Below are 56,527 nucleotides of genomic sequence, written 5' to 3' on the forward strand. Positions count from 1 at the left end.
TTGGGGGCACACTTGGTCGGCTTACACAAACCTGACAGACGACTGGTTCGGCCGGACGCTTTTTCGCTGGCCGAGGCGTCCGGAATGATGGAAGACAGCGAAGATGCCGCGCCAGGCGTGCGGTGACCTGAGTATCCGGCGGATATGCGATGCGCCTTCTGATCGTCGAGGACAATGCCGAGCTGTCGCGCCTCGTCGCTGGCGGGCTGGCGGCGGCCGGCTACCAGAGCGACATCGTCGGCAGCGCGGCCGAGGCGCGCGAGGCGGTGAGCAGCGTCAGCTATGCCGCGATGATCCTCGATCTCGGGCTGCCCGACGGCGACGGCCTGTCGGTGCTGCGCGAGTTGCGCGTCAAGATGGAACCGCTCCCCGTGCTGGTGCTGACCGCCCGCGGCGGCCTGCAGGACCGCGTCAGCGGCCTGCGCAGCGGCGCGGACGACTATCTCGCCAAGCCGTTCGCGATGGAGGAACTGGTGGCACGGCTGGAGGCGATCCTGCGCCGGCCGGGCCAGCTGCTCGGCCGCTCGCTCAGTCTCGCCAACCTCGTCTACGACACCGAGAGCCGCCAGATCTTCGTCGACGACCAGCCGCGGATTATCTCCGCGCGCGAGACCTCGGTGCTGGAGATTTTGCTGCGCCGGCAGGGGCGGGTGGTGCCGAAGAAGAACGTCGAGGACCACATCTTCGGGCTGGACGGCGAGGTCGCCTCCAACGCGGTCGAGGTCTATGTCTCGCGGCTGCGCAAGCAGCTCGCCGAACACGGCGCCAAGGTCGTGATCCATACCATCCGCGGCGTCGGCTATCTCATGGACGTGGAGAAATAGCGTGGCCCAGCCCGGATCCAACGTCGGATCCTATGCCGGGTCCTATGGCAGGTCTCCGACGTTCAAATCGCTGATCTGGCGCATCGTGTTCCTGCACATCCTGGCGGTCGCGGTGGTCGCGATCTTCCTGCCGCTGGTGCTGTTCTGGCTGCTCAATTCCGAGATCGACCAGCTGCATCGCGATGCCATGCGCGCCCAGGCCGAGGTGCTGGCGGAGCGCATCGTTGTTCAGCCGGGCGGCCTGCTGACGTTCAATCTGCCGGACAGTCTCAAGGGCCTCTATTCTGAAGCGTATGGCCGCTATCAGTACGATATTCGCGATGCCGAGGGCCGGCTGCTGTTCTCCTCGCATCGGCGCTCTGCCGCCACCGCGGCACCGCGCTCGTCGGAGAGCATTTCCGGCGCCGCCGTCACCCGCGACCTCGACGGCAAGACGGTGCGCATCCAGGTCGCCGAGGACCTCGCACACCGAGACGTCATCATCGACGACATCGTGTCGAATTTCTTCCGGCGCGTGGGATGGATCACCATCCCGATTCTGCTGGTCCTGCTCGCCACCGACATCATCATCTTCCGCCGCGCGATCGCGCCGCTGTGGAAGGCCTCCGAGGAAGCCAGCAATATCGGGCCGGCGCGCACCGACATCCGCCTGCCGACGGAGCAGATCCCGCGCGAGATCTTGCCGCTCGTCACCGCCGTCAACCAGGCGCTCGACCGCCTCGAAGGCGGCTTTCGGGTGCAGCGGCAGTTCACGGCGGATGCCGCGCATCAATTGCGCACGCCGCTCGCGATCCTGCGCACGCGGATCGAGACGCTCGACGATCGTGCGGCACGGCAGGCGCTGCATGCCGACATCGAAACCATGAGCCGCCTCGTCGCGCAATTGCTCGAGATCGCCGAGCTCGACACCCTGGTGCTCGATCCCGGCGAGACTGCGGATTTGCGCGCTGTCTGCGCCGAAGTGGTCGCCTCGATCGCCCCGTTCGCGATCGCGCAGCACAAGGACATCGCGCTCCGGGGTACCGACGCGCTTGTCAGGATCCACGGCAATTCGGAGATGCTGCAGCGCGCTGTCTTCAACCTCGCGGAAAACGCCATCAAGTTCACGGCAAAGGACACCACCGTCGATGTCGAGGTGCGCGAGGACGGTTCGGTGCGCGTGCGCGATAGCGGCCCGGGGATCGCGGAGGCCGAGCGCGAGCTTATCTTCCAGCGCTTCTGGCGCGCCGACCGCCGCCGCAGCGACGGCGCGGGACTGGGGCTTTCCATCGTGCGCGCGGTGGCGGACGACCACGCCGCCACGGTCGCGGTGGAGAACCTTCCGGGGGGCGGGGCCGAGTTCACGCTGCGGTTTCGGCTGGCGGAGGAGGCTGCTTCTTTCCCCTCTCCCCTCATGTCCGCCGAAGCCTTGGCGAAGGCGGATGTGGGAGAGGATGGCTCGCCGCGATAAGCGGCGAGACGGGTGAGGGGTTCTCTCCACGAGTCCCACTCTCAATCGCGCGCGTGGAGAGAACCCCTCATCCGGCACCGTAGCCGACGCTGCGCGTCGGCGTATGCTTAAGACGGCGGCCGTAGGCCGCCTATGCCGCCTTCTCCCACATCCGCCTTCGCCAAGGCTCGGCGGACATGAGGGGAGAAGGAAGAAAGCGCGCCCCTATTTCAGCTTGCCCGTGGACAGGTCCATGATCATGCGTGTGGCGAGATACAGCCGCGGCACGATGCTGCCCACCTGCACATATTCGGCGTCGTTGGAGTGCGCACCGAAGCCCGACAGGCCCATGCCCTCCACCACGGCTCCGCTGGTCTTCAGCGCGGCAAATGCCGCGTCGGTGCCGCCGCCGGTCGCCTTCTCGTCGACCTTGAGGGATAGGCCGATCTCCCCATAGATCGTCTTGCCGTAGGCGGCCACGCGGCGCGAGGCCTCATTCGCCTCTAACGGCGGGCGACGCACCTCGAACTTGAGGGCGACCTTGGAGTCCGGCAGCAGGCGATTCTTGATCTTGTCCTGCAGCGCCTTCTCCAACTCGTCGAAGTCGGACACCTTGAGCGCACGCGCATCGGCCTGGGCGGTGGCGTCGGCAGGGATCACGTTGCGGTTGGTGCCGGATTTGGAGACCGTCCAGTTCAGCTTCAGGCCCTGCTCCGGCTTCGACAGGTCCTTCATCTGCAGAACCTGGTGCGAGAGCTCGTACAGCGCATTCACGCCGCCCTCGGGCCTTGCGCCGGCATGTGACGACTTGCCTTGCACGCTGAGATAGGCCGAGCCGATGCCGCTGGTGGCGAGGCGCAGCGTGCCGTCCATTCCGCCGCCTTCGAACGAGAATACCGCGTCCTGATCCGAGGCGAATTTGGTGATGGTGCTGCGCCAGCCCGGCGAGGAGATCTCCTCGTCGCCGTTCGTGAGCACTGTGAGCGTGCCGTAATCCCTGAAGCTCAGCTTTTGCAGTAGCGCCACGGTATGGAGGATGAGCGCGACGCCCTGCTTGTCGTCGGCGATGCCGAGGCCGTAAGCCTTGTCGCCGTCGATGCGGAACGGCTGATCCTTCAGCATGCCCTTCAGGTACACCGTGTCCATATGGGCGATCAGCATGATCTTCTTGGTGCCTGTGCCCTTGAAGACGGCGTGCACGGCCGGCCCGACCTTCTCGGGCGTGTCGTCGAGGCGATAGATGTCGGTGGGTTGCAGGATCTCCACCGTGCCGCCGAGCTGCTTGAGCTGACCGGCAACGCGCTCGGCGATCTGGTTCAGGCCTTCGATGTCCTTGCTGCCGGATTCGATGTTGACGAGATCGCGCAGCGTGTCGAGCAGCGGCTGCTGCTCCTTTTGCGCCAGCACATGAACATCGGCAATCGGCTCGGCCCGCACCATCGTTGCGGCACAGGCCAGCCAGAGCGAGGCGATCAACGGGCCAAGGACCGAGGGAGCAGGGTGCAATCGGGGCATGAGCGGCCGTCCATAGACTGAGGATGGCCCGGTATGCCTCCGTTTCCGGTGCTTGTCACGCGCGCCGTCGCGCGTCATGCGCCGCTTGAGCGGAGCACGACGGCGAGGGGCGTCCGCCGCTACTTCGACGGCGGTCCGAGATCCAGCGGCGGCAGCTCGATCTGCGGCACTTCGATCTTGATCGTGCTGGGATCGATGTTGGTCTGCACGCCCTTGTAGTGCATGACCATCGACGGGAACGCGATCACCAGGCCGACCATGATCATCTGGATGACGACGAATGGCACCGCGCCCCAATAGATCTGGCCCGTGGTGACCGGTTCCATCCGCTTGCCGGTGACGCGATCGGTGTATCGCTCCTTCGGCGCGACCGAGCGGAGATAGAACAGCGCAAAGCCGAACGGCGGATGCATGAACGAGGTCTGCATGTTGACGCCGAGAATGACGCCGAACCAGATCAGGTCGATGCCGAGGTGCTCGGCGGCAGGTCCGAGCAGCGGAATCACGATGAAGGCCAGCTCGAAGAAGTCGAGGAAGAAGGCCAGCACGAACACGAAGACGTTGACGAAGATCAGGAAGCCGACCTGGCCGCCGGGCAGCGAGGTGAGCAGGTGCTCGACCCAGACGTGGCCGTTGACGCCGTAGAAGGTCAGCGAGAACACGCGGGCGCCGACCAGGATGAACACGACGAACGCCGACAGCTTGGCGGTCGATTCCGTGGCCTGCCGGATCAGGTCCCAGCTCAGCCGCCGCTTCGCGGCACCGAGGATGAGGGCGCCGGCGGCACCCATCGCGCCGCCTTCGGTCGGCGTCGCGATGCCGATGAAGATCGTGCCGAGCACCAGGAAGATCAGGAACAGCGGCGGCACCATGACGAAGGTGGTCTGCTGCGCCATCTTCGAGAGGAAACGGAAGCCGGTGAGCTTGTCGATGACCCAGTTTACCACGGCCACGGCGAAGGCGAAGATGATGCCGCAGAACATGCTGAGCACGACGTAATCGGCACCATGCACGTTCGAATTGCGCATCATGAACCAACCGAACACGCAGCTCGCGAGGAACAGCATACCGAGCGAGACCAGGCCGCGGCTGCCACTCTCCTCGCGGAAGCCGATGGCTTCCTTCGGCAGGCCCGGGGTGGCCTTCGGGAAGAACATGCTGACGAGGAAGGCGTAACCGGCGTAGAGGCCGGCGAGCACGAGACCGGGGATGAAGGCACCTTCGTACATGTCGCCGACGGACTTGCCGAGCTGGTCGGCCATCACGATCAGAACGAGCGAGGGCGGAATGATCTGCGCGAGCGTGCCGGACGCGGCGATGACGCCGGCGGCCACGCGGCGGTCATAGCCATAACGCAGCATGATCGGCAGCGAGATCAGACCCATCGAGATCACGGAGGCGGCGACCACGCCCGTCGTTGCGGCGAGCAGCGCGCCGACGAAGATCACGGCATAGGCAAGGCCGCCGCGGATGGTCCCGAACAATTGGCCGATGGTGTCGAGCAGGTCCTCGGCCATGCCAGACCGTTCCAGCACAAGCCCCATGAAGGTGAAGAAGGGAATGGCGAGCAGCGTGTCGTTATTCATCACGCCGTAGACGCGCTCCGGAAGAGCCTGCAGGAAGTCCGGGCGGAACTCGCCGAGCTCGATGCCGACGATGGCGTAGAACAGGCCGACGGCACCGAGCGAGAAGGCCGCGGGGTAGCCAAGCAACAGCATGACGACCAGCGACGCGAACATGATGGGCGCCATATTGGCGATGATAAACGCGGTCATGATTTCCCCTAAACCGTCGCCAACGGCTACTTCTTCTCGATCGCTTCGACGAGATGCTCGACTTCCGCCTCCAGCGCCGACACCTGGGATTCATGCGGGTCCGGAATCATTCCGCGCATGACGGCAATTCGCTTGATCAGCTCGGAGATGGCTTGAACGAGCAGGAATGCGAATCCGATCATGATCAGGGATTTGGCGGGCCATTGCGGCAGACCGCCGGCGTTGCCGGATTGCTCGTTGATATGGAATGAGCGCTGGAAGAACGGCACGCCGGTGATGATCATGACGATGCACAGCGGGATGAGGAAGAACAGGTGACCGACCACGTCGATGAGGTTGCGGACCGTCTTCGGCAGCGTGTTGTTCACGATGTCGATGCGGATATGCTCGTTGTCGAGCAGCGTCCAGGGCGAGCACAGCAGGAACACGATACTGAACAGCACCCATTGCAGCTCGAGCCACGAATTGGAGGACGTGTCGAACGTCTTGCGGACGATTGCATTGACCGCCGAGATGATGACGGCGGCCACGATCAGCCACGCCAGGCGTTTGCCCGTCCAGCGTGTGAACGCGTCAATCCTTTGGCTCAGCTTCAGGAGCGCTTGCAACGATAGGTCCTCCCCGATGGTGTGCCCCGGCCGTCTTGACTGCGCCGAAGCGGGCGCGTGGCTTGTCTCGCCGCGCAGGCATGAGGCAGCCGCACCAAACCAGCGGCCGTGCCGCCAGTCAATCGGAAGTTTGTTGATAGTTAAGGGGAATAAGGCCGGAGTTGTACGGAGTTAGCCGCCGGTGACGCTCATGTGCCTGGAGACGCTGGGGCGATCGTGGCGGCGGTCGATGATGAAATCGTGGCCCTTGGGCTTCAGTCCGATGGCGCGGTCGATCGCATCCGCAAGCAGCATGTCGTCATCGGATGCACGCAGAGGTTTCCGCAGATCGGAGGCATCCTCGTGGCCGAGACAGGTGTGCAGCGTTCCCGTGCAGGTAATACGAACCCGGTTGCAGGATTCGCAGAAATTATGCGTCATCGGCGTGATGAAGCCGAGCTTGCCGCCGGTCTCGGTGACGCTGACATAGCGGGCCGGACCTCCGGTGCTCTCCGCTAAATCCGTCAGCGTGAATTGCTGGGCGAGGCGCGCGCGCACCAGCGACAGCGGCAGATACTGGTCGATGCGGCCCGAGCCGATCTCGCCCATCGGCATGACCTCGATCAGCGTCAGGCCCATGCCCTTGCCGTGGGCCCAGCGCATCAGGTCGGGAAGCTCGTCCTCGTTGAGTTTCTTCAGCGCCACCGCGTTGATCTTCACGGCAAGTCCCGCGCCGCGCGCGGCCTCGATGCCTTCCAGCACCTTGTCGATCTCGCCCCAGCGGGTGATCTCACGAAACTTCTTGGGATCGAGCGTATCGAGCGAGACGTTGATGCGGCGCACGCCACAATCGGCGAGCTCGCTTGCGTGTTTCGCCAGCTGGGTGCCGTTGGTGGTCAGCGTCAGCTCGTTCAGGGCGCCGCTCGACAGATGCCGCGACAGCGAGCGGACCAGCGTCATCACGTTGCGCCGGACCAGCGGCTCGCCACCGGTGAGCCGCAGCTTCTTGACGCCCTTGGCGATGAAGGCCGAGCAGAGCCGGTCGAGTTCCTCCAGCGTCAACAGGTTCGCCTTGGGCAGGAACGTCATGTCTTCCGACATGCAGTAGAAGCAGCGCAGGTCGCAGCGATCGGTGACGGAAACGCGCAAATAGCTGATGGTCCGCCCGAACGGATCGGTCATCGGGGTGGACAGCGCGGCGGATCCGTTCATGCGAGAGGCCTTGTCACTAACGGCGACGGGTGCACCTTGGCTTCAGCGGTGCTCGGCACCCAATCTAAGCATCGGACGCGACGAGGACAATCGGGTGGTATACGTAGATCAACGCCTGCCGGAGCAGCCACCACCAAATCTTGCCGCTCCCAATAGGCTGGCTCCGGCTAGCGCAACCGCGATGACATGACGCTTGAGCCATCCACTTCGTCTGCGACAAACCGCCACATAAGCCCCGGGCCGGACCTTAGGAGCGTCGTCCGGGGCAGGCAACCGGCGGGCTGCGCATAGTTAGTGGATGGTTAGTGCGGGGTCTCGCGGAATACCGTAGCGATATCAGTATCTTGATGAGGTCATGTCATCATCAGGCTGCTGGCGGCGGCCGGCAGGTCACGCATGTGATGGATCAGCCGGTCCGGCTTCAGCTCGGCGATCGGCACGTCGGTATAGCCAAAACTGACGCCGATCACCGGCACTCCGGCCCGGCGGGCCACCCCGACATCGGTTCCGGCATCGCCGACCATGATGCTGGCTTTGACCGCTCCTCCGGCCCGCGCCACCGTTTCACGAAAGATGGTCGGGTCGGGCTTCTGGACGCCAAAGGTGTCCGCGCCGCAGATCGCCGCGAAGCGGCGGCTGAGGTCGAGCTCGTCCAGCAGCCGCTTCGACAGCCATTCCAGCTTGTTGGTGCAGACGGCGAGGCGATGGCCTTGCGCGGAAAAATGGTCCAGCGCGGCCTCGAGCCCCTCGAAGGGGCGGGATTCGACGGCGATGTGATCGGCGTAATAGGCGATGAAATCCGCGGTCATCCGGTCCATGTCGGCGGGGGTGACGGTGCGGCCTTCGGCCTCCAGCCCCCGCTCGATCAGCTTGCGGGCGCCGGCGCCGATCATGTTGCGGGCCGAGGCCATCGGCACGGGCGGCAGCCCTTCGCGGTCGAGCACGTGGTTCAGCGCGGTGATCAGGTCGGGCGCCGTATCCACAAGCGTGCCGTCGAGATCGAAGACGATGGTGTGAGGGGAGGTCATGGTCCAAGCGCTACCGGCCCGGTCAGGTCAGTGCAAGGGGCGGCGCCATAAGTTCAGCTTATAGCCTGGTTCCCAGACCCTGTTCTCCGGCGGAAAACGAGGCTACATAGGCCGCCGAAAGCGGCCACGATCGGCGGCATGTTCGAGACTTCAGAGGCGGGCGCAAACGTGAATATGGACCAGTTGAAGCGACAGGCCGCGGCGCGCGCGCTCGAGGAGGTGCGGGACGGCATGCAGCTCGGGCTCGGCACCGGCTCGACCGCCAAGCATTTCGTCGAGCTGCTCGGCGAGCGCGTCGCCGCCGGGCTCAAGGTGATCGGCGTGCCGACCTCGGAGGCGACTCGCCTCGATGCTGTGCGGTGCGGCGTGCCGCTGACCACGCTCGACGAGATCGACCATCTCGACATCACCATCGACGGCGCCGACGAAATCGATCCGGCGCTCAACCTGATCAAGGGCGGCGGCGGCGCGCTGCTGCGCGAGAAGATCGTGGCGGCGGCCTCGGATCGCATGATCGTGATTGCAGATGACACCAAATGGGTGCCGACGCTCGGCCGCTTTCCGCTGCCGGTCGAGGTCATCCCGTTCGGGCTCGGCGCGACGCGCCGGGCGATCGAGAAGGCATTTGCCGAATGCGGCGTTTCCGGGCAAATGGCAGTCCGCAAAGCCAAGGAAGGCCACGTTTTCGTCACCGACGGCGGCCACTGGATCGTCGATGCCCAGCTCGGACAGATCGGGGATCCTGCCGGCCTCGCCAGCGCGTTGAGCGCGATTCCCGGCGTGGTCGAGCATGGGTTGTTCATCGGCTTGGCCAGCTCGGCTGTTCTGGCGGGCGGCGAGGGAATTCGCGTGATTGAACGGCGTAAGCCGAAAGGAGACTAGGAATGAAGAGCGTTTTGAGATTTTTGCCGGCTGCGACCCTCGCTGTGGGACTGGCCCTCTCGGTCGTCCCGGCCGCCGCGCAGCAGGCTGCGCCCAAGGCTGGCGCCGCACCCGCCCAGCCCAAGGCCTCGCCTGCGGCGATCGCGGCGGCGAGGGAGATCCTGCAGATCAAGAACGCCACCGCGATGTACGCGGGCGCAGTGCCCGGTCTGGTCGAGAAGACCAAGATCGCGCTGACCCAGCAGAACCTCAACTACCAGAAGGACCTCAACGAGGTCGCCCCGATCGTCGCCCAGCAGCTGCAAGGCCGCCAGAACGAGATCGGCGAAGGCATGGCGCAGATCTACGCCAGCGAGTTCACCGAGCAGGAGCTGAAGGATCTCGTCACCTTCTACAAGTCGCCGCTGGGCAAGAAGCTGATCGACGCCGAGCCGCGCGCCATCGGCCTGTCCATGGCCTTCATGAATTCCTGGGCCCAGAACTTCGCCGAGACCGTGATGGGAGCCTTCCGCGCCGAGATGCGCAAGCGTGGCAAGGAGATCTGACAGACACTATCTGATCAGGAATTCCTGACAGGGGTCGGAGTGGACAATGGCTGAATTCGACGTCGACCTCTTCGTCATCGGTGGCGGCTCGGGCGGCGTGCGTGCCGCCCGCATCGCGGCGGGCTACGGCGCCCGCGTGACGATCGCGGAAGAGTACCGCATGGGCGGGACCTGCGTGATCCGCGGCTGCGTGCCGAAGAAGCTGTTCGTGATCGGCTCGCATTTTCGCCACGAGCTCGAGGACGCCGCAGGTTTCGGCTGGACCGTTCCGCCTGCCAGCTTCGACTGGCCGACGCTGATCGCCAACAAGGACAAGGAGATCGCGCGGCTGGAGGCGGCCTATACCGCCAATGTCGAGAAGTCAGGCGCGCAGATCGTCAAGAGCCGCGCGGTGATCGAGGACAAGCACACCATCCGTCTGCTCGAAAACGACCGCAAGATCACCGCAAGATACATCCTGATCGCCACCGGCGGCGCGCCCAACCACGGCGCATCGATTCCCGGCATCGAGCACGTGATCTCCTCCAACGAGGCGTTCCACCTTGCGAGGCTGCCGAAGCGGATCGTGATCCAGGGCGGCGGCTACATTGCGCTGGAATTCGCCGGCATCTTCGCCGGCTTCGGCTCCGACGTCACTGTGATCTATCGCGGCGACAACATCCTCCGCGGTTTTGACGAGGACGTTCGCGTCCACGTTCGTGCCGAGATGGAGAAGCAGGGCATCACCATTCTCACCGGCTGCACGGTGAGCAAGGTCGACCGCCACGGCGATGAATTCACCACGCATCTGTCGAACGGATCGAGCATCGCCTCGGAGCAGGTGATGTTCGCGATCGGCCGCCATCCGGCGGTGGCCAATCTCGGGCTCGAGAACGCCGGCGTTGCCATTAATCCTGCGAATGGCGGCATCGCGGTCGATCATTTCTCCAGGAGCTCGGTCGACAGCATCTACGCGATCGGCGACGTCACCCATCGCTTCAACCTGACGCCGGTGGCGATCCGCGAAGGCCACGCCTTCGCCGACACCGTGTTCGGCAAGCGCGAGGTGAAGGTCGACCACGCCAACATCCCGACCGCCGTGTTCTCGCAGCCAGAGGTCGGCACCGTTGGTCTCACCGAGACTGAAGCGCGCGCGCAGTTCAGTCACGTCGACATCTACAAGACCTCGTTCCGCCCGATCAAGGCGACGATGTCCGGCCGCGACACCCGCGTGCTGATGAAGCTCGTCGTCGACGGCTCGACCGATCGCGTGCTCGGCTGCCACATCGTCGGCGATGCCGCAGCCGAGATCACGCAAGCCGTCGCGATCGCGGTGAAGATGAAGGCGACCAAGGCCGATTTCGACGCGACCATCGCGCTGCATCCGACCGCAGCCGAAGAGCTCGTCACCATGCGCACCCCGACCGCGCGCCACGTGCGCCAGGCCGCGGAGTAGGGCGTCTCCTAAGCGTAGAGATATCCGACAGGCTTGCCTTCGGTGCGGAGCGGACGAATGTCCTTCTGCGTGATGATCTGGCCGGCGAGACCGTCGATCTCGTCGCGCTGCGTCGGCGTCCAGCCGCGAAGGTCGTCGATACCCCTGAGAAGGCCGAGCCGGAGCACCTGCGTGTTCTCACCGACCGCAATGAGGCTGATCGAGCTCTTGCCTGCGGTCACGACGTCGCCGGCCGCGAGCTCGAAGGTCTCGCCTGCCTTGTTCCTGAATTCGGCCGTGCCGCGAATGACGCGATAGATCACGACCTCGCCCTTGGCGAACGAGGCGGCGTCCGCGGATGCCGATGTGCTCTTCGGCAGAAGCGACCGGCCGCGCGGATCGGTTGCGATGATGTGGCCGGTGACGAGCTGGCCGCTCGGTGCCTCGATGCCGATATCGCGCACGTAAACGGACAGCGCCGATTTGATCGAGCCGTCGCCAAGCGGCTTGAACAGTGCATCCAGCGCCAGGGGATCCTGAAGCCAGAAGCCGGCATTGGCCGGGCGATCGTGCAACGGATGGCTCCAGGCCACGCGCGGCGTTTCGGCTTCGTTGATCTGATCGGGACCGACGATGGTGGGATTCGGAAAGGTGGTGGGATCGGTGATGAAGGCTTCGAGGAATTTGCCCGAATAGCCCATCGAGACCGGATCCGGCACCACCGTCTGCGGCGTCTTCAAATTCTCTTCAGTTGGCAAACCCGACCAGGTGTAGAACAGCTGGCGATGCACGATCGCGCTTTGCAGCATCACCGCGCCGGGGCCGACATTGTAGAAGCGCCCGTCATAGTCGAACGTGAAAGCGCCCGAGGTGACCAGCACGAGCTGAAAGCCGCCGGGCGGCAGATGCAGATGGAAGTCGGTGGGACCGGTGTCGGGACGGTAGATCGGCAGATTGGTCGCGACTTCGTGGAGCAGGAAGGTTTCGTTGTTGGCGTGAAAGCCTTCATTGGCGCGATTGTAGAGCGCTTGCGGGCGATACGTCGCCTCGAACTTCGCTTTCCGATCGCGATCGATCGCGATGAAGTCCTGCGTGTTGAGGCGGAGCGGCGCGCCATTCGGATGGGTGAGGCCGGTCGTCTTGAGATCGCCCGCAGCATGCACGTTCATGACGTTCTCCGCTCTGCGCCGTTGCTTCGCTTGCAGCGTCATTGCGAATTTTGGGCCAGTTGGTTTGCGAAGCAGCAAGCGGGCCTGACGCCGCGATGCCGGCGTGCCCGTTCAGGAAAAATCCGGTGGTTGCACGGGAGGTTAGATCAACGGCTTGTTCTGCTGGTCGGACGCGTGCCGGGGATGCGCGCGTCCGGCGCAGTGAGGGGACCTGTCTAATTTGTCGGCAGGGCGGGAGTGCGCGTGCAGCGGCGGCGGTGCCGGATCGGTCCGATGGGCGCCTTCGGGATTTAGCGGAAACGTCGCGACAAGGCAGGGCGGCGATTGACAGATTGTTCACGTTTTGTTCTTATGCTGCAACCGAGATGGAGGCAGCCATGGACAACCGTATCAGCGAAATTCGCAGAACCATCAGAGCACTCCGCGTCAGCATGCGCGAGGCCGAAGCGATCATGCATGAGCAGATCAACCGCGACGAGGATTGCAGCTTCGTGGCGCAGGAAGTCATCAAGATGCGCTCGGTCATGAGCCTGCTCGCGAAGGAGCGGATCGCGCTCGGCGATCACGAGCCGATCGTCGTGAACAATTTCTTCATCCCGCGGCGCCGGCCGACGCGAAAGCCGGTCACGGCGCTTTCGCCGACCGCGGATTCCGTGTTCCGTCCGCGCGTGGTGGCGCGGGTTTGACGCAGAGGGCGGCTCAATCAAAGGCGTGAGGCGCGGCCCGATCCGGCTTGCCGGCCGGGCTGTCAGCCCACTTTGCCATCTCCATGGTCCGGGCGTCGACGCCCTCGCACCAGAAGCAGCTTGGCCGCGCGCGGCCGTTCTCGGACAGGATCGGGACCAGGCTGTGGCCGCAACCGGCGCACCAGGCGATGTCAGTCATGCATTCCCCCACGGCGTAGCAAATTCAGAAATGACGTTCTCGTCCGGGAAGCTTGCGCGGGCGCTATGACGGCGCTGGAGCGCTGCGCCCGATCGGCGCGCTGGTTCCTGAGATCGTCGATGTAGCGATCCATCGTGACACGGCTGCGATGTCGTCGCCGTTTTCGCGATAGGCGCGAAGCTGGAATTCGGCCGAGCTGCCGCGGTCCACAATGACCCGGCAATGCTCGATCTCGGCGGCGCAGCCCAGTGCGTCGGCGTCCTCGGTGATGTCGTCGATGATTCGGGAGAGCATCTCCGAGATCGTGACCGGTCCGTCTCTGGAGGCGAAGATGCAATCGGTGCCGTAGCGCTGGGCGCGCCATTTATTCTCCACCGCAATTGCGCGTTCGACCGCGGTGACCCCCTTGGACAGATCCGGTCGCAGATAGAGGCGGCGCGTCAGGCAGCGATAGAGCGAGGCGATGGCGACGGCATCGTCGACGAAGGTGCAGGTGTCGGGCGCCCGAAGCTCGAGGGTTGGGTGCCGCATCGAGGGGCGCATCGCCCACCAGATGTGGCTCTCGTCGGGAATGACGCCGGAGCGCTGCAGCGCGCCGACATAGTCGTCGTAATCCTGCCTGCTCTCGAACAGTTCGGGCAGGCCGGTGCGCGGCAGCTCGGAATAGGCGGCGAGACGGTAGCCCTTCAGTCCGGTCTTGTGCGAATTCCAGAACGGGGAGGACGCGGACAGCGCGATGAACAGCGGCAGATGCGGCAGCATCGCCCGCATCACCGCCATGCGCTTCTCGGGATCGGGCAGCTGGACGTGCACATGCATGCCGCACATCATGTTGCGATGGCCGATGCTGCGCAGATCCTCGATCATCTCCTCATAGCGCGGTTTCGGGCTTGGCTGCGACATGCGCCAGACCGCGGTCGGGTGCGTGCCGCAGGCCATGATCACGAAACCATATTGCGCGGCGACGTTGGCGACTTCGCGCCGCAGGAAGCGAAGCTCTTCGCGGGCGTCGTTGACGTCGACGTGAACGTTGGTGGCGACCTCGAGCTGGGATTGCAGCATCTCCCGCATGGCCTGGCCGCCGGTCGACCAATTCGCCGATTCGAACAGCTCGTTCGGAGTTTGAATGGCGACGTCGAAGCTGCGGCGGTCCGCCAGGAAGTACTCCTCCTCGATGCCGAAGGAATATTCAGCCGCCTTGGCCCCGCCGCCGGCAGAGCGAATGACCAGGTGCTGCCTATCACCCGAGGAATCGAGGCGCAGCAGTTTCAAAACGTCCGAAGTAGATGTCATTGGCCACCCGGCAAAGGCATTACCTGCGGGCGATAATCCGTCTGACGGGGGCGGGTTCCGCGTCGCACTCACCGGAAATTGCAACGTCGAACGGAACAATCTTCACGTTTTCGGACGCGCGCGCGATCAGCGCGTGATTTGGCGGCACTTCGGACCAATCCGATTCCTTGTCGAAGGGTTCGGACACGACGATGACCTGGCCGCCGTCCTCCCGGTAATACAGCGTGTTTGCGGCGTCGTTGACCGCAACGCGAAACGCATAGAGATCCCGGCCGTTCGCGATCGCACTGGTGAAGCGCAGCCGTTCGCGCAGCTGCCCCTCGTTGACGAGGCCGACGAGGGCGTGCAGCACGCGCCGCGTCGCTTGAAGCGGATCGCTGTCGAGCCCGGCACCCATCATCGCCAGGAACACAGCCTCCGAATCGGTCGTGCCCAGCCGCGATGGATAATAGGCATCGGGGATCAGCGCCTCGACCTTGCGCCGCAGCCGATTCCAGCTCCCGACGAATCCGTTGTGCATGAACATCCAGTGGCCGCAGGCAAAGGGATGGCAATTCTGTCGCGTCACCGCCGTGCCGGTGGCGGCGCGCACATGGGCAAAGAACAAGTGCGAGCGCAGATGCCGGCAGAGGTAGCGCAGGTTTTCGTCCGACCAGGCCGGGCGGGTCTCGCGATAAAGGCCGGGCTCCGGATGCTCGCCGTACCAGCCGAGACCAAAGCCGTCGCCGTTCGAGCCCGCCGTGGATTGCAGCGAGCGGATGCTCTGCGCGACCAGCGAATGTTCGGGCTCGGTGACGTAAGGCTCAAACGAGGTGGTCTCGCCCCGGTATGCGATCCAGCGGCACATGGGAGTTCCTTGCGGCTTCCTGTCAGACAATGCGTGCTGAGTTGCACCAACACACCCGCCGAGGCGACGTTCCCGGCGCCGAGGGCTTGCCCCGGACGCAGTGCAGCGCCTCTTGGCGGCGCACTGCTGAGCCGGGGCCCATAAGGTTGGGTGCGCCATCTGGGTCCCGGCTCTGCGCAGCAGCGCTACGCGTTGCATCGCGTCCGGGACACGGAGCGCGACGTGCTTAACGAAGATGCACGACCGCGGAACCGATGCGGCGGCTGGTCGCAGTCATCTCGCCTTGATTCCGACGGACCCACCTTTATCTCTGACACGAACAAGAATCCGGGCCCCTCTGGCGAGGACGCCGACGTTCGTCGGCAAACCTCGTGATGTCGGATGACCTGTCCCGCGCGAATGCGATGGATCGGCCGATCGTCGGGCCTCTGTACTCTCTCTCCGACCATTCGTCCCCATCGCAGCTCCGTGCGGCCATTTCGCAACATTGAGGAGCAACGATGACTGACGCCAAGCATTCAAATCCGATCGAAATCGAAATCACGGAACCGTCCAGCCTGAACGAGCAGGCCGCGGTTGCGCTGGTGATCGTGGGCGCGCTGGTTGCGGTTGCCGACCGGCGCGTTTCGCCGGTCGAGCGCGACGAGGTGATCCGTTTCATCAAGGATCGCAAGCTGGCGCCGCACATCTCGGACGAACGGCTCTATGCGATGTTCGATGAGCTCGCCGAACGGCTCGAGGAACCGGATTTTGCCAATGTCGTGATCGACACGCTGCGGCCGGTTTCGAACTTGCCGCTGTCGTCCCATTTGATTGAGCTGTCGGAGCGGGTGGCTGCGGCGGATGAGGACGTCCATCCCCGCGAAGTGCAGGCGATAAAATTGTTGCGCTTGCTGACGCTGGTGCTGCCGCGCGCGAAGCCGGTCACGTCGGGTCAAGGGCGCACCGAACGGCAGATGGCCACAGAGGAGTAAGCATGAGCGCAGCATCGCACGAGCGTACGAGTGAAGCCGCAGGTCCCGCCAGCGAAATGGCCGGCGGCGACCCGCGCCTCGAAAAGCTCGTCGATCGACTGCCGCCGCGCATGGGTGACACCGTCACCTATCTGCTCAAGCCGTCGAACCGCTGGGTCAGAATTCCATCGGGCGCGCTCCTCATTGTGGGCGGCGTGCTTTCCTTCCTTCCGATCCTCGGCGTCTGGATGCTGCCGCTCGGTCTCGCGCTGCTTGCCGAGGACGTGCCTGCGTTGCGCTCCTCACGTTCGAAGGTCCTGGATTGGGTCGAGCGGAAGAAGCCGCATTGGCTCGATCCATCCGCATCGAAAAATGATCAATCATGACTGAATTCATCACGCCCGAAGCGCTCACTGCGCTGCTTCAAGTCGTCCTGATCGACCTCGTTCTCGCCGGCGACAATGCCGTCGTCATCGGCCTCGCCGCAGCGGGACTTCCGGCCAAACAGCGCCGCCGCGCCATCATCGTCGGTATCGCCGCCGCCACGGTACTGCGCATCGTCTTCGCCGGCGTCGCGACCCAGCTGCTGCAGGTCATCGGCCTGTTGCTTGCCGGCGGCGTGCTGCTGCTCTGGGTTTGCTGGAAGATGTGGCGCGAGCTGCGCGAGCAGTCGCATGGGGGGCAGCTGGCGTTCAGCCATGGCGGCGGCGCGGACGGTGCGACCGTGCAGCGAAAGACCTTCGGTCAGGCTGCGGTGCAGATCGTCGCCGCCGACGTCTCGATGTCGCTCGACAACGTGCTCGCGGTCGCGGGCGCCGCGCGCGAGCATCCCTACATTCTCGTCTTCGGGCTGTTGCTGTCGGTGGCGATGATGGGTGTTGCCGCCGATCTGCTTGGTCGCGTGCTCCAGAAGCATCGCTGGGTCGCCTATGTCGGCCTCGCCATCATCATTTACGTCGCCTTCGAGATGATCTATCGGGGCTCGCTCGAGCTCGCGCCTGTCATCGCGAGTCTCTGAGGCGACAACTCTTTCCGCAATCCGGAGTAATTCATGACGTCCGAACCCAAAGCACCTTCGGCGCAAGGCGAGCCGCCGCGCCTAGGCCTGTTTGCGCAGCTCATCTTTGGCTCCCGTTGGCTGCAAGTGCCGCTCTATGTCGGCCTGATCGTCGCGCAGGCCGTCTATGTGCTGCTGTTCCTGAAGGAGCTCTGGCATCTGGTCGCGCACTCGTTCGACGCCAGCGAGCAGCAGATCATGCTGGTCGTGCTCGGGCTGATCGACGTCGTCATGATCTCGAACCTCCTGATCATGGTGATTGTCGGCGGCTACGAGACCTTCGTGTCCCGCCTGAACCTGACCGGCCATCCCGACGAGCCGGAATGGCTGAGCCATGTCAATGCCAGCGTGCTCAAGATCAAGCTCGCGATGGCGATCATCGGCATCTCCTCGATCTCGTTGCTCAGGACCTTCATCGAGGCCGGCAATCTCGGCACCACGCGCAGCAATTTCACCGAGACCGGCGTGATGTGGCAGGTGCTGATCCACATGACCTTCATCGTCTCGGCGATCGGAATCGCCTGGGTCGACCGCCTCAGCGACAACGGCCATCGCAAGGAGGCCGCCCACGGCTGACGAACCTGGCCGTCTGATAACCTCCCGAGCGGCCAATCCTGAGCCCGCCTGATCGTCCGATCCGGCGGGCTCCTTTTTCCATCGATAAAATTGTCTGCAATCCGCTCAGCAGCAGCAAACCCTGCAGACAAGAAGCCTGGCGCCTTAAACCAGGCCTTTGGAACCGATCTGCATCCTGCTCGCAAAAGGGCAGGGCTATCGGCATGTCAACTCTAAGGGAGATCGTCGCATCGGTCGCGGGAGTCTACGCGCTCCTGCTCGTCTGTGACGCATTGTTCGGGGTCGGCGAGGCGCGCTTCGACGACGCCTATTATCGCGCCAGCTTCTACGCACCGCGGCCGAAGGAGTTTCGGTTTGCGACCGACACGCCGCCGGCGGTCCGCGTCAGCGACGCGTTCTCGCAGTTCGCGCCGGGCGAGGCCAAGCCCAACAGGCGCTACTCGTCCCTGACGACGATTATCCGTTAGGGCCTGTACTCATTAATCGGCTGTCCGCCTGACGTCCGGTTTACCGCCAGCCAGGGCGCTGGCAGTTCAACCGCTAATGAGCTTGTCGAATCCGAACAGTAGCCAGAATCCGACGGCGCGACCCGAGCTAGATGGACCATGGCTGGAAACTGCCGGCAACGTAATCAATGAATATTGAGCTTTACCAGAGGCAATTGCAGTTCCGCCGCTCTCTCGGCACGATCCCTCTTGCGGAACTCGTTCTCTTTGCGTTCGAACTTGATCATCTCCTGCTGAGCTGCTTCGAGCAGGCGATTTCGCTTAGCGTCGTCGCATTGCGTATTGTCGGTCATGATCAGGTCCTCTCGCGGCCTTACTCCTAAGCAAATCGGGCGACAGCGCCAAGGTTCGATGCCTGAAAATTACGGATTTATGACGGCGCGAGAGCAGGGCAGCAGTTAAAAGAGGCGCGGCCGGGCTTGAAATATGCGTCCCGGCGGCGCCCTATTCTCTAACTGAGCACTGAAATCTCAGTTGACGCCAATGTGCAACGAACATGCCACAGGCTCGTGACATCACCTTGCTCCTGCATCACGGTCGTGGCCCTTTCTGCGCCAACTAGTGCCTAAGGCACGCCTTCAGAAACTCGATAGGTGAAATACCTTTCCTGCCGCGTATGTGCCGTTTCACATCTTTTACGTGAAGCAACGCTAAGATCCCCGGTGAACGCCTTTTACAAATGTCGGTAATTTTCAGCAGTTGCAGCTCTTGGAGCTCGTAATGAATAGTCGTGGTCGGATTTGCGACCGTATGATCATTTTGAATCAACGGGTGTGGTTGCTCAACTCTCAACTTGCAGAACTTCGGAACCTCCGCGCTCGGGTATTGAAGACCTGCGAGAGAAGCAGCCGCAAACGATCGAAAGTCCGAGTTATCTGGGCCAAGCGGCGGTAAATTTGTAGTTGTAGTGTCCGCTTTGGGGCGCGAACAGTAGATCATGGTGGCGACTTCCGCTTTACGGTGGTGAGCCGACATTTATGGGTACACGCCCTAATTCGAGGCGGGCGCCGGCGGTCACACGGCCTTCACCTCAGAGGCTTCCTCGTCGGTGCAGACGCGGCTGCGCGCCGGGAATCGCACGCCTTTCAGCGTTTCCACGGAAACGCTCGAGCCGCGGCCGCACGATATTTACAAGGCCTTGTGTTGCCCGACGGGCAAAACACGCGAGCCCTGGGTCAACGCGCACTGCCCAAAATATTCTACTTTACCGAAATTCGGAAATCGCGTATGTGTCTCTGCATCCCGGCCCAACGAAGAGGGGCGTATCGCGATCGTCACGAACGCGGGCGGGGTGGCGGTGGACGTGGGTCACATCGGCGCTGAGGGTTTTGCAGGGCGGGCAACCGTGAGCAAGACCGTCGCGCACACGACCGGTGGGATCCGCGTACGGCAAAATCGTGTGGTCCTGGCGCCCGGGGTCTGTGCGCCAAGTCTTGCGGTGATGTGGCGGTCCAACCGGGCACGCGCATCAATCATCCACAAGGCGACGGGGGCAATAGTGCAACGCTCCCCGGGGAGAGTACGACATAAGCCGTAAATCCACTGCGCAGGGAAGGCCGGGATGCTCCGGTTGCCCTGTTATCCGCTATGCATGAAGCACACGCAATCTGCTCTTCGCATGGCGGTCGATGGGAGCCAACCGGCTCCCGGCCTTCCCTGCGCCCTCTTTCATGAGAGGGTGAGGCACTGGTCAAAGCTCGGGCGAGAAAAGCCGCGAGAACGCGAAGCTGTGTCTCAGTCCCCCTGAATCCATTCGGCGACGCCGCGCCACAGCGTGTCGCGATGCTCGGGCCGGAAAAAGCCGAAATGGCCGATCGTCTTGGCGCCGACGTCGGACGGCTTGACGTTGAGCACCTCCGGCTTGATCGCGGTGAACCCGCTCGCGAGCAGTTCGACCGCCGGCCGCGTCGCCCACGGATCGTCGGAGAAGCACAGCGCCCGCAGCTCGCCCTTGAACTTCGCAAAATTCTCCAGCGCCGGCAGCTTGGAATCGAAGAGATAGCGGGGGCTCGAGACCCAATTGGCCCATTGCAGGAAGACCCCCTTGGGCAAATCCTCGCCGACGCCGGCCCAGCCCGGGGCGTAGCCGAGCGTGTGGGTGAGCGGGACGCCGATGAGGTTCATGAAGGCGAAGACGCGGTACTTCTCGGGCGAGGTCATCAGCCGCCAGGTCGCGGCCTGCGAGGCCACGAACGTAGCGCGCGAGATTTCGCTGTTGTTGGCGATCAGCCCCAGCGCCTGACCGCCGAAGGAATGGCCGACATAGGCCAGTGGCAGGGTGTTGTACCGCTCCCGCATCCAGCTGACCGCGGCGGTGACGTCGAGCGCGGCCCAGTCCGACATCGAGGCCTTGAAGCCGACCAGCGATTTCGGCTGGTTGTAGCCGACCATCGCCGGCAGCCGGGAATCGCCGATGCCGCGATAGTCGTAAGTGAGGACCGCGCAGCCGCGATGGGCGAGGTAGGAGGCAAAGCCCCGATAAATCTTGCGCGGCACGGCGGTGGCCGAATTGATCAGGACGGCATGGCGCTTGGTGCCGCGCGGCAGGAACAGGGTGCCGGCCAGGGCATACCCGTCGGTCGCCGGGAAGTTGATCTCGTCGATGAAAACGTCGTCCAGTGCCGCGTCCATGGGCGCAAGGTATCCTGCCAGTTTGCCTCGCCCTCCCAGCAAATGCGAATTTGGCTTTCCCCGCAAGGGCTTGCAGTGCCGACTGGATTTACAACTGGCGGGGCGGGGCCAGCCTGTGTATAAGGCGGCCCTCGCAACCCCTAGATCAGGTTGTGCTTTTTGCTTCACGGAGAGATTGCGATGTCCGAGCGGTGGACGCCCGAGTCCTGGCGCAGCAAGCCGGTGCTACAGGTGCCCGACTATCCCGACGCCAAGGCCCTGGCCGACGTGGAGGCGCAGCTTGCGACCTTTCCGCCGCTGGTGTTCGCGGGCGAGGCGCGCAACCTGAAGAAGGCGCTGGCCCGCGTTGCGGCCGGCGAGGCCTTCCTGCTCCAGGGCGGCGACTGCGCCGAGAGCTTTGCCGAGCACGGCGCCAACAACATCCGCGATTTCTTCCGCGTGCTGCTGCAGATGGCGGTGGTGCTGACCTACGCCGGCGCGGTGCCCGTGGTGAAGGTCGGCCGCATCGCCGGCCAGTTTGCAAAGCCGCGCTCGTCGCCGACCGAGAAGCTCAATGGCGTCGAGCTGCCGAGCTATCGCGGCGACATCGTCAACGACATCGCCTTCACCAGGGAAGCGCGCGTGCCGGATCCGCAGCGCCAGCTGATGGCCTATCGCCAGTCCGCCGCGACGCTGAACCTGCTGCGCGCGTTTGCGACCGGCGGCTACGCCAATCTCGGCAGCGTGCATGAGTGGATGCTCGGCTTCCTCAAGGATTCGCCGCAGTCCCGCCGCTACAAGGAATTGGCCGACCGCATCTCCGACGCGCTCAACTTCATGCGCGCCTGCGGTCTCGATCTCGAGGCCCATCCCGAGCTGCGCGCCACCGATTTCTACACCAGCCACGAGGCGCTGCTGCTCGGCTACGAGCAGGCCATGACCCGCGTCGATTCCACCACCGGCGACTGGTACGCGACCTCGGGCCACATGATCTGGATCGGCGACCGCACCCGCCAGCTCGATCACGGCCATATCGAGTATTTCCGCGGCATCAAGAATCCGATCGGGCTGAAATGCGGCCCGTCGCTCAAATCCGACGAGCTGTTGAAGCTTATCGACGTGCTTAATCCCGACAACGAGCCGGGCCGGCTGACGCTGATCGGCCGCTTCGGCTCGGACAAGGTCGGCGAGCATCTGCCGAACATGATCCGCGCCGTGAAGCGCGAGGGCAAAGTGGTGGTCTGGTCGTGCGATCCCATGCACGGCAACACCATCACCTCGACCTCGGGCTACAAGACGCGCCCGTTCGACCGCGTCCTGTCGGAGGTGAAGTCTTTCTTCACGATCCATGCCGCCGAAGGCACCCATGCCGGCGGCGTGCATCTGGAGATGACCGGGCAGGACGTCACCGAGTGTATCGGCGGCGCCCGGGCGATCACGGACGAGGACCTCAACGACCGCTATCACACGGTCTGCGATCCCCGCCTCAATGCCGAGCAATCCATCGACATGGCTTTCCTGATCGCCGAGCTCCTCAAGCAGGAACGCGCGGGCAAGGCCACGCCGATGCCGGCCGCAGCGGGACTCTAGGATCTTGCTGCGGATCTGGAAGGCCACGATCAATTCCCGTAACGGTCTGGCCTTTGCGTTCCGATCGGAGCAGGCCGTCCGCGAGGAGATTTTTGCGCTCCTGGTGTCGCTGCCGCTGGCCTGGTTGGTCGGCGCGACCGCGATGCGCGCGGTCGAGCTGGTCTGTTCGGTTGCGTTCGTGCTGACAGTCGAGCTGCTCAACACCGCGATCGAAAAGCTGGCCGACCGGCTGACGATGGATCACGATAAGCAGATCGGGCGGGTCAAGGACATGGGCTCGGCGGCCGTCGGCGTCGCGCTGCTGATGGCAGGCGCGTTCTGGATCATCGCCATCATCGAGCGACTGGGATTTATCTGATCGGAGCGCGGCGGCCATGACCGAACGTCTCAAAGCATTCGCGGTCACGCTCGCCCAGCTCAATCCGACCCTGGGCGATATCGAGGGCAACGCCGCCAAGGCGCGCAATGCGCGCGCGAGAGCCATCGCCGACGGCGCTGATCTCGTGCTGTTTCCGGAATTGTTCATCGCCGGCTATCCGCCGGAAGACCTCGTGCAGAAGCCGGCCTTCCAGGCGGCCTGCCGCGCTGCGATCGAGGCACTGGCCCGCGAGACCGCCGATGGCGGGCCGGCCATGCTGGTCGGCACGCCCTGGGTCGAGGACGGCAAGCTCTACAATGCCTGCGCGCTGCTCGACGGCGGGCGCATCGCTGGCTTGCGTTTCAAATGCAATCTGCCGAATTACGGCGTGTTCGACGAGAAGCGGCTGTTTTCGCGCGGCCCCGCTGCGGGCCCGGTGACGGTGCGCGGCGTGCGGATTGGCGTGCCGATCTGCGAGGACATCTGGCTGGAGGAATCCGAGGACTACGAGAACGTGGTCGAGACGCTGGCCGAGACCGGCGCCGAGATCATCCTGGTGCCGAACGGCTCGCCTTACGCCCGCGACAAGAACGACGTGCGCCTGTCGGTCGCGGTCGCCCGCGTCACCGAGAGCGGCCTGCCGCTGGTTTATCTCAACCAGATCGGCGGTCAGGACGAACTCGTGTTCGACGGCGCGTCCTTCGCGCTCAACGGCGATCTCTCGCTTGCGGCGCAATTGCCGTCGTTCGACGAGAGCATCGTCACGCTGCGCTTTGTGAGAAATGGCGACGACTGGCGCTGCACGGGCCCGATCGCCGAGCCACCCGAGGGCGACAACGCCGATTACGCCGCCTGCGTGCTGGGCCTGCGCGACTACGTCGGCAAGAACGGTTTTCCCGGCGTGCTGCTCGGCATTTCCGGCGGTATCGACTCGGCCCTCTGCGCGGCGATCGCGGTCGATGCGCTCGGCGCCGATCAGGTGCATGGCGTGATGCTGCCGTATCGCTACACTGCAGCACACTCGATCGCCGATGCGGGCGAGCTCGCCGGCCATCTCGGCATCCGCTATGAGGTGCTGCCGATCGCGGAGGCCGTGACCGGCTTCGAGACCATCCTCTCAGGCCTCTTCAAGAATCTGCCGCCCGATATCACCGAGGAAAACCTCCAGGCCCGCAGCCGCGGCACGCTCTTGATGGCGATCTCCAACAAGACCGGGTTGATGGTGGTGACGACAGGCAACAAGTCGGAAATGTCGGTCGGCTACGCCACGCTCTATGGCGACATGAACGGCGGCTTCAACCCGATCAAGGACATCTACAAGACGCAGGTGTTTCGGCTGGCGAGCCTGCGCAACGGCTGGAAGCCCGATGACGCGCTCGGGCCGGCGGGCGAGGTGATCCCGCCCGACATCATCACACGGCCGCCGAGCGCGGAACTGCGCGAGAACCAGACCGACCAGGATTCGCTGCCGCCCTATGAGCTGCTCGATGCCATCCTGGAGCGTCTTGTCGAGCGCGAGCAGCCGCTGGATCAGATCATCGCGGCCGGTTTCGATCGCGAAACGGTCACCCGCATCGACCATCTGCTCAACGTCGCCGAATACAAGCGCCGCCAGGCCGCGCCCGGCGTGAAGGTGACGCCGAGGAATTTCGGCCGCGACCGCCGCTATCCCATCACCAACCGCTTTCGCGACAAGGGCGAGGGGCTGCCCGCCGTCGACGAGACGCTGGTCTCGCGCGGCAGCAAGGCGTCGATCGACGCGTTCGAGGGGTGAAGCTTTCGGTGTGAGGACGATAGCGCCCCATGGTTCGCTGTCATCATCCGCGACGGCGGATGATCCAGTACTCCGCGGCGGATATTGAGACGACCGACTTCGGCCATAGCGCGTCAATAGGGATGGCCCCGCGCTGGTGTCGAGCAGGTGAGGCATGGCAGACGAGTTCATCCTAGATATTGAGGATCTCCGTGAGGTCGCTGCCTACGCGGCGGAAAATGCCGCGGACGTGCTGGAGATATTCGAGCAATCGTATCCCGCAGATTCCCGTCCGCGCGATGCGCTCGAAACCGCCCGGACGTTCGCAAGAGGAGGCAAGCGGGTGAAGGCCTTGCGCGATGCTGCCTGGGCCGCGCTGAAGGCAGCAAAGGAAGCCGAAAATGCAGCAGCCAGCCAAGCTGCGCGCGCCGCGATGTGTGCCTCATCCGCGGCCTATCTCCATCCCTTGGCTCGATCGGCTCAGGTCGGGCACATTCTCGGCGCGCCCGCCCTTGCAGCCCGGGCCACTGAACTTGCAGCGGGCGATGCTGCAGATGTTGGTGCCGACTATGTTGAGCGTGCCGCCCGGCGCGCGACGCCTGGGCTCGTCGAGGTTCTGCGCCGCTACCCGCTCGCACCGTCCGGTGGAGGGCGGGTTGGCGAACTGCTGCGCGCAATCGACCGCAGGCTTCGCAGCGAGCTGGCGTAACCAGATGCCCACCTCGCAAAGTAATGGCGGTGAGAACTCAGATTGCCGCTACGACGGGGTTGCGAAAAACAGCACCCGCAGGAAGTGCGTGTATTCGGATTCGAGCACCATGATCGACACAAAGACCAACACCGCGATCGGCGGCAGTAGGATGGCATAGGCCAAGGCCAGTCGCTCCCAGGCCATGTGCATGAAGACGGCGACGATCAGGCCGGCCTTCAACATCATGAACAGCAGGATCAGCGACCACCTCAGATAGCCATGCAGGCCAAAATAGTCGACGAGGTAGGAGCCCGTGCTGAGGACGAACAACCAGCCCCAGACCACCAAGTAGAGCTTGATCGGGTGCTGTTGACCCTTGGCGTGAACGGCTCCCGTTGCGACTGCGCCATGCGCCGGAGCGTGGAGCTGTCCTTCCATGTGTACCGCCGCGTTTGTCATGCGCCGACCTCACCAAAGATAGAAGAATGCAAAGATGAACACCCACACGAGATCGACGAAGTGCCAGTACAGGCCCATGATCTCGACGATCTCGTAATACCCCTTGCGGCTGGTGAAGAAGCCGCGCCTCTCGACGTCGAAGTCGCCGCGCAAGACCTTCCGCGCAATGGCGATCAGGAAGATCACGCCGATCGTCACGTGGGTGCCGTGGAAGCCCGTGATCATGAAGAAGCTCGCGCCGAACTGCGGTGCGCCCCACGGATTGCCCCAGGGCCGGACACCCTCCATGATCAGCTTGGTCCATTCGAAGGCCTGCATGCCGACGAAGGTTGCGCCGAACGCCGCCGTGGCCAGCATCAAGGCTGCGGTTCTGACGCGATCGCGGCGGTAGCCGAAGTTGACGGCCATCGCCATCGTTCCGCTGCTGCTGATCAGCACGAAGGTCATGATGGCGATCAGGATCAGGGGGATGTGGTTGCCGCCGATATTGAGGGCGAAGACTTCGCTGGGATTGGGCCACGGCACGGTCGTCGACATGCGCGCCGTCATGTAGGAAAGCAGGAAGCAGCTGAAGATGAAGGTGTCGCTGAGGAGGAAGATCCACATCATGGCCTTGCCCCAGGACACGTTCTTGAAGGCGCGCTGATCGGACGCCCAGTCGGCGGCGATCCCGCGCCAGCCCTCAAGCCGCGCAGTCGAATGGCCCGGATTTGTCAGCACGGTCTCTGCCATCTGGTCTCGCCTCCCTAGCTCAGCAATCGGCGACAGATGTTGACGAAATCGTCGGTCCAGCCCGTGAGAAGCCCGAGCAGCACAAGCCAGACCAGCAGCAGGAAATGCCAGTAGATGGCGCACAGCTCCACGCTCAAGCGCATGTCGGCGATCCCGGCGCCGCGCCACATCTTGGTCGAGGTTCGGCCCAAAGCCACCAGACCACCGGTCAGATGCAGCCCGTGCACTGCGGTCAACAGGTAGAAGAAGGAGTTCGCCGGATTGGACGCCACGAAATATCCGGCCGCGCCGAGCTGTTGCCAGGCCAGAAGCTGTCCGCCGAGGAAGATCACGGCAGCTGCGCCGCCCGCGAGCAGGCCGATCATGACGCCTTCAGCGTCGTCTCGGTACGCGGCCACGTAGGACCATTGCAGCGCGACGCTGCTCAGGATCAGGACGCCCGTGTTGAACCACAGCAGCCGCGGCACGGGCAGCGTCCGCCAGTCCGCCACGTCCATGCGCATCGAGTAGGCGCTGATGAAGAGGACGAACAATGCGCTCGCGACGGCGAGAAACACGCCAAGTCCGACCTTCGCTGCCGGCCAGGTCATGGCATCGCCGCCGGGGAAATCACCAGCCGGGCCTTCCTCCAGCCAGGGCTTGGCCGTCAGCCGCTGCTGCGACAGCCACCACCCGGCGATCACCGCAAGCACAGCCAGGAAAAGGATGATGGCGCTCACGAAGCAGCTCCCTGAATGAGCTGCGTCGCGTGCGGCGGCTGGTTCTGCGGAATGAAGTCCTCCGCGGCGCCAGGCACACTGTAATCATAGGCCCAGCGGTACACGACCGGGAGCTCCTTGCCCCAGTTGCCGTGCCCCGGAGGCGTCTCCGGCGTCTGCCATTCCAGCGTCGTCGCCCGCCACGGATTGCCGCCTGAGGCCTCACCTTTGAACAGGCTCCAGGCAAGATTGAACAGGAACACCATCTGGCTGAAGCCGACGGTCAAGGCCACCACGGAGATGAAGGCGTTCAGTGAATGGGCCGAGGACGGGATGAACGATGTATCTCCGAGTTCGAAATACCGGCGCGGAACCCCGAGCAGTCCAAGATAGTGCATCGGGAAGAAGATCAGGTAGGCGCCGAGGAAAGTGACCCAGAAGTGAAACTTGCCGAGTGCGTCATTGTACATTCGCCCCGTGACCTTGGGGTACCAGTGATAGATCGCCCCGAGCACGACCATGATCGGCGCCACGCCCATCACCATGTGGAAATGCGCGACCACGAACATGGTATCCGAGAGGGGCACGTCGACGACGACGTTGCCGAGGAAGAGGCCGGTGAGCCCGCCATTCACGAAGGTGATGATGAAGCCGAGGGCGAACAGCATCGGCACCCTGAGATGGATGTCGCCGCGCCACAGGGTCAGCACCCAGTTGTAGACTTTGATCGCGGTGGGGATGGCGATGATGAGCGTCGTGGTGGCGAAGAAGTACCCGAATTGCGGGAACATGCCGCTCACATACATGTGGTGCGCCCATACGATGAAGCTGAGCGCGCCGATGGCCACGATCGCCCAGACCATCATGCGGTAACCGAAGATGTTCTTGCGTGCATGCGTGCTGATCAGATCGGAAACGATGCCGAAGGCGGGCAGGGCAACGATGTAGACCTCGGGGTGGCCGAAGAACCAGAACAGGTGCTGGAAGAGCAGCGGGCTGCCCCCGCCATATTTCGATAGCTGGCCCATCTCGACGAGGGAGGGCATGAAGAAACTGGTTCCCAGCAGGCGGTCGAGCAGCAGCATGACCGAGGCAACGAAAAGTGCAGGGAATGCCAGCAACGCCATCACGGTTGCCGTGAAAATGCCCCACACCGTCAGGGGCAGGCGCATCAACGTCATGCCGCGGGTGCGTGCCTGGAGCACCGTCACCACGTAATTCAGCCCGCCCATGGTGAAGCCGATGATGAACAGGATCAGGGACGACATCATGAGAATGATGCCCCAATCCTGCCCGGGCGTTCCGGAGAGGATTGCTTGCGGCGGGTACAGCGTCCAGCCGGCGCCGGTCGGGCCGCCGGGCACGAAGAAGGTCGAGGCCAGCACGAGGACTGCGAGCAGGTAGACCCAATAGCTCAGCATGTTCACATAGGGGAAGACCATGTCCCGGGCGCCGACCATCAGCGGGATCAGGTAGTTGCCGAAGCCGCCCAGGAACAATGCGGTGAGCAGGTAGATCACCATGATCATGCCGTGCATGGTGATGAACTGGAGGTACTGGTTGGCATCGATGAAGGAGAAGGTGCCGGGGAATCCCAGTTGCAGTCGCATCAGCCAAGAGAGCACCAGGGCCACCAGCCCGATGGCCGAGGCCGTCAGCGAGTACTGAATGGCGATCACCTTGGCGTCCTGCGAGAAGACATACCGTGTCCACCAGCTCCTCGGATGATAGAGCTCGACATCAGGTACTTCGGCAGGCGGAGTGCCTGCGATCCCTTCATATGGAATATCGACCATAGAAAACCTCCTCGGTCGTTTCCATCGGGGGCGACGAGTTGGTCTCACGCACCCGATCCATCTTCGCGGCGGCGCTTGCTACTTGCCGCCGGATTGATATGTCGCCTTCACGACGGTGCTTGCAGGCGGCAATCCTGCAAACGTTTTCTGTTGCTCCAGCCAGGCGTGATATTCACGCTCTTCGTCGACGATGACCTTGGCCCGCATCTGATAGTGAGCCGCGCCACAAAGCTCCGCACAGAGAACGTCGAACGTTCCGGTTCGGATCGGCGTAATCCAGAAATAAGTCACCATGCCCGGAACCATGTCCATCTTGGCCCGGAATTCGGGCACGTAGAAATCGTGCAGGACATCAACCGAGCGGAGCAGAACCTTGACCGGCTTTCCCAGTTGAAGGTGCAGGTCGCCGTTCTCGATCACGACGTCGTCCTGCGCATGCGGATCATCGCGATTGAGCCCCATCGGATTTTCGGACGCGATGTTGCGGACATCGGATGTGCCCAACCGCCCATCCTTGCCCGGAAGGCGGAAGCTCCATTGCCATTGCTGGCCCATCACCTCGACCTCGGTGGCATCCGCAGGGACCGTCACGAACTGGTGCCAGACCACGAGGCCGGGGGCGAGCATCGCCGCGACGCCGATTCCGGTTCCCACGCTCAGCCACCATTCGAGCTTTTTGTTTTCAGGATTGTAGTCAGCCCGTCTTCCCTCCTTGTGGTGAAAGCGGAAGACGCAATAGGCCATGAAGGCGATGACCGCGACGAAAACGAAGCCCGTGATCCAGAACGTGATGTTGATGGTGTGATCGATATAGGCCCAGTTCGTGGCGATCGGCGTCCACCACCATGGGCTGTAGATGTGAAACAGCACCGAGCCGATCGCGACCAGAAGCAGTATCAGTGCGACAGCCATCCTGATCCATCCTTGCCATCGAAGGCTACGGATACGAATCCAGGGCGGAGCTCATGTCTGTCGCGATGGCTGGCCTTTTTCGGTTGGCACTTATGCCATCGCCGGCCTCTTGCCTCGCCCATTCCACTGGCCGCGAAATCAAGAGAATATTCGCGACCATCAACTCTAAGGGCGTCTGCGTCTAAAATGATACCAGCCTAACCCGGCGTCAATAGCGCAATGTAGGTGCCCCGACGTGGTTGATCGCCGTGCTGGCAAAGCCGACAGAGCATCAGGCGCGCAGGTTGGGTCTGGGTGATGCAACGCACAAATCCGTGCCAGTGCACAATTCACCCAACCGTGAGTGCAGCCTTGCGCCGCAAGCGCTAAACTTTGCGAGGCAGGTCGCGACGGGTTCCGTCCGGCCAGGCTCGCTCGTTGAACCTGGGTTGCCGTACTCGACCCATCGCGTTTCCTGCTCATCAGGCGGACACGCGTGGCTGGAAAGCGCGTGTTATCGAAACCGCGATTTTCAGCACGGGAGGGTCCGTTCATGGCCACTCTGTACTCCCACGACATCATCAGGCGGCACGTATTCGGCGAAGCGGCCTCTTATCCCGTTCGCAAGATCAGCCTGTCCGATCTGACCGAGGCCCTGCGCCTGGGTTGGGAGGATTTCCAGGCGATGCCGAGTCACGCGATCGTCGTATGCGTGATTTATCCCGTTCTCGGTCTCGTCCTGTTCAGGATGGTTCTCGGCTATTCGGTGCTGCCGCTACTATTTCCACTGGCCGCCGGCTTTGCCCTGATTGGACCGTTTGCCGCGATCGGTCTCTACGAACTCAGCCGGCGTCGTGAGCGCGGCGAGGAGGTCGATGCATGGGATGCGGTCAAGGTGCTGCGCGCACCGTCGTTGGGCGCCATGGTCGAACTCGGCGTGCTCCTGCTGGTCCTGTTCGGGGCCTGGATCGGTGTCGCGAACGCAATCTATGTCTCAATCTTCGGTCATGCGGCGGCCGCAAGCATTCCCGACTTCGCAACGCGCGTGCTGACGACACCGGAAGGCTGGTCGCTCATCATCGTCGGTTGCGGTGTCGGCTTCCTGTTTGCGGTTGTGGCCTTGTGCGTCAGCGTCGTGTCGTTTCCGTTGATGCTCGACCGGCATGCGACTGCGATCGACGCGATCCGCACCTCGCTCCGAGCAGTAGCGGCGAACCCGGTTGCGATGGCCGGATGGGGCCTCATCGTCGCGGTGCTGCTCGTGATCGGCTCGGTACCGCTCTTCGTCGGTCTCGCTGTCGTCCTGCCGGTGCTTGGCCATGCCACCTGGCACCTCTATCGGCGGGTGGTCGAGCCGAATCCGAATCCACCGGACGCGCCGCCGCCGCCCAGGAAGGGAAGGCGCTACGCGGCGGACTTTCCGGCCAATCTCTTCCCGTGGAGCCGCGAGGGAGAGTGAGACGGGCGATCGCGCCCCATTGAGTATTGGATCATCCGCGAAAGCGGATGATCCAATACTCCGCGGCGCTGCCGGTGCGCGCCAACTGTCGACACGGAGTACTGGATGCCCCGCTTGCCGCCTACGCTGAAGCTTCGGCGAGCCAAGACCTCACACCCCGGCGAAGCCTTGGCGTAGCCGGGTCGCGGGGCATGACAGTTGAGCAAAAGGTGATTTACTTCTGCTGCTGCGGCAGGAAGGTCGGCCCGACCGAGCGGATCGGCTTGTTCTCGGAGCTCGCAGGGGGGGCGGTATCTGCCGGCGGCGTCGCGGCCGGTGCATTCGCCGTCGTCGGCGCGGGAGCTGCGCCCTTCTTGGCATTCGCAGCCGTGCCCTTGTTGAGCCGCTGCTGCTGCATCTTCTTGGCGCTCTCCTCGGTGACGATGATGTCGCCCTGCTGCTCGGCTGCCGCCTTGTCATCGGCCGATTTCAATGCGTCCGCCCAGGTCTGTCCTGCAGCCTTGCAGGAGCAGGACGGGTTGAACTCGCTGCGGAATTTGAAAGCGGTCGGCAGCGCCGTGTAGGGCTGGCCGCTGACCGAGACCGCGGAGTTCATGTCTTCGCCGGGATTGCGATGGGTGTAGAGCACGGCTTCCGCGGCCGGGCAGAGTGCCTTGCAGGTCTTCTCGTCGTCGGGGAAGCGCGCCGGCACCGTTGCAAATGAGACCGGGAAATAGGCGCCGTCGCAGGTGCGCACGCATACGGTGCGATAGGTGCCGGATTGCGGCCCGAGATCGGAGGGCGGCACGCCTTGCGGATTGCCCGCGTTGTTGCCGCCGAACAGATTGCTGAGGAAGTTGCCGCCGCCTTGCGACTGCACGGCGTTGGCATATTGCGGGCCGCAATTGTTCTGCGCCAGCGCAACCAGCACCGAGCGGCGCTGACTGTCGCGTTCCGCGCTGAAGCCGCCACCGCCGCGCAAACGCTCGAGATTGCCGGTGATCTGGTCCAGATTGGCGCGCATCTGCTGGATCTGGGTGTTGACCGGTCCGCATTGGGCCGACTGGCCGTTGAACAGCGAGAAGAAGCCGGAGGAATCGCAGCCCATGCGCTTGGCCTGCATGGTGACGCGGTCCAGCTCGGCCTGCTGCTTGGCCTGGGAATCCTGGTAGCGGCGGATTTGATCTTCGCGCGCGGGGTCACCACCGCCGCCGCGGTCCAGCGCCGCGAGCTGGCCTTCCAACCGCACGCACATCGGATTGGGCCCAAGTCCGTTCTGACCGGGTTGAGGCGGCGGTCCGGGCGGACCGGCCTGCGCGAGGGCGCCGGTGACGAGCACGGCCGTGCTCAAGAGCACGGTGCAGGCAAGAAGCAAGCGAGCACGAGAGAGGGACAAGAATTCAGGCATATCCGCCATTCTAGCGAGGTCATGGCCCAATGTGACTTGGACTGAAGCGACTTGGACGCCGAAGCGATTTTGGGGGGCCGAAGCGCGCCCTCCCAATAGCCGCTTCCTGCGGCATCGTCACGTCGTTTTGGGGGCCAATGGACCGGGCCTAAGCTGCGCCAGCTCCGAGCGAATTCAGCGCTGGCAAGTGATTGCGACATATTCGTCGCAATGGCCATGGGAGCAGTTTGCGCCGGATTTGGGGACAGAGCCGGTAATTTCGTCGGGATCGACCCGGCGATAGCTTGATGCCTGGGCAAAATCTCGTGACTGGCAGTAGGTGCGGGCGACGGAGGCGCCGCATTTCTCGCCCTTGGCCAGGCACTGATCGACGCCGTAGCCGTCAGCCTGGTTGGCGATGATGAAGACGCGGGTCTCGGCGCCGGCGCCGGATGCCGCGAGGATCGAGGCGCTGAAAATGAACGCGAGCAAGGATCGCATGAAAATACCGGGAGGCAAAAAAGGGAACAATCTGGTTCCAGAATGGGCTCAAATAGTTAAGGATCACGAACCATCCCGGCGGGCTGCGCGCTTTGCGAACATAAAACGGCATTCTCGCGGCTCCCTTGACGCGGGGCCGCCTCATAGCCCATATGTGGCCGCATGAACGGTCTCCTCGCCATTTGCGCCATTTGCCGCGAGATTATGAGCTAGCGATTCGCTGGCTGGAGCCGTCTTTTCTCAAAAACATTGAGAGCCCTGGACGCCCGGCCAACAGCCGACGGGTATCCATATGGAATTGCGCCTTTACGATACGCTGACGAAGGAAAAACGCATCTTCGCGCCGCTCGATGCGAAAGACGTCCGCATGTATGTCTGCGGGCCGACCGTCTATGACTTCGCCCATATCGGCAATGCACGGCCGGTGATCGTGTTCGACGTGCTGTTTCGGCTGCTGCGCCATCTCTATGGCGAGGCGCACGTCAAATATGTCCGTAACATAACCGACGTCGACGACAAGATCAATGACCGCGCCGCGCGCGATTTCCCGGGCCTGCCGCTGAACGAGGCCATTCGCAAGGTCACCGAGCAGACCGGCAAGCAGTTTCACGCCGATGTCGACGCGCTCGGCGCGCTTCGGCCGAGCGTCGAGCCGCGCGCGACGGAGCATATCGGCGAGATGCGCGAGATCATCGAGCGGCTGATCAAGGGCGGCTTTGCCTATGCCGCCGAGGACCATGTTTTGTTCTCGCCGCAGGCGATGAACGCAGCAAATTCCTCGCTGCCCCGCTACGGTGCGCTGTCGAAGCGATCGCTCGACGAGATGATCGCCGGCGCCCGCGTCGATGTCGCGCCTTACAAGCGCGATGCCACCGACTTCGTGCTGTGGAAGCCGTCCAAGCCGGGCGAGCCGTCATGGCCGTCACCGGCCGGCATCAAGGCCGAGGGGCGTCCCGGCTGGCACATCGAGTGCTCGGCCATGGCCTGGAAGCATCTCGGCGAGCATTTCGACATCCATGGCGGCGGCATCGATCTCGTGTTTCCGCATCACGAGAACGAGGTCGCACAGACCTGCTGCGCCTTCCACCGAGAGCGCATGGCGAATTATTGGATGCACAACGGCTTCCTGCAGGTCGAAAGCGAGAAGATGTCGAAGAGCCTCGGCAACTTCATCACGATCCATGAGCTGCTCGCGGATTGGCCCGGCGAGGTACTGCGCTTGAACATGCTCAAGACGCACTACCGCTCGCCGATCGACTGGACCATGAAGTCGCTGGAGGAGAGCGCCAAGACGCTCGACGACTGGTATCGCGTTGCCGCCGACGTCGCGCCCGGCGAGCCGGCCGCGTCGGTGGTCGAGCCGCTGCTCGACGATCTCAACACGCCGCTGGCGATCGCGGCGTTGCATGGCCTGCGTGGAGGTGACGTGGGCGCTCTGGCGGGCTCGTTGCGCCTGCTCGGCTTCTTGTCCGAGAGCGCAGCGCAGTGGGAAGGACGCAAGCAGCAGGCGAGCGGCGTCGATGCCGGGGAAGTCGAGCGCCTGATCGCGGAGCGGACGGCGGCCCGTAGCCGCAAGGACTTCAGGGAATCCGACCGCATTCGCGATCTGCTCGCTGCAATGGGCGTCGCGATCAAGGACTCCAAGGAAGGAACGACGTGGGAGGTCGCGCGATGAAACGGCCCGACACGCCTTTCCCGCGGCACTGGCTCTATTACATCGCGCTGAAGATCGCGCTGCTCGCGGGTGCCGTGGCGCTGGTTCTCAAGCTCTATGGGATGTGGTGAGGACGATGGGACAGACTTTGCCAAAGCCCGGCTTGCGGCCGTTCCTGCCGGCGGACGTGCCAATTCTTGCTGCGATCTTCACCGCCAGCATCGAGGAGCTGACTGGCGACGACTATAGCGAGGCGCAGCAGCAGGCCTGGATGGAGGTGGCGGACAGCGAAGAGTTCGGCAAGCACCTCGCGTCAGACCTGACGCTGATCGCGACGCTCGATGGCTCGCCGGTTGGTTTTGCTTCGCTGCGCGGCAATGACCACATCCGCATGCTCTATGTGCATCCGGCCGTCAGCGGGCAGGGCATCGCCACCATGCTGGTCGATGCGCTGGAAAAGCTTGCCGGCGGCCGCGGCGCCCAAAGCCTCAACGTCGATGCCAGCGACACCGCGCAAGGCTTTTTCGCCAAGCGCGGCTACACTGCCCAGCAGCGCAATAGCGTCACCATCAATGACGAATGGCTTGCCAACACCACCATGAAGAAGACGCTCGGAGCGGGGCAATGAGCAAAGAGCGCCTTTATCTGTTCGACACCACGCTGCGCGACGGCGCGCAGACCAACGGCGTCGATTTCACGCTGACCGACAAGCAGGTCATCGCCGTGATGCTCGATGACCTCGGCATCGATTATGTCGAAGGCGGCTATCCCGGCGCCAATCCGCTCGACACCGAGTTCTTCGGCAGCAAGCCTAAGCTCGCCCATGCGCGCTTCACGGCGTTCGGCATGACGCGACGGGCCGGGCGCTCGGTCTCGAACGATCCCGGTGTGGCCGGGCTTTTGGCAGCGAAGGCCGACGCGATCTGCTTCGTCGCGAAGGCATCCGCCTATCAGGTGCGCGTCGCGCTCGAGACGACGAAGGAGGAAAACCTCGCCTCGATCCGCGACAGCGTCGCGGCCGCGAAGGCCGCCGGTCGCGAGGTCATGCTCGATTGCGAGCATTTCTTCGACGGCTACAAGGAAGATGCGAGCTTCGCGCTCGCCTGCGCCAAGGCCGCCTTCGAGGCCGGCGCGCGCTGGGTGGTGCTGTGCGACACCAATGGCGGCACCATGCCGCACGAGGTCGAGGCCATCGTCACCGAAGTTACTAAGCACGTCCCCGGCGACCGCGTCGGCATCCACGCCCATAACGACACCGAGCAGGCGGTGGCCAATTCGCTCGCCGCGGTGCGTGCCGGCGCGCGGCAGATCCAGGGCACGCTGAACGGCCTTGGCGAGCGCTGCGGCAACGCCAATCTCTGCTCGCTGATCCCCACGCTGAAGCTGAAGCCGGAGTTTTCGGACGCCTTCGAGATCGGCGTCACGGCCGAGAAGCTGGCAACTCTGGTCAAGGTCTCGCGCACGCTCGACGACATGCTCAACCGGGTGCCGAACCGGCATGCTCCTTACGTCGGCGAGAGCGCCTTCGTCACCAAGACCGGCATCCATGCGTCCGCGGTGCTGAAGGACCCGCAGACATACGAGCACGTGCTGCCGGAGACGGTCGGCAACCACCGCAAGGTCCTGGTCTCGGACCAGGCCGGACGTTCCAACGTCATCGCCGAGCTCGACCGCGCCGGCATTCCCTACGAGAAGAGCGATCCGAAGCTGACGCGCCTCGTCGAAGAGTTGAAGGAGCGCGAGGCGGCCGGCTACGCCTATGAATCCGCCAACGCCTCGTTCGAACTGTTGGCGCGCCGTACGCTCGGCAAGGTACCGCATTATTTCGAGGTCGAGCAGTTCGACGTCAATGTCGAGCAGCGCTACAATTCGCATGGCGAACGTGTCACCGTCGCTTTGGCCGTGGTGAAGGTCGACGTCGCCGGCGAGCACCTGATCTCGGCTGCCGAAGGCAACGGTCCCGTCAACGCCCTCGACGTTGCCCTGCGCAAGGACCTCGGCAAGTACCAGAGATACATCGAGGGGCTGAAGCTAATCGACTACCGCGTGCGTATCCTCAACGGCGGTACCGGCGCGGTCACGCGCGTCCTGATCGAGAGCGAGGACGAGAATGGCGATAGCTGGACCACGGTCGGCGTCTCCCCCAACATCATCGACGCTTCGTTCCAGGCGCTGATGGATTCGGTGATCTACAAGCTCGTGAAGTCGGGCGCGCCGGCGTAGGTCCCACGACGACTGTCATACCCCGCGAAGGCGGGATATCCAGTGCGCCGCGGCTTCTCGGTTGCTCTCGCGCGGCTCGGAGGTAAGGAAAGGGCAGGGCATGATCGACCACATCTCCGTCGGCGTCAGCGATCTCGAGCGCGCCGCGAAATTCTACGAGGCAACGCTCGCCGCCCTCGGCCTTTCGCGCCTCGTCACGCGGCCGCGCACGGTCGGTTTCGGCAAGGCCTATCCGGAATTCTGGATCAATCTACGCGAGGCCATGCCGCTCGTAGCCCCCGAAAGCGGCGTTCACATCTGCCTGCGGGCGAAGACGACAAGCGAGGTCGATGCGTTTCACGCCGCAGCGCTGTCCACCGGCGGCGCCTCGGACGGTGCGCCCGGCATCCGTCCGCACGACCGCGTGCGCTACTACGCGGCCTTCGTCACCGACCCCGATGGTAACCGGATCGAGGCGGTGACGTTTCCAAGCGAGTAGGACGTCAGAGCTTGCGGGCCACTTCCGGCGCGAGCTTCTTCTCGGCCTCGTCGATCTGGGCCGCGGCCGCCTTCAGCTTCGGCAAGATGTCCTCGACCCGATCGGCCTTGAGGATGTCGACCGAAAGGCCGGCGCGGATGAACTCGGTCTGGCGCATGTGCGACAGCAGCGAGAACAGCGGCTCCCAGAAATTGTCGATGTTCGCCAGCAGCACCGGCTTGGCGTGGCGACCGAGCTGTTTCCAGGTCAGCTGCTCGACCAGCTCTTCCAGCGTGCCGACGCCGCCGGGCAACGCCACGAAGGCGTCGGAGCGTTCGAACATCAAGCGCTTGCGCTCGTGCATGTCAGGGGTGACGATCATCTCCTGCACGCGTGTCAGCGCGTTTTCGCGCATCCGCAGGAATTCCGGGATGATGCCGGTGACGGTGCCGCCGTGATCGAGCACGGAGGTCGCGACCGAGCCCATCAGGCCGAGCGAGCCGCCGCCATAGACGAGCCGAACGTTGTTCTCGGCGAGCGCCTTGCCGAACGCCTTGGCGCCTTCGGTGAAGCGGGGATTGGTTCCGGGGCCGGAGCCGCAATAGACACAGACGGTTTTAATAGTGCTCATTGGTGCCATGATGCATTGCAGCGAAGAGGCGTCAAGCCCAATCGGTGATTCGGATCACCCGGAAATCTACCGGTAAATGGCGGCAAACAATCGAAGATTCGCCATCTGGCGGGGTGCGCTGGCATCGGGAAGGCTCTATATGACGTGCGAAAATCGTTAATCGCAGCGACGCCCGCATCCGGCGGGCTTTCAGGCTTTTTGATGGACCAACCTCAATCGTTCGACGGCGCCGACGTTCCCGATCCTCCTCCCGGCGGCGCACCGGAGCGGGCGACACTGATGGGCACGCTGGCGCATCTGTGGCCCTATATCTGGCCGGGCGACCGCTTCGACCTGAAGATGCGCGTGGTGTGGTCGCTTGTGCTGCTGCTCGCTGCCAAGCTGATCACGCTGACGGTGCCGTTCAGCTTCAAATGGGCGACGGATGCGCTGACCGGCGCCAACACGGCGCCGGTGCAGGCGGACAATTGGCACCTCTGGGTGATCGCCTCGCCGCTGTTGCTGACCGTGAGCTACGGCGTGATGCGCATCTTGATGGCGCTGCTGACGCAATGGCGCGACGGCATCTTCGCGCGCGTCGCCATGCATGCGGTGCGCAAGCTCGCCACCATCACCTTCGTCCACATGCACGAGCTGTCATTGCGCTTCCACCTCGAGCGCAAGACCGGCGGTCTGACGCGCGTGCTCGAGCGCGGGCGTGAGGGCATCGAGGTCATCGTGCGCATGGTGATCCTGCAGCTGATCCCGACCATCGTCGAGGTCTCGCTGCTGATGGCCGTGCTGCTCTGGCAGTTCGACTGGCGTTACGTGGTCGCCACCCTGATCACGGTCACGCTCTACATGTACTACACCTACATCGCGACCGAGTGGCGGATCGGCATCCGCCGCCGGATGAACGATTCCGACACCGAGGCGAACACCAAGGCGATCGACTCGCTGCTCAACTACGAAACCGTGAAGTATTTCGGCGCCGAGGCCCGCGAGGCGCAGCGCTACGACAAGTCGGTCGCGCGCTACGAGGAGGCGAGCGTCCACACCTACACCTCGCTCGCGGTGCTCAACACCGGGCAGGCCGTGATCTTCACGCTGGGGCTGACCGCGACGATGCTGATGTGTGCGATCGGCGTGCGCAACGGCACCAACACGGTCGGCGATTTCGTGCTGGTCAACGCCATGATGATCCAGCTCTACCAGCCGCTCAACTTCATGGGCATGGTCTATCGCGAGATCAAGCAGGCGATCATCGACATCGAGAAGATGTTCGGCGTGATCGGCCGCGAGGCCGAGATCAAGGACGCGCCCGATGCAACGCCCCTCGTCATCTCCGCCGGCACCGTGCGTTTCGAGGATGTGCGCTTTGCCTATGAGCCGACCCGCCCGATCCTCAAGGGCATCAGCTTCGAGGTGCCGGCCGGCAAGACCGTTGCCATCGTCGGCCCGTCGGGCGCAGGCAAGTCGACCATCTCGCGGCTTCTGTTTCGCCTCTATGATGTCTCCGGCGGCAGGATCCTGGTCGACGGCCAGGACATCCGCTCGGTGACGCAGGATTCGCTTCGGGCCTCGATCGGCATGGTGCCTCAGGACACCGTGCTGTTCAACGACACCATCCGCTACAACATCCGCTACGGTCGCTGGGACGCCGATGACGCTGAAGTCGAAGAGGCGGCGCAGCTGGCGCAGATCGACCATTTCATCCGCATGGCGCCGATGGGCTACGAGACCCAGGTCGGCGAGCGCGGGCTCAAACTGTCCGGCGGCGAGAAGCAGCGCGTCGCGATCGCGCGCACCGTCCTGAAGGCGCCGCCGATCCTGGTGCTGGACGAGGCGACCTCGGCGCTCGATACCCATACCGAGCACGAGATCCAGGGCGCGCTCGACCGCGTGGCGAAGAACCGCACCTCGCTGGTGATCGCGCACCGGCTTTCGACCATCGTCGGGGCTGACGAGATCATCGTGCTGGATCAGGGCCGCATTGCCGAGCGGGGGACCCATGGCCAGTTGCTCGCGCATGGCGGTCTCTATGCCAGCATGTGGAACAGGCAGCGTGAGGCCGAGGCGGCACGCGAGAAGCTGGCCAAGATGGCCGATACCAGCGAGGCACCCAACCGGGAGCCGCCGCCGGTCGATGACGCCCTGACGGCGCCTGCGGCAGCGGAGTGACCTTGTCTCCGGTCCCAACTCTGGCCTAAACAGGCCCGCGCGACGACCCGTGCCATTAACCCCGAGCGGCAGATACCGATGTCCATTCTCGATTCGATCCAGCGTCAGATCCCGCCGATCCACAAGGAGGGCTATCCCTTCATCGGCGGCTTTGCGCTGGCAAGCCTCGTCCTGTTCTGGCTGTGGTCGCCTTTGGGGTGGATCGGCACGATCCTGACCGTGTGGTGCGCGCTGTTCTTCCGCGACCCCGTCCGCGTGACGCCGGTGCGCGAGGGGCTTGTGGTGTCGCCGGCCGACGGCCGCGTCTCGATGATCACCATGGCGCTGCCGCCGGCCGAGCTCGGGCTCGGCGACCGGCCGTTGCCGCGCATCTCGGTGTTCATGAGCGTGTTCAACTGCCACGTGAACCGCGCTCCCGTAGCGGGCAGGGTGGACCGCATCGCCTACCGGCCCGGCCTTTTCATCAATGCCGAGCTCGACAAGGCCAGCGAGGACAATGAGCGCAACTCGCTGGTCATCTCGACAGCGACGGCGCGGATCGGCGTGGTGCAGATCGCAGGGCTCGTCGCCAAGCGCATCGTCTGCTTCGTCAGGGAGGGCCAGGCGATCGGCGCCGGCGAGCGCTTCGGCCTGATCCGCTTCGGCTCCCGGCTCGATGTCTATCTGCCTGTGGGGAGCAAAGCGCTGGTCTCGGAAGGGCAGACCGCGATCGCCGGCGAGACGATTTTGGCCGACCTTTCCGGAGACGACCCCAGCCGCGCCTACCGCCCCAATTAACCAATAAGTCGGTCTGTGGGGGCCTTCCGCCGCAATGGCGGAGGGAGACGCGGCTTGCTATATCTCGCCTTGAGGTGAGGACCCGCGATGACGCCCTATGACTTCAAATACCCCGATACGCGCCGCCGGCGGTTCCGCCCGATTCCGGTGCGGATGCTGGTGCCCAACGTCATCACGCTGCTGGCGATCTGCGCCGGCCTGACCTCGATCCGGCTGTCGATCGAGGGGCGGATGTCGCTCGCGGTCTATGCCATCGTGTTCGCGGCCGCGCTCGACGGTATCGACGGGCGCATCGCGCGCATGATCAAGGGCCAGTCCAAGTTCGGCGCCGAGCTCGACAGCCTCGCCGATTTCGTCAATTTCGGCGTCGCGCCAGGGTTGATGCTGTATTTCTGGCAGCTGCACGAGCTCGGCAATGCCGGCTGGATCGCTGCCATGGTGTTCGCGATTTCCGGCGGCCTGCGCCTGGCGCGCTTCAATGCCACCATGGACGACCCGAACAAGCCGGCCTTCGCTGCCAATTTCTTCACCGGCGTGCCGGCGCCGGCCGGCGCGATCACCGTGCTGCTGCCGATCTATGTCGCGTTCCTCGATCTCGGCCGCTGGCCCGCAGGGTTGACCGCCGCCTACACACTGCTGATCGCCTTCCTGATGGTGTCGCGCCTGCCGGTGTTCTCCGGCAAGACCAAGCGCATGCGCGTGCCGCCGGAGCTGGTGCTGCCGGCGTTCGTCGCGGTGATCGTCTTCATCGCGCTGCTGATCGCCTATCCCTGGCACGTGCTATCGATTGGCACGGTGCTGTATCTTCTCGCTTTGCCGCTCGGCTACAAATCCTATCGCGACCAGGCCCGCGCGATGGACGCCACCGCGCCGTCGGGAGGCGAGGTCACGTCACCGCCGTCGGCGCCGACGCTGGCGAATTTGTCGGAGCCGCCCAACGACGACGACGACCGGCCCGGACGGCTGCACTGAGCGGCCACGCGCGGATATCTGCCATGAGGCCCCCCGAGTTGGGTTGAGGCCTGATCTCGGCTATATCGCCCTGTGCCGGCGGCATCGCGCCAACAGCGACCGCCAATCTGGGAGAGAACGCCGTGACTGATAAAGCGACCGGGCCGCTGCCCGCTTCCGTCCTCGAAGCGCTGGGCCGCTATGACACGCCGACGATCTGCAATGCCATGGAGATCGTGGCGCCCGAGCGCCGACTGATCGGCTACACCACCAAGCAACTGGTCTGCCCGTTTCCCGACCTGCCGCCGATCGTCGGCTATGCCCGCACGGTCGCGATCCGCTCGGTGCTGAAATCCTCGCTTCCGGCCGAAGAGCAGTCCAGGCGCCGCATCGAGTATTACGAATATGTCGGCACCGGCCATGGTCCGCGCATCTCGGTGATCCAGGACATCGACGGTCCCGACGTCGGCTACGGCGCGTTCTGGGGCGAAGTGCAGAGCAACGTGCACAAGGCGCTCGGTTGTCTCGGCGTCATCACCGACGGCTCGATCCGCGACATTCCGCAATGGGCACCGGGCTTCCAGGCGCTGGCCGGCTCGATCGGCCCGTCGCATGCCTGGGTGCATGCGGAAAGCTTTGGCGGCGAGGTTCGCGTTGCCGGCATGACCGTGAAGTCCGACGACCTGATCCACGCCGACCAGCACGGTGCGATCGTGATCCCGCTCGACATCGCCGCAAAGCTGCCGGAGGCCGCCGAGCTCTGCGGCCGCCGCGAGACGCCGATCCTGGAGATCGCCCGCAGTCCCGACTTCTCGCTCGAGAAGCTGAAGGCCGCGCTGAAGCGCTCGGCGGAGATTCACTGAGGGGTGATGGGGCGGCCTAAGGCTGCGACACCGGCCGTGGGCCCCCCCTGTTCCGTCAGAAACAGGGCGGCCTGATCCGGCTCGCCGAACACTGCAGCGGCGCACCCGATCAGGGTGAAGCCGCCTGCAAGGTCCCAGAGCGTGATGTCCTCCGCATTGTCCGGAAGGTGGATCAAGCGCGCTGCGATCACCGCGAAGGCGGCCTCGGCAAAGAGCACGAGGCTGAAGGCCGGTAGAACGAGTTCCGGCTCGAGCAGGTGGAGCGCCAACACCGCAGGCAGCGCGGTGAGAAGACTGAACAGCGTCAACATTGCAAAACGGCTCCCGCGATGGAGCATGCTGCAGGGCTAGAATAGCAGTCATCCCTGGTTCCGCCCCCGTGGCGCAGGGCCGCAGCCGGAGGACGCACGATGAAGATGAATGGCAAGACGATCCTGGTAACCGGCTCGACCGACGGCGTCGGCCGCTACGTCGCGCGCCGGCTGGCCGAAGACGGTGCAAGGGTCCTGATCCATGGCCGCGATGCGGCGCGTGCGAAGGTGTTGAGCGACGAGATCGCGAAAGCCGGCGGTGCCGCGCCGACCTTCTATCAGGCCGATCTGTCGTCGATGTCGGGTACGCGTGCGCTCGCCGAAGCGCTCATCCGCGATCACCAGCGTCTCGACGTCTTCGTCAGCAACGCCGGCATCGGTTCGCAGAACGACGGCCCGCAGCGGCAAGTTAGCGCCGACGGTCACGAGCTGCGGTTTGCCGTAAACTATCTCTCGGGTTTCTTGCTGGCCCATCTGTTGCTGCCGCTGCTGAAGTCCGCGGCGCCGTCGCGGATCGTCAACGTCGCCTCCCTCGGCCAGCATCCGATCGATTTCGATGACGTCATGATCACGCAGGGCTACAGCGGTTCGCGTGCCTATGCACAGAGCAAGCTCTCCCAGATCATGTTCACCATCGACCTCGCGGACGAACTGAAGGGCGCGGGCATCACCGTGAATGCGCTGCATCCGGCGACCTACATGAACACCACGATGGTGCGCGCCGGCGGCGTCACGCCGATCTCGACGGTGGAGCAGGGCGGCGCGGCGATCCTGCGCCTCGTCGAGGGTGACGATGTCGCAGGCAAGAGCGGGCTGTTCTTCAACGGCATGAACGAGGCGCGTGCCAATCCGCAGGCCTACGATGCAGCTGCCCGCAAGCGCCTGCGCGAACTGAGCCTGAAGCTGACGGGCCTGGCACGCTAGCGCGCCGCAATCATGGTTAGCAAAGTGTTGAAATTCGTGTCGGCCATCGGCAAAGCCGGCCTCATCCCGATGCGCTACGCCGGTCTGGCGCGCCGGCTCAACTTAACCTTTACGCGGCTTTAAGGGCGGCACTCTAGGGTTTCCGATGCGGTTCGGGGTTGGGCCGCGCCAGCGGCCAGGACGGCCGTTGTTGCGTACGCGTTGGAGTATCCCATGGATATCATGACGAGCGTCGGGCTCATTGCGGGCATCATCGTCATCACGATGATGATCTTCATGGGCGGCGACCTTCACATGTTCATCTCCGAACATGCCATGATCATCATCTTCGGCGGCTCGATCTCCGCCACCATGATCCGCTTTCCGCTCTCGGCGCTCCTGCACGGCCTTCCGCTCGGCGCCAAGTTCGCCTTCACCATGAGCCGCCTGTCGGCGCACGACCTCGTCGACGAGCTCGCCCGCATCGCCGAGATCGCCCGCAAGCAGGGCCCGGTGGGTCTGGAAAAGGTCGAGACCGACGAGCCCTTCCTCGCCAAGGGCATCCGCTACGTCGCCGACGGCTACGACCTCGACTTCATCCGCGACAATCTCGAGCGCGACCGCGACAACTTCCTCATGCACCTCGACGAGGGCAGCAAGATCTACCGCGCCATCGGCGACTGCGCTCCGGCCTTCGGCATGATCGGCACCCTGATCGGCATGGTGCAGATGTTCGCCAACATGACCGACCCTTCCAAGCTCGGCCCGTTCATGGCGACCGCGCTGCTCGCCACGCTTTACGGCGCGCTGGTCGCGAACCTGTTCTGTCTGCCGATCGCCGACAAGCTGCACGGCAAGCTGCTGGACGAGGAGACCAACCGCACGCTGATCATCGACGGCATCCTGATGATCCGCGACTCCAAGAGCCCGACCCTGGTGCGCGAAATGCTGCTGGCCTACCTGCCGGAGAAGCATCGCCACGCCGAGGGCGAGCCGGTGCCGGCGTAAGTCCGCCCGCCGGGATTTGAGACATGGCCAAGAAGAAACGCGGCGATGCCCATGGAGGCGGTCACGGCTGGTTCGTGACCTTCGCCGACCTCATGGGCCTGATGATGAGCTTCTTCGTGATGCTCGTGGCGTTCTCGACGCAGGACGCCAACAAGCTGAAGATCGTCGCGGGATCGATGCGCGACGCCTTCGGCGTGCAGAGCGAAGCGCGCTATGCCGGCATCGTCGAGTCCGACGGTTTGCCGACCCGCCCGCGGCTGAAGAACGTCGACCATATCCAGCCCGAGGATGCCTCCAACACGCCGACGCCGGACCAGGAGGATCGCGACCGCACGTCGGGCGCGAAGATCAAGGTCGACCGCAATTTCGCGCTCGCCGCAGCCTCGCTGCGCCAGGCGTTGCAGGACATGCCGGAGCTGACCGAGATGTCCAAGCATATCATGTTCGAGGAGACCAAGCAGGGTCTCAATCTGGAGATTGTCGACCAGGACGGCCGTTCGATGTTCGCCGACGGCTCCAAGGTGCCCTATGATCGCACCCGCCGTCTGGTCGAGAAGCTCGCGATCCCGCTCAAGGCCACGCCGCTGCGCGTCTCCATCGCCGGCCACACTGCGGCCGGCTTCGTGCCGACCCGCAGCGACTACGGCGCCTTCGATCTGTCGGCCGACCGCGCCAATGCCGTGCGCCAGATCCTCGAACGCGAGGGCCTGCCGCCGTCGCACATCTTCGCTGTCTCCGGCAAGGCGGACACCCAGCCGCTGTTTCCGGACGATCCTTCGCTCGCGGCCAACCGGCGGGTGACCATCACCCTGATGCGCGAAGATCCGCCGCTGCCGCCGAATCTGAAGCCCTAACCCCCTTGCGCTACCATCTTACCTGAGGCATGTCGTCGCGCTGGCGATGAGCGTGGCTGCGGCGTCACAGCATCCAGCTCGGCGCCTGCTATGGTGGTGCGCCGATTGACAGGCGCGCCGGAAGCGTCAAAAGGCGCCGGATCAATTCCAGGGAAGAAGCGTTTTCCACCCTCATGACGGCGAGCATCACACAGGCCGAGACCCAGGACGGGCCGGTCACTTCAGGCTTTTGGTCCCTTACGCTCGGGAGCATCGGCGTCGTCTTCGGCGATATCGGCACTTCGCCGCTCTACGCATTCCACGAGGCTGTCAGGGGCGCCGCCCATGGCGAGCCAGTCTCGCGGGTCATGGTTCTCGGCGTGCTCTCCCTGATCCTGTGGGCGCTGCTGATCGTCGTCACCGCCAAATACGTGCTGCTGCTGCTGCGGGCCGACAACAACGGGGAGGGCGGCACGCTCTCGCTGATGGCGCTCGGGCAGCGCGCGCTCGGGCGGCGGAGCTGGTTCCTGCTCGCCCTCGGTGTGGTCGGCGCCTCCATGTTCATCGGCGATTCCATGATCACGCCGGCGATCTCAGTGCTATCGGCGGTCGAAGGCCTGAAGCTCGCAACCCCCGCGTTCGAGCATTACGTCGTGCCGCTCACGGTCCTTATTCTGGCGTTGCTGTTCGCGGTCCAGAGCAAGGGGACCGCGCTGGTCGCCTCGGCCTTCGGGCCGGTGATGGTGATCTGGTTCACCGTCATCGCCGTGATGGGAGCCGTCCACATCGCCGACGATCCGTCCGTGCTGGCGGCGATCAATCCCTATTACGCCGTGCAGTTCGTGCTGTCGCACGGCACGATTGGTCTTGTGACCCTCGGCGCAGTGTTCCTGGCGGTGACCGGGGGCGAGGCGCTCTATGCCGATCTCGGCCATTTCGGCCGCAAGCCGATCCAGTCGGCCTGGATGTTCTTCGTGCTGCCCGCGCTCTTGATCAACTATTTCGGGCAGGGCGCGCTGGTGCTGTCCGATCCCAGCGCGATCGAGCACTCGTTCTATCGCATGGTGCCCGAGAGCCTGGTGCTGCCGCTGGTCGGGCTTGCGACCGCCGCGACGGTGATCGCGAGCCAGGCGGTGATCACCGGCGCCTATTCGCTGGTCTATCAGGCGGTACAGCTCGGTCTCTTGCCGCGCTTCGAGGTCCGCTACACCTCCGAGACTCACGCCGGCCAGATCTACCTGCCGCGGGTGAACCGGCTGCTGCTGATCGGCGTGATGCTGCTGGTGCTGCTGTTCCACACTCCCAGCAATCTGGCCTCGGCCTACGGCATCGCAGTCTCCACCACCATGGTCGCCGACGGCATCATGGGCTTCATCGTGATCTGGAAATTGTGGAATTGGCGCGCTGCCACGGCTGCGGCCGTGATCATGCCCTTCGTCATCGTCGATCTGAGCTTCTTCAGCGCCAATCTCTTGAAGCTGCTTGAGGGCGCCTGGGTGCCGCTGCTGTTCGGCGTGGCCATGGCGGGAACGATCTGGACCTGGCGGAAGGGCTCCGGAATCCTGATCCAGAAGACGCGCCGGATCGAGGTGCCGCTGGACGATCTGATCCGCAGCCTGGAGAAGCGGCCCCCGCACATCGTCAAGGGCACCGCGGTGTTCCTGACCAGCGATCCCTCCTTTGTGCCGACCGCGCTGCTGCACAATCTCAAGCACAACAAGGTGCTGCACGAGCACAACGTGATCCTGACCATCGAGACCGCGCATACGCCCCGGGTCGATCTGGCGGAGCGTTTCCGTATGGAGAAGATCAGCGACAAGTTCTCGAAAGTCCGCCTGCGCTTCGGCTACATGGAGCAGCCGAACGTGCCCAAGGCACTTGCGATCGCGCGCAAGCAGGGCTGGCAGTTCGACATCATGTCGACGTCATTCTTCGTGTCCCGGAGGTCGCTGAAGGCGTCGGCGCAGTCGGGCATGCCGCTCTGGCAGGACCATTTGTTCATCGCGCTGAGCCGGTCCGCCAACGACGCCACCGATTACTTCCAGATCCCCACGGGACGGGTGGTTGAAGTCGGAACCCAAGTCACCATCTAGAACGCAACTGCCTTAGTCATGCAAATTTGCATGTCTAAGCCCCGGAATCGGGCTAGGCTATGCCGGTAGCGCAGGACTATAAGCCGCGCGCTCTTCCGCCGTTGTGCAGTGAAGCATTTTAGAGGCCACTGGGCTCTCCCATGACAAGCGATGTAGTGATTTCCGCCCCGGAAACGGCGGCGGCCAATGGCCATGGCGAGGCCCACACCACCGCCCGTTTCGGTGCGCTGACCCTCGGCAGCATCGGCGTCGTCTACGGCGACATCGGCACCAGCCCGCTCTACGCGTTCCGCGAGGCGGTGACGGCGGCCTCGGGCACCGAAGGGCTCGCGACGCCCGCGGCCGTGCTGGGCGTGCTCTCGCTGATCCTGTGGGCGCTCATCGTCGTGGTGACGCTCAAATATGTCGTGATCCTGCTCCGCGCCGACAACAACGGCGAGGGCGGCACGCTGGCGCTGATGGCGCTGGCCCAGCGCGCGGTCGGCACGGGCGGCACCACCATCGTCCTGCTCGGCATCATTTCCGGCGCCCTGTTCTACGGCGACGCCGTGATCACGCCGGCGCAATCGGTGCTGTCGGCCGTCGAAGGCATGAAGGACATCACGCTCACATTCGAGCCTTACATTGTTCCGCTGACTTTGGTGATCCTTGTCTGCCTGTTCGCCGTGCAATCGCGCGGCACGGCGAGCGTCGCGGCGTTCTTCGGTCCGGTCATGTGCGTCTGGTTCGCGGCGATCGCGATCGCCGCAGTCGGTCCGATCATGCGGCAGCCGCAGGTGCTGCTGGCGCTGAACCCGCTCTACGCCGTGTCGTTCATGATCCACCACGGCATCATCGGCTTCGTGACGCTGGGCGCGGTGTTCCTGGCGGTGACCGGCGCCGAGGCGCTCTATGCCGACCTCGGCCATTTCGGCAAGCGGCCGATCCAGACCGCCTGGCTGTTCGTCGTGCTGCCGTCGCTGGCGCTGAACTATCTGGGGCAGGGGGCACTCGTCCTGGATGATCCCGGCGCGATCGTGAGCCCGTTCTTCCAGTTGTTTCCGCAAGGCTGGATCCGGGGCGCAATGGTCCTGCTTGCTATCATGGCCACCGTGATCGCGAGCCAGGCGGTCATTACCGGCGCCTATTCGCTGACGCGCCAGGCGATCCAGCTCGGGCTGCTGCCGCGCTTTGAAATTCGCCATACATCCGAAGCCCATTCCGGCCAGATCTTCATCCCGCGCATCAACCAGCTGCTGCTGGTCGCCGTTATACTGATGGTGCTCTTGTTCCGTTCCTCCAGTGCGCTGGCGTCCGCATATGGCATCGCCGTCACGGGGACCATGGTGGTGACGGCGATGATGGGCTTCGTCGTGATCTGGAAGGTCTGGCGATGGTCGCCGTTCACCGCGGCCGCTCTGATTGCGCCGTTCCTGTTCCTCGACCTGACCTTCCTCGCCGCCAATTTGCTGAAGGTATTCGAGGGCGGATGGGTGCCGCTCGCGCTCGGCACGCTCATGATCATCCTGATGTACACGTGGCGGCGCGGCAGCCGGCTCTTGTTCGAGAAGTCGCGCAAGCTCGAATTCCCGCTGGCCGACCTCGTCGCGATGCTGGAGAAGCGGCCGCCGCAGCGGGTGCCGGGAACCGCCGTGTTCCTGACCTCCGACCCGCTCAGCGCGCCGACGGCGCTGATGCATAGTCTGAAGCACTACAAGGTGCTCCATGAGAAGAACGTCATTCTCACCATCGAAACCGCGCAGACCCCCCGCATCGATCCGGCCGAGCGGGTCAAGCTGGAGCAGATCTCGCCGACCTTCTCCAAGGTGACGCTGAAGTTCGGCTTCATGGAATCGCCCAACGTGCCGAAGGCGCTCGCCATCGCCCGCAAGCTGGGCTGGCAGTTCGACATCATGTCGACCTCGTTCTTCCTGTCGCGCCGGGCGCTGAAACCGGCCGCCCATTCCGGCATGCCGCGCTGGCAGGACCGGCTGTTCATCTCGCTCAGCCGCTCCGCCAACGACGCCACCGACTATTTCCAGATCCCCTCAGGCCGCGTGGTCGAGGTCGGAACGCAGGTGACGATCTAGGCGGCCGAACCAACGCCGCACTTCAAGTCGCTGCGATTTAGCTTTAACTTGCGCCGCGCGGCTCAAGCCTTTGTAGCGCTTGATTTTCGTGAGCCGAGAGGCGAGGTTGCCGCCGGCCGGGATAGGTCCGGCTGGCACGCGCGACGTTGGAGGATGATGTGGCAAACCAGGTGCAGGATCTGACCCCGGACGAGGTCTCCAAGGGTGTCGCGGAGGGCCGCTATCTCCTCGTCGACGTGCGCGAGCCGAACGAGGTCGAAGCCGAGGCCTATCCCTACGGCGTCGTGGTGCCGCTCTCGACCTTCGATCCCAAGGCGATCCCCGATCCCCAGGGCAAGGACGTCGTATTCGCTTGCCGCTCGGGCAAACGCTCGGTAACGGCCTCGCTCGCGGCGCAGGCGGCGGGCCTGCCTTACGACAAGCATCTGGCCGGCGGCATGCTTGGCTGGAAGGCGGCGGGGCTTCCCAGCAAGGTCGGTGGCTGACCTCGCGATGACGTCCAAGAGCTCCTCGCTGAACAAGGTCTTCGCCGACCTTCCCGTCACCATCTTTGAGGCGATGTCGCAGGCCGCGCGCGACAATGCTGCCATCAATCTCGGCCAGGGCTTTCCCGACGATCCGGGCCCGGAGGACATCCGCCGCGCCGCGGCCGAGGCCTCGCTGAACGGCTACAACCAGTACCCCTCGATGATGGGCCTGCCGGAGCTGCGCCAGGCGATCGCGACCCATTACGGCCATTGGCACGGGCTCAAGCTCGATCCGATGAGCGAGGTGATGGTCACCTCCGGCGGCACCGAGGCGCTGACCTCGGCCATCCTCGCGGTGGTCCAGCCCGGCGACGAGGTGGTCTGCTTCCAGCCGGTCTACGATTCCTATCTGCCGATCATCCGCCAGGCCGGTGGCATTCCGCGCCTCGTACGGGCTCGAGCCGCCGCACTGGCGGCTGAATGAGGACATGCTGAAAAGCGTCTTCAATTCAAAGACCAAGGCGGTGCTGTTCAACAACCCCTTGAATCCTAGCGCGGTGGTTTTTCCGCGCGAGGATCTCGAGCTGCTCGCACGCTACTGTCAGGAGTTCGACGTCATCGCGATCTGCGACGAGGTCTGGGAGCACGTCACCTTCGACGAGCACAAGCACATCCCGCTGATCACCATTCCCGGCATGCGCGAGCGCACCATCAAGGTCGGCTCGGCCGGCAAGATCTTCTCGCTGACGGGCTGGAAGATCGGCTTCGTCTGCGCCGCGCCGCCGCTGCTGCGCGTCGCCGCCAAGGTGCATCAGTTCTTGACCTTCACCACGGCGCCGAACCTGCAGGCCGCCGTCGCCTACGGCCTCGGCAAGCCGGACGAATATTTCCTGTCGATGCGGAAAGACCTGACGCGGAGCAGGGACCGCCTGACCAAGGGGCTGGAAAGCCTCGGCTTCCCCGTGCTGAAGTCGCAAGGCACCTACTTCCTCACCGTGGACCTGTCGCCGCTCGGGCTCAACGAGAGCGACACCGAATTCTGCTGGCGGATCGTCAAGGACTACAAGGTGGCGGCGATCCCGGTCTCGGCCTTCTACGAGCAGGACCCCGTGACCTCAGTGGTGCGCTTCTGCTTTGCCAAGAAGGACGAGACGCTCGACACCGCGCTGGAGCGGCTGTCGGACGCGGTGCGTGGACGCAAGAGGTAGAGATGACCAATGTCGGCCGCTCCGGGCTTTGCCGTGCTTTTGCAATCGCCGCCGCGCTGACGTTGCTTTCCGCCCCCGTTAGGGCCGAGGAGCGGGTCGTCAATTTCTACAACTGGTCCAACTATATGGCGCCGGATGTCCTCGAGGCCTTCACCAAGGAGACCGGCATCAAGGTCGTCTACGACACCTTCGATGCCAACGAGACGCTGGAGACGCGCCTGATGGCCGGCAAGTCCGGCTACGACGTCGTGGTGCCCACGGCCTATTTCCTGCAGCGCCAGATCAAGGCCAACATCTTCCAGAAGCTCGACAAGTCGAAGCTGCCGAACCTGGAAAATGCCTGGCCGATGGTGACCAAGAACCTTGCGACCTACGATCCCGGCAACAACTACGCCGCCAACTACATGTGGGGCACGACGGGCATCGGCTACAACGTCGCCAAGGTGAAGCAGATCCTGGGGCCGGATGCCAAGATCGACAGCTGGGACATCGTCTTCAAGCCGGAGAACCTCGCCAAGTTCAAAGACTGCGGCGTGCACATGCTCGATTCCGCCGACGACATCTTTCCGGCGGCGCTGAATTATCTCGGGCTCGATCCGAACTCGACCAAGCAGGCCGATCTCGAGAAGGCCGCCGATGTCGTCGCAAAAGTCCGCCCCTCCGTGCGCAAATTCCACTCCTCCGAATACTTAAGCGCGCTCGCGACCGGCGAGATCTGCTTCGTGGTCGGCTGGTCCGGCGACATCATGCAGGCCCGCGCGCGTGCTGCCGAGGCGAAGAGTGGCATCGAGATCGGCTACGCCATTCCGAAGGAGGGCGCACAGATGTTCTTCGACAATCTCGCGATCCCCGCGGATGCGAAGAACGTGAGGGAAGCCTACGAGCTGATCAACTATCTCTATCGGCCCGATGTCGCCGCCAAGAACTCGGACTTCCTGTCCTACGCGAGCGGCAACCTCGCCAGCCAGAAGCTGGTCGATCCGAAGATTTTGAACGACAAGAACATCTATCCGGACGAGGCGACGCTCGCAAAACTGTTCGTCATCACGGCGCGCGAGCCGGCGACCCAGCGCATCATCAACCGGCTCTGGACCAAGGTGAAGACGGGGCGGTGAGGGGCATTCGTCGCTCCGCTCTTCGCAATGACGGCGTAACTACCGCCACCTGCGATGCAGCCAGAGCCACTGCTCGGGATGCTCGCGCACCCAGCCTTCCACCACGCTGGTGATTGCCTGGGTCGTGCCCTGGATGTCGATCTTGCCGTCGGCGTCGCGCACCGGCTTGACCTCTTCGGTGAGCTCGCCTCGAAAGCGGCCATCGGGCAGGCGGATGATGCGGACGCCGTGGATCGGGCATTCGACCTGGCGCAAGAGGCGGGCCAGCATCGGGTTGGCGCGGGTCTTGCGGCCGAAGAAGGTGACCTCGACGCCGGCGGTCAGATACTGGTCGATCAGCATGGCGACATGCTTGCCGTCCTTGAGCGCCTGCGCGAGCCGCAGCGGCGCGTCGCGGCCCGCCGGGATCAGCGTGCCCATGTTGACCTGGCGCATCTCCTGGATGATGCGGTCGGCGGAGGCGATGTTCGGCCGGCGATAGAGGATCGCGGTATCCAGCTCATGCGCGACGGCAGCGAGCGCCGGCAGCTCCCAATTGGCGAGATGCGCGGCAAAGATCAGCGCCGGCTTGCCGTCGTCGCGAATCTGGTCGAACAGCTCGATGCTGCGCGGCGACAATTCGATCCGGCTTTTTTCCGGATGGTCGCGATCGTAATCCCAGACATGGTCGATATGGGCGAATTCGGCACCGACGCGGCCGAGATTGTCCCAGACGCCCATCAGGATGGCTTCGATCTCTTCGGCCGACTTCTCTGGAAACGCCGCGGTGAGGTTGGCGCGGCCGATGCGGTGCTCGCGCAGGCGCGGGCCGATCAGCTTCACCACGCGCGCGAAAAAGTCCGAGGTCTTGGCCGGATCGAAATAGCGCGTGGTGCGCAGCATGCCCACGGTGGCGGCGCCGATCAGGCTGCCGCCGATCGATTTTGCAGCCTCCCGCGCGCGGGCCTTCGTCCTCGCAGGAAGCAGCGCCATGCGTCCGGTCAGGCCGGTTCGCGGGTCAGGATCAGCGAGGCGTTCTGGCCGCCGAAGCCGAACGAGTTCGACATCACCGCGGTGACGCGGGCGTCGCGCGCCTTGTTGCCGACGACGTTGAACAGGATCGTGGGATCCGGCGTCTCGTAGTTGATCGTCGGCGGGATGCGCTGATGCTCGAGCGTCAGCAGCGAGAAGATCGCCTCCACCGCGCCGGCCGCCGAGATGGTGTGGCCGACCATCGACTTGTTGGAGGTCACCGGAATCTTCTGCGCGAGCTCGCCGAACACGGCCGATGTCGTGTTGAACTCCATCTTGTCGTTCTCGGGCGTCGCGGTGCCGTGCGCGTTGATGTGGTCGATCTGGTCCGGCGTCATGCCGGCATCGGCCAACGTCTTGTTCATGCAGCCGATGATCGGCTTGCCGTCGGGCGAAGAGCGGGTGCGATGGAAGGAATCGGTGAGCTCGCCGCAGCCGGCGATCACGCCGAGAATCTTTGCGCCGCGCGCGGTGGCGGCCTCAAAGCTTTCCAGCACGAGCGCGCCGGCGCCTTCGGCCATGACGAAGCCGTCGCGGTTCTTGGAGAAGGGGCGGGAGGCCGCCTGCGGCGGATCGTTCTGGGTCGACAGCGCCGAAAGCAGCGAGAAGCGTACCAGGGCTTCCGGATTCACGGTGCCGTCGGTCGCGACGCACAGCGCAGCGTCGGTCTCGCCGCGGCGGATCGCCTCGACGCCGAGCTGGATCGAGGTGGCTCCGGACGCGCAGGCCGTCGACAGCGAGATCGGCGAGCCCTTGGTGCCGAAGGTCTCGGCGAGATGTGCGGCTACCGAGCCGAACATGAAGCGGTGATGATAGGCGCTGTACTTGCCGCCGCCGGAGATACGCAAGAGATCGTCATAGTTGAAGTCGAGCGCGCCGACGGCGCGGCCGAGCTCGCGGCGCTGCGGCCATTCGACCTCGACCGGCGCAACCGCGAGGAAGAGGGGCCCCGGGAAATCGGCCTTGGCGCCGATGCCGGCCTGCTCGAGCGCTTCCTCCGTCACGAGCTCAGCCATCCGCTCGGACAGGCCGGTGGAGGAGAACGGATCGACGCTGACGAAATCGACAGTGCCGGCCATCGTGGTCTTCAGGCCGTCGACCGGAAAGCGCGTGATGGTGCGGATGCCGGATTCGCCGGCAACGAGCTTGGCCCAATTGTCGGCCTTGCCGGCACCGAGCGAGGTCATGATGCCCATGCCGGTGACGACGACGACGGGGCGCCCGAGTTTATCGCGTGGTGCAGTCATGTCGATTCCCCCGGGTGAGCTAGCTAACTGCCTCGACCAGCGCCATGCCTTCGCCGCGCCAGTGTCCGGCTCCCACCACCACAATCTGGGTGGGCGCTCCCTGCATTTCAATCTCGGTGCCGGTGGAATCGTTCGGCGGGAACAGCGCACCGCGCGAGATCGACAGCGCGGCGAGCGCGATGCCGAGCGGGAATTGCGTCTCCATGGTGTGGCCGAACATCGTGCCGGTCGAACGCACCGGGAAGTCGGCATGGCCTTTCAGGAAGTCGCGCTCCTCCGAGGTCGCCGGCTCCGCACCGGTCGCGCCTGAGATGATCGCGCCTTTGCCTTCGCGCCTGGGCAGCTTGGCCCACAGCTGCTCCAGCGTCGCGGCCATGTCGCCGGGCTGCTTGCGCCGGGCGAGGTCGGCGACCACGCTCGACAGTCTTGCGAACGGCTTTGCGCCGCGCGCTTGCGCGTGCGCTTTCGACTCCAGCACCAGGAAGGCGCCGGCAGATCCCAGCGCGAAGCCAGCGTGGTCCTTGCGCGCCCAGACCGGAGCGAACTTGTCCTTGAGGTTGAAATCGCCGAATTCGTAGAGGACGAGCAAATCCTTGCGCTCGCCGTTATGCGAGCCGCCGACCAGCGCGATGTCGCTCTCGCCCGAGGCGATGCGTGCAAGCGCGATGCGGGCGGCATCGGCGCCGGCGACCTCTTCGCCCATGAAAGTGCGCGAGGTGCCGCCAAGTCCGTGCACGATGGCGATGTTTCCCGCGAGCAGGTTGGAGAGCTGCGCCAGGAACAGCGTCGGCCTGAGATCGCTCATCAGCCGTTCGTTGAGGAAGCCGGGCGCGTTCGCCCCCTTGGCCTCGGCCGTCAAGACGCCGGTGTCGACGTTGAGATCGCGCTCGCCGCCGCCTGCGGCCACCACCATGTCGATCTTCGACAGGATGTCCTTGTTGCCCTTGATCCCGGCGGAATCGAGCGCAAGGCCGGCGGCATAGGTGCCGATGCGCTGCCAGGCTTCCATCTGGCGCTGGTCGCCCTTCTTCGGGATCTGGCTGTCGAAGCTAACAGGCGTCAAGGGATGCACGACGTAGGGCGCAAAGCCCTTCTCGTCGACATTGATGCGCTTCTCGGCAAGCGCGGCCCAGTTGGCGTCCAGG

At 64.2% G+C, this 56,527-nt stretch carries 54 protein-coding genes and 1 pseudogene (1 of these 55 running past the window's edge); 32 read left to right on the plus strand and 23 right to left on the minus strand.

The genetic code is table 11. The features are described from left to right. Nucleotides 1-149 precede the first annotated feature (149 nt). Nucleotides 150-824: a response regulator transcription factor gene (locus GGD61_RS26515; protein WP_092252367.1), complete on the plus strand. Its 675-nt coding sequence runs from the start codon at nt 150-152 to the stop codon at nt 822-824. A gap of 1 nt (nt 825) precedes the next feature. Continuing rightward, nucleotides 826-2,274, plus strand: a complete 1,449-nt coding sequence (locus GGD61_RS26520) for an ATP-binding protein (protein WP_092252369.1) — start codon at nt 826-828, stop codon at nt 2,272-2,274. Between the two features lie 204 nt (nt 2,275-2,478). Here the strand turns inward: GGD61_RS26520 and GGD61_RS26525 are convergent, their stop codons facing one another. From GGD61_RS26525 to GGD61_RS26545, 5 genes are all read right to left on the minus strand, one after another. Then, nucleotides 2,479-3,768: a M20/M25/M40 family metallo-hydrolase gene (locus GGD61_RS26525; protein ID WP_183231565.1), complete on the minus strand. Its 1,290-nt coding sequence runs from the start codon at nt 3,766-3,768 to the stop codon at nt 2,479-2,481. A gap of 119 nt (nt 3,769-3,887) precedes the next feature. Continuing rightward, nucleotides 3,888-5,543, minus strand: coding sequence for a TRAP transporter large permease subunit (locus GGD61_RS26530; protein WP_183231566.1), 1,656 nt, complete (start codon nt 5,541-5,543; stop codon nt 3,888-3,890). Nucleotides 5,544-5,569: 26 nt separating this feature from the next. Further along, on the minus strand, nt 5,570-6,151 hold the full coding sequence (locus tag GGD61_RS26535) for a TRAP transporter small permease subunit (RefSeq protein ID WP_092252375.1): 582 nt from the start codon (nt 6,149-6,151) through the stop codon (nt 5,570-5,572). 171 nt (nt 6,152-6,322) lie between these two features. Beyond that, nucleotides 6,323-7,342, minus strand: a complete 1,020-nt coding sequence (gene moaA, locus GGD61_RS26540; protein WP_092252377.1) for a GTP 3',8-cyclase MoaA — start codon at nt 7,340-7,342, stop codon at nt 6,323-6,325. A gap of 353 nt (nt 7,343-7,695) precedes the next feature. Next, entirely contained in the window at nt 7,696-8,370 is a 675-nt protein-coding gene (locus GGD61_RS26545) for an HAD family hydrolase (RefSeq protein ID WP_092252383.1), read from the minus strand. A 168-nt stretch (nt 8,371-8,538) separates the two neighbouring features. Here GGD61_RS26545 and rpiA point away from each other — a divergent pair, with 168 nt between their 5' ends. Genes rpiA through gor form a run of 3 tightly spaced genes read left to right on the plus strand, consistent with a single transcriptional unit; the run spans nt 8,539 to nt 11,232 of the window. Further along, nucleotides 8,539-9,252, plus strand: a complete 714-nt coding sequence (gene rpiA, locus GGD61_RS26550; RefSeq protein ID WP_092253038.1) for a ribose-5-phosphate isomerase RpiA — start codon at nt 8,539-8,541, stop codon at nt 9,250-9,252. A gap of 2 nt (nt 9,253-9,254) precedes the next feature. Further along, nucleotides 9,255-9,797 carry a DUF2059 domain-containing protein gene (locus tag GGD61_RS26555; protein ID WP_092252385.1) on the plus strand — a complete coding sequence of 181 codons (543 nt, stop codon included), beginning with the start codon at nt 9,255-9,257 and terminating at the stop codon, nt 9,795-9,797. Between the two features lie 46 nt (nt 9,798-9,843). Beyond that, nucleotides 9,844-11,232, plus strand: a complete 1,389-nt coding sequence (gor, locus tag GGD61_RS26560; RefSeq protein WP_092252387.1) for a glutathione-disulfide reductase — start codon at nt 9,844-9,846, stop codon at nt 11,230-11,232. A gap of 8 nt (nt 11,233-11,240) precedes the next feature. Here the strand turns inward: gor and GGD61_RS26565 are convergent, their stop codons facing one another. Then, nucleotides 11,241-12,380, minus strand: a complete 1,140-nt coding sequence (locus GGD61_RS26565; protein WP_092253040.1) for a hypothetical protein — start codon at nt 12,378-12,380, stop codon at nt 11,241-11,243. A 377-nt stretch (nt 12,381-12,757) separates the two neighbouring features. Between GGD61_RS26565 and GGD61_RS26570 the strand changes: the two genes are divergently transcribed. Then, complete coding sequence (locus GGD61_RS26570) at nt 12,758-13,066, plus strand: hypothetical protein (RefSeq protein WP_244550597.1); 309 nt, start codon at nt 12,758-12,760, stop codon at nt 13,064-13,066. A 13-nt stretch (nt 13,067-13,079) separates the two neighbouring features. Here the strand turns inward: GGD61_RS26570 and GGD61_RS26575 are convergent, their stop codons facing one another. From GGD61_RS26575 to GGD61_RS26585, 3 genes are all read right to left on the minus strand, one after another. Next, nucleotides 13,080-13,265: a hypothetical protein gene (locus GGD61_RS26575; protein ID WP_018319991.1), complete on the minus strand. Its 186-nt coding sequence runs from the start codon at nt 13,263-13,265 to the stop codon at nt 13,080-13,082. A 63-nt stretch (nt 13,266-13,328) separates the two neighbouring features. After that, entirely contained in the window at nt 13,329-14,558 is a 1,230-nt protein-coding gene (locus tag GGD61_RS26580; RefSeq protein WP_092252389.1) for a carboxylate-amine ligase, read from the minus strand. Between the two features lie 19 nt (nt 14,559-14,577). Beyond that, nucleotides 14,578-15,405 (minus strand): class II glutamine amidotransferase, encoded by an 828-nt coding sequence (locus GGD61_RS26585; protein ID WP_092252391.1) that lies wholly within the window; start codon nt 15,403-15,405, stop codon nt 14,578-14,580. Nucleotides 15,406-15,905: 500 nt separating this feature from the next. On the opposite strand from GGD61_RS26585, the gene GGD61_RS26590 reads away from it, so the two are divergent. From GGD61_RS26590 to GGD61_RS26610, 5 genes are all read left to right on the plus strand, one after another. Further along, entirely contained in the window at nt 15,906-16,379 is a 474-nt protein-coding gene (locus GGD61_RS26590; RefSeq protein ID WP_092252393.1) for a tellurite resistance TerB family protein, read from the plus strand. Between the two features lie 2 nt (nt 16,380-16,381). Then, nucleotides 16,382-16,744 carry a hypothetical protein gene (locus tag GGD61_RS26595; protein ID WP_092252395.1) on the plus strand — a complete coding sequence of 121 codons (363 nt, stop codon included), beginning with the start codon at nt 16,382-16,384 and terminating at the stop codon, nt 16,742-16,744. Further along, complete coding sequence (locus tag GGD61_RS26600; RefSeq protein WP_018319996.1) at nt 16,741-17,376, plus strand: TerC family protein; 636 nt, start codon at nt 16,741-16,743, stop codon at nt 17,374-17,376. The genes GGD61_RS26595 and GGD61_RS26600 overlap by 4 nt, the downstream gene beginning before the upstream one ends. 33 nt (nt 17,377-17,409) lie before the next feature. Further along, a complete protein-coding gene (locus tag GGD61_RS26605; RefSeq protein ID WP_092252397.1) occupies nt 17,410-17,991 on the plus strand; it encodes a TIGR00645 family protein in 582 nt (193 codons plus the stop codon). 203 nt (nt 17,992-18,194) lie between these two features. Continuing rightward, nucleotides 18,195-18,458: a hypothetical protein gene (locus GGD61_RS26610; protein ID WP_092252399.1), complete on the plus strand. Its 264-nt coding sequence runs from the start codon at nt 18,195-18,197 to the stop codon at nt 18,456-18,458. Between the two features lie 164 nt (nt 18,459-18,622). Here the strand turns inward: GGD61_RS26610 and GGD61_RS26615 are convergent, their stop codons facing one another. Both GGD61_RS26615 and GGD61_RS26620 read right to left on the minus strand, forming a co-directional pair. Continuing rightward, on the minus strand, nt 18,623-18,790 hold the full coding sequence (locus tag GGD61_RS26615; protein ID WP_183231567.1) for a hypothetical protein: 168 nt from the start codon (nt 18,788-18,790) through the stop codon (nt 18,623-18,625). Between the two features lie 1,441 nt (nt 18,791-20,231). Then, nucleotides 20,232-21,128 (minus strand): alpha/beta fold hydrolase, encoded by an 897-nt coding sequence (locus GGD61_RS26620; protein ID WP_092252403.1) that lies wholly within the window; start codon nt 21,126-21,128, stop codon nt 20,232-20,234. 180 nt (nt 21,129-21,308) lie between these two features. Here GGD61_RS26620 and GGD61_RS26625 point away from each other — a divergent pair, with 180 nt between their 5' ends. The 4 genes from GGD61_RS26625 (at nt 21,309) to GGD61_RS26640 (ending at nt 25,517) form a co-directional block, all read left to right on the plus strand. Further along, nucleotides 21,309-22,697, plus strand: coding sequence for a class II 3-deoxy-7-phosphoheptulonate synthase (locus GGD61_RS26625; protein ID WP_092252405.1), 1,389 nt, complete (start codon nt 21,309-21,311; stop codon nt 22,695-22,697). A gap of 4 nt (nt 22,698-22,701) precedes the next feature. Further along, on the plus strand, nt 22,702-23,055 hold the full coding sequence (locus GGD61_RS26630) for a diacylglycerol kinase (protein WP_018320918.1): 354 nt from the start codon (nt 22,702-22,704) through the stop codon (nt 23,053-23,055). 16 nt (nt 23,056-23,071) lie between these two features. Beyond that, on the plus strand, nt 23,072-24,829 hold the full coding sequence (locus GGD61_RS26635; protein ID WP_092252407.1) for an NAD+ synthase: 1,758 nt from the start codon (nt 23,072-23,074) through the stop codon (nt 24,827-24,829). A 154-nt stretch (nt 24,830-24,983) separates the two neighbouring features. Next, nucleotides 24,984-25,517, plus strand: coding sequence for a putative immunity protein (locus GGD61_RS26640; RefSeq protein WP_092252409.1), 534 nt, complete (start codon nt 24,984-24,986; stop codon nt 25,515-25,517). 48 nt (nt 25,518-25,565) lie between these two features. Here GGD61_RS26640 and GGD61_RS26645 read toward each other — a convergent pair whose 3' ends face one another. The 5 genes from GGD61_RS26645 to GGD61_RS26665 all read right to left on the minus strand — a co-directional run bounded on the left by GGD61_RS26645 (nt 25,566) and on the right by GGD61_RS26665 (nt 30,096). Continuing rightward, nucleotides 25,566-25,958, minus strand: coding sequence for a cytochrome C oxidase subunit IV family protein (locus tag GGD61_RS26645; protein ID WP_018645522.1), 393 nt, complete (start codon nt 25,956-25,958; stop codon nt 25,566-25,568). Between the two features lie 9 nt (nt 25,959-25,967). Continuing rightward, nucleotides 25,968-26,690: a heme-copper oxidase subunit III family protein gene (locus GGD61_RS26650; protein WP_092252412.1), complete on the minus strand. Its 723-nt coding sequence runs from the start codon at nt 26,688-26,690 to the stop codon at nt 25,968-25,970. Nucleotides 26,691-26,704: 14 nt separating this feature from the next. Next, entirely contained in the window at nt 26,705-27,409 is a 705-nt protein-coding gene (locus tag GGD61_RS26655; protein ID WP_092252414.1) for a cytochrome c oxidase subunit 3, read from the minus strand. Next, on the minus strand, nt 27,406-29,184 hold the full coding sequence (locus tag GGD61_RS26660; RefSeq protein ID WP_018320923.1) for a cbb3-type cytochrome c oxidase subunit I: 1,779 nt from the start codon (nt 29,182-29,184) through the stop codon (nt 27,406-27,408). The genes GGD61_RS26655 and GGD61_RS26660 overlap by 4 nt, the downstream gene beginning before the upstream one ends. 78 nt (nt 29,185-29,262) lie before the next feature. Further along, on the minus strand, nt 29,263-30,096 hold the full coding sequence (locus GGD61_RS26665) for a cytochrome c oxidase subunit II (RefSeq protein WP_092252416.1): 834 nt from the start codon (nt 30,094-30,096) through the stop codon (nt 29,263-29,265). 532 nt (nt 30,097-30,628) lie between these two features. Here GGD61_RS26665 and GGD61_RS26670 point away from each other — a divergent pair. After that, nucleotides 30,629-31,534 carry a DUF2189 domain-containing protein gene (locus tag GGD61_RS26670; RefSeq protein ID WP_092252418.1) on the plus strand — a complete coding sequence of 302 codons (906 nt, stop codon included), beginning with the start codon at nt 30,629-30,631 and terminating at the stop codon, nt 31,532-31,534. 214 nt (nt 31,535-31,748) lie between these two features. Here GGD61_RS26670 and GGD61_RS26675 read toward each other — a convergent pair whose 3' ends face one another. Both GGD61_RS26675 and GGD61_RS26680 read right to left on the minus strand, forming a co-directional pair. Then, nucleotides 31,749-32,930, minus strand: coding sequence for a DUF2865 domain-containing protein (locus GGD61_RS26675; protein WP_092252420.1), 1,182 nt, complete (start codon nt 32,928-32,930; stop codon nt 31,749-31,751). A gap of 165 nt (nt 32,931-33,095) precedes the next feature. After that, entirely contained in the window at nt 33,096-33,401 is a 306-nt protein-coding gene (locus GGD61_RS26680; RefSeq protein ID WP_183231568.1) for a hypothetical protein, read from the minus strand. 292 nt (nt 33,402-33,693) lie between these two features. Here GGD61_RS26680 and cysS point away from each other — a divergent pair, with 292 nt between their 5' ends. The 4 genes from cysS to GGD61_RS26700 all read left to right on the plus strand — a co-directional run bounded on the left by cysS (nt 33,694) and on the right by GGD61_RS26700 (nt 37,756). Then, entirely contained in the window at nt 33,694-35,076 is a 1,383-nt protein-coding gene (gene cysS / locus GGD61_RS26685) for a cysteine--tRNA ligase (RefSeq protein WP_092252424.1), read from the plus strand. Nucleotides 35,077-35,191: 115 nt separating this feature from the next. Beyond that, complete coding sequence (locus tag GGD61_RS26690; RefSeq protein ID WP_177236916.1) at nt 35,192-35,683, plus strand: GNAT family N-acetyltransferase; 492 nt, start codon at nt 35,192-35,194, stop codon at nt 35,681-35,683. After that, nucleotides 35,680-37,278, plus strand: coding sequence for a citramalate synthase (gene cimA, locus GGD61_RS26695; RefSeq protein ID WP_092252429.1), 1,599 nt, complete (start codon nt 35,680-35,682; stop codon nt 37,276-37,278). The genes GGD61_RS26690 and cimA overlap by 4 nt, the downstream gene beginning before the upstream one ends. Before the next feature lie 100 nt (nt 37,279-37,378). Then, nucleotides 37,379-37,756, plus strand: a complete 378-nt coding sequence (locus tag GGD61_RS26700) for a VOC family protein (protein ID WP_092252431.1) — start codon at nt 37,379-37,381, stop codon at nt 37,754-37,756. 4 nt (nt 37,757-37,760) lie between these two features. Here GGD61_RS26700 and GGD61_RS26705 read toward each other — a convergent pair whose 3' ends face one another. After that, complete coding sequence (locus tag GGD61_RS26705; RefSeq protein ID WP_026202462.1) at nt 37,761-38,366, minus strand: TIGR00730 family Rossman fold protein; 606 nt, start codon at nt 38,364-38,366, stop codon at nt 37,761-37,763. A 201-nt stretch (nt 38,367-38,567) separates the two neighbouring features. Here GGD61_RS26705 and GGD61_RS26710 point away from each other — a divergent pair, with 201 nt between their 5' ends. The 4 genes from GGD61_RS26710 to GGD61_RS26725 all read left to right on the plus strand — a co-directional run bounded on the left by GGD61_RS26710 (nt 38,568) and on the right by GGD61_RS26725 (nt 43,117). Then, on the plus strand, nt 38,568-40,526 hold the full coding sequence (locus tag GGD61_RS26710) for an ABC transporter ATP-binding protein/permease (RefSeq protein ID WP_092252433.1): 1,959 nt from the start codon (nt 38,568-38,570) through the stop codon (nt 40,524-40,526). A gap of 54 nt (nt 40,527-40,580) precedes the next feature. Then, complete coding sequence (locus GGD61_RS26715; protein WP_312012744.1) at nt 40,581-41,303, plus strand: phosphatidylserine decarboxylase; 723 nt, start codon at nt 40,581-40,583, stop codon at nt 41,301-41,303. 87 nt (nt 41,304-41,390) lie between these two features. Next, entirely contained in the window at nt 41,391-42,275 is an 885-nt protein-coding gene (locus GGD61_RS26720; RefSeq protein WP_018320936.1) for a phosphatidylcholine/phosphatidylserine synthase, read from the plus strand. Nucleotides 42,276-42,397: 122 nt separating this feature from the next. Next, complete coding sequence (locus tag GGD61_RS26725; RefSeq protein WP_028145264.1) at nt 42,398-43,117, plus strand: RraA family protein; 720 nt, start codon at nt 42,398-42,400, stop codon at nt 43,115-43,117. On the opposite strand, the gene GGD61_RS26730 is transcribed toward GGD61_RS26725, so the two are convergent. Further along, nucleotides 43,111-43,428: a hypothetical protein gene (locus GGD61_RS26730; RefSeq protein ID WP_183231570.1), complete on the minus strand. Its 318-nt coding sequence runs from the start codon at nt 43,426-43,428 to the stop codon at nt 43,111-43,113. The two genes, GGD61_RS26725 and GGD61_RS26730, sit on opposite strands and share 7 nt — an antisense overlap. 99 nt (nt 43,429-43,527) lie before the next feature. Between GGD61_RS26730 and GGD61_RS26735 the strand changes: the two genes are divergently transcribed. From GGD61_RS26735 to GGD61_RS26770, 8 genes and pseudogenes are all read left to right on the plus strand, one after another. Continuing rightward, nucleotides 43,528-44,352, plus strand: a complete 825-nt coding sequence (locus GGD61_RS26735) for an SDR family NAD(P)-dependent oxidoreductase (protein ID WP_092252437.1) — start codon at nt 43,528-43,530, stop codon at nt 44,350-44,352. A gap of 213 nt (nt 44,353-44,565) precedes the next feature. Continuing rightward, nucleotides 44,566-45,339 carry a motility protein A gene (locus tag GGD61_RS26740; protein ID WP_018320941.1) on the plus strand — a complete coding sequence of 258 codons (774 nt, stop codon included), beginning with the start codon at nt 44,566-44,568 and terminating at the stop codon, nt 45,337-45,339. Nucleotides 45,340-45,362: 23 nt separating this feature from the next. Beyond that, nucleotides 45,363-46,193, plus strand: a complete 831-nt coding sequence (locus tag GGD61_RS26745; protein WP_018320942.1) for a flagellar motor protein MotB — start codon at nt 45,363-45,365, stop codon at nt 46,191-46,193. A gap of 173 nt (nt 46,194-46,366) precedes the next feature. Then, nucleotides 46,367-48,265, plus strand: coding sequence for a potassium transporter Kup (locus GGD61_RS26750; protein WP_018320943.1), 1,899 nt, complete (start codon nt 46,367-46,369; stop codon nt 48,263-48,265). A 140-nt stretch (nt 48,266-48,405) separates the two neighbouring features. Beyond that, on the plus strand, nt 48,406-50,334 hold the full coding sequence (locus GGD61_RS26755; RefSeq protein ID WP_183231571.1) for a potassium transporter Kup: 1,929 nt from the start codon (nt 48,406-48,408) through the stop codon (nt 50,332-50,334). A 158-nt stretch (nt 50,335-50,492) separates the two neighbouring features. Then, nucleotides 50,493-50,819 carry a rhodanese-like domain-containing protein gene (locus tag GGD61_RS26760; protein WP_026202463.1) on the plus strand — a complete coding sequence of 109 codons (327 nt, stop codon included), beginning with the start codon at nt 50,493-50,495 and terminating at the stop codon, nt 50,817-50,819. A gap of 7 nt (nt 50,820-50,826) precedes the next feature. Further along, nucleotides 50,827-52,009, plus strand: a pseudogene (locus tag GGD61_RS26765) (aminotransferase). A gap of 2 nt (nt 52,010-52,011) precedes the next feature. After that, nucleotides 52,012-53,124 (plus strand): polyamine ABC transporter substrate-binding protein, encoded by a 1,113-nt coding sequence (locus GGD61_RS26770; RefSeq protein ID WP_183231572.1) that lies wholly within the window; start codon nt 52,012-52,014, stop codon nt 53,122-53,124. Between the two features lie 39 nt (nt 53,125-53,163). Here GGD61_RS26770 and GGD61_RS26775 read toward each other — a convergent pair whose 3' ends face one another. The 3 genes in view from GGD61_RS26775 to GGD61_RS26785 are tightly spaced (at most 19 nt apart) and all read right to left on the minus strand, a layout consistent with a single transcriptional unit that may run on beyond the window. Next, entirely contained in the window at nt 53,164-54,096 is a 933-nt protein-coding gene (locus GGD61_RS26775) for a lipid A biosynthesis lauroyl acyltransferase (RefSeq protein ID WP_092252445.1), read from the minus strand. Nucleotides 54,097-54,104: 8 nt separating this feature from the next. Continuing rightward, entirely contained in the window at nt 54,105-55,382 is a 1,278-nt protein-coding gene (locus GGD61_RS26780) for a beta-ketoacyl-ACP synthase (protein ID WP_018320949.1), read from the minus strand. A gap of 19 nt (nt 55,383-55,401) precedes the next feature. Next, nucleotides 55,402-56,527 carry the 3' portion of a beta-ketoacyl-ACP synthase gene (locus GGD61_RS26785; protein WP_018320950.1) on the minus strand. It continues 80 nt past the right edge of the window, so the window shows 1,126 of its 1,206 coding nt (coding positions 81-1,206); the start codon falls outside the window, past its right edge; its stop codon occupies nt 55,402-55,404.

Source organism: Bradyrhizobium sp. SBR1B (assembly GCF_014198205.1).
Taxonomy (GTDB): Bacteria; Pseudomonadota; Alphaproteobacteria; order Rhizobiales; family Xanthobacteraceae; genus Bradyrhizobium.

Bases quoted from the DNA above. Each gene is read 5' to 3' on its own strand.
- GGD61_RS26515 (WP_092252367.1), top strand. From the start codon at position 150: ATGCGCCTTCTGATCGTCGAGGACAATGCCGAGCTGTCGCGCCTCGTC.
- GGD61_RS26525 (WP_183231565.1), bottom strand. From the start codon at position 3,768: ATGCCCCGATTGCACCCTGCTCCCTCGGTCCTTGGCCCGTTGATCGCC.
- GGD61_RS26530 (WP_183231566.1), bottom strand. From the start codon at position 5,543: ATGACCGCGTTTATCATCGCCAATATGGCGCCCATCATGTTCGCGTCG.
- moaA (WP_092252377.1), bottom strand. From the start codon at position 7,342: ATGAACGGATCCGCCGCGCTGTCCACCCCGATGACCGATCCGTTCGGG.
- GGD61_RS26545 (WP_092252383.1), bottom strand. From the start codon at position 8,370: ATGACCTCCCCTCACACCATCGTCTTCGATCTCGACGGCACGCTTGTG.
- GGD61_RS26555 (WP_092252385.1), top strand. From the start codon at position 9,255: ATGAAGAGCGTTTTGAGATTTTTGCCGGCTGCGACCCTCGCTGTGGGA.
- gor (WP_092252387.1), top strand. From the start codon at position 9,844: ATGGCTGAATTCGACGTCGACCTCTTCGTCATCGGTGGCGGCTCGGGC.
- GGD61_RS26565 (WP_092253040.1), bottom strand. From the start codon at position 12,380: ATGAACGTGCATGCTGCGGGCGATCTCAAGACGACCGGCCTCACCCAT.
- GGD61_RS26570 (WP_244550597.1), top strand. From the start codon at position 12,758: ATGGACAACCGTATCAGCGAAATTCGCAGAACCATCAGAGCACTCCGC.
- GGD61_RS26575 (WP_018319991.1), bottom strand. From the start codon at position 13,265: ATGACTGACATCGCCTGGTGCGCCGGTTGCGGCCACAGCCTGGTCCCG.
- GGD61_RS26580 (WP_092252389.1), bottom strand. From the start codon at position 14,558: ATGACATCTACTTCGGACGTTTTGAAACTGCTGCGCCTCGATTCCTCG.
- GGD61_RS26585 (WP_092252391.1), bottom strand. From the start codon at position 15,405: ATGTGCCGCTGGATCGCATACCGGGGCGAGACCACCTCGTTTGAGCCT.
- GGD61_RS26590 (WP_092252393.1), top strand. From the start codon at position 15,906: ATGACTGACGCCAAGCATTCAAATCCGATCGAAATCGAAATCACGGAA.
- GGD61_RS26595 (WP_092252395.1), top strand. From the start codon at position 16,382: ATGAGCGCAGCATCGCACGAGCGTACGAGTGAAGCCGCAGGTCCCGCC.
- GGD61_RS26600 (WP_018319996.1), top strand. From the start codon at position 16,741: ATGACTGAATTCATCACGCCCGAAGCGCTCACTGCGCTGCTTCAAGTC.
- GGD61_RS26605 (WP_092252397.1), top strand. From the start codon at position 17,410: ATGACGTCCGAACCCAAAGCACCTTCGGCGCAAGGCGAGCCGCCGCGC.
- GGD61_RS26610 (WP_092252399.1), top strand. From the start codon at position 18,195: ATGTCAACTCTAAGGGAGATCGTCGCATCGGTCGCGGGAGTCTACGCG.
- GGD61_RS26615 (WP_183231567.1), bottom strand. From the start codon at position 18,790: ATGACCGACAATACGCAATGCGACGACGCTAAGCGAAATCGCCTGCTC.
- GGD61_RS26620 (WP_092252403.1), bottom strand. From the start codon at position 21,128: ATGGACGCGGCACTGGACGACGTTTTCATCGACGAGATCAACTTCCCG.
- GGD61_RS26625 (WP_092252405.1), top strand. From the start codon at position 21,309: ATGTCCGAGCGGTGGACGCCCGAGTCCTGGCGCAGCAAGCCGGTGCTA.
- GGD61_RS26635 (WP_092252407.1), top strand. From the start codon at position 23,072: ATGACCGAACGTCTCAAAGCATTCGCGGTCACGCTCGCCCAGCTCAAT.
- GGD61_RS26640 (WP_092252409.1), top strand. From the start codon at position 24,984: ATGGCAGACGAGTTCATCCTAGATATTGAGGATCTCCGTGAGGTCGCT.
- GGD61_RS26645 (WP_018645522.1), bottom strand. From the start codon at position 25,958: ATGACAAACGCGGCGGTACACATGGAAGGACAGCTCCACGCTCCGGCG.
- GGD61_RS26650 (WP_092252412.1), bottom strand. From the start codon at position 26,690: ATGGCAGAGACCGTGCTGACAAATCCGGGCCATTCGACTGCGCGGCTT.
- GGD61_RS26660 (WP_018320923.1), bottom strand. From the start codon at position 29,184: ATGGTCGATATTCCATATGAAGGGATCGCAGGCACTCCGCCTGCCGAA.
- GGD61_RS26665 (WP_092252416.1), bottom strand. From the start codon at position 30,096: ATGGCTGTCGCACTGATACTGCTTCTGGTCGCGATCGGCTCGGTGCTG.
- GGD61_RS26670 (WP_092252418.1), top strand. From the start codon at position 30,629: ATGGCCACTCTGTACTCCCACGACATCATCAGGCGGCACGTATTCGGC.
- GGD61_RS26675 (WP_092252420.1), bottom strand. From the start codon at position 32,930: ATGGCGGATATGCCTGAATTCTTGTCCCTCTCTCGTGCTCGCTTGCTT.
- GGD61_RS26680 (WP_183231568.1), bottom strand. From the start codon at position 33,401: ATGCGATCCTTGCTCGCGTTCATTTTCAGCGCCTCGATCCTCGCGGCA.
- cysS (WP_092252424.1), top strand. From the start codon at position 33,694: ATGGAATTGCGCCTTTACGATACGCTGACGAAGGAAAAACGCATCTTC.
- GGD61_RS26690 (WP_177236916.1), top strand. From the start codon at position 35,192: ATGGGACAGACTTTGCCAAAGCCCGGCTTGCGGCCGTTCCTGCCGGCG.
- cimA (WP_092252429.1), top strand. From the start codon at position 35,680: ATGAGCAAAGAGCGCCTTTATCTGTTCGACACCACGCTGCGCGACGGC.
- GGD61_RS26700 (WP_092252431.1), top strand. From the start codon at position 37,379: ATGATCGACCACATCTCCGTCGGCGTCAGCGATCTCGAGCGCGCCGCG.
- GGD61_RS26705 (WP_026202462.1), bottom strand. From the start codon at position 38,366: ATGAGCACTATTAAAACCGTCTGTGTCTATTGCGGCTCCGGCCCCGGA.
- GGD61_RS26710 (WP_092252433.1), top strand. From the start codon at position 38,568: ATGGACCAACCTCAATCGTTCGACGGCGCCGACGTTCCCGATCCTCCT.
- GGD61_RS26720 (WP_018320936.1), top strand. From the start codon at position 41,391: ATGACGCCCTATGACTTCAAATACCCCGATACGCGCCGCCGGCGGTTC.
- GGD61_RS26730 (WP_183231570.1), bottom strand. From the start codon at position 43,428: ATGTTGACGCTGTTCAGTCTTCTCACCGCGCTGCCTGCGGTGTTGGCG.
- GGD61_RS26735 (WP_092252437.1), top strand. From the start codon at position 43,528: ATGAAGATGAATGGCAAGACGATCCTGGTAACCGGCTCGACCGACGGC.
- GGD61_RS26740 (WP_018320941.1), top strand. From the start codon at position 44,566: ATGGATATCATGACGAGCGTCGGGCTCATTGCGGGCATCATCGTCATC.
- GGD61_RS26745 (WP_018320942.1), top strand. From the start codon at position 45,363: ATGGCCAAGAAGAAACGCGGCGATGCCCATGGAGGCGGTCACGGCTGG.
- GGD61_RS26750 (WP_018320943.1), top strand. From the start codon at position 46,367: ATGACGGCGAGCATCACACAGGCCGAGACCCAGGACGGGCCGGTCACT.
- GGD61_RS26755 (WP_183231571.1), top strand. From the start codon at position 48,406: ATGACAAGCGATGTAGTGATTTCCGCCCCGGAAACGGCGGCGGCCAAT.
- GGD61_RS26770 (WP_183231572.1), top strand. From the start codon at position 52,012: ATGACCAATGTCGGCCGCTCCGGGCTTTGCCGTGCTTTTGCAATCGCC.
- GGD61_RS26775 (WP_092252445.1), bottom strand. From the start codon at position 54,096: ATGGCGCTGCTTCCTGCGAGGACGAAGGCCCGCGCGCGGGAGGCTGCA.
- GGD61_RS26780 (WP_018320949.1), bottom strand. From the start codon at position 55,382: ATGACTGCACCACGCGATAAACTCGGGCGCCCCGTCGTCGTCGTCACC.